This window comes from Paractinoplanes bogorensis (assembly GCF_018829635.1).
In the GTDB taxonomy this organism is placed as follows: Bacteria; Actinomycetota; Actinomycetes; order Mycobacteriales; family Micromonosporaceae; genus Actinoplanes; species Actinoplanes bogorensis.
The window spans coordinates 512932-570602 of sequence record NZ_JAHKKG010000003.1; the positions used below are offsets into that span (position 1 = coordinate 512932).

General features: G+C 71.0%; 43 protein-coding genes (2 of these 43 only partly in view). 24 read left to right on the top strand and 19 right to left on the bottom strand.

Annotation, left to right across the window (positions count from 1 at the left end):
* The 7 genes in view from KOI35_RS10555 to KOI35_RS10585 are tightly spaced (at most 27 nt apart) and all read left to right on the top strand, a layout consistent with a single transcriptional unit that may run on beyond the window.
* Window positions 1–516: the 3' portion of a hydroxymethylglutaryl-CoA lyase gene (locus KOI35_RS10555; protein ID WP_215786021.1), read on the top strand. It extends 477 nt beyond the left edge of the window; only the last 516 of its 993 coding nucleotides appear in the window; its start codon lies off the left edge, out of view; its stop codon occupies window positions 514–516.
* Entirely contained in the window at window positions 513–1256 is a 744-nt protein-coding gene (locus KOI35_RS10560) for an enoyl-CoA hydratase-related protein (protein ID WP_215786023.1), read from the top strand. The genes KOI35_RS10555 and KOI35_RS10560 overlap by 4 nt, the downstream gene beginning before the upstream one ends.
* Entirely contained in the window at window positions 1253–2383 is a 1131-nt protein-coding gene (locus KOI35_RS10565) for a CaiB/BaiF CoA transferase family protein (protein WP_215786025.1), read from the top strand. Before KOI35_RS10560 ends, KOI35_RS10565 begins: the two co-directional genes overlap by 4 nt.
* The gene (locus KOI35_RS10570) at window positions 2380–3432 is read left to right on the top strand and encodes an acyl-CoA dehydrogenase family protein (RefSeq protein ID WP_215786027.1); all 1053 of its coding nucleotides are present in this window, start codon (window positions 2380–2382) and stop codon (window positions 3430–3432) included. The genes KOI35_RS10565 and KOI35_RS10570 overlap by 4 nt, the downstream gene beginning before the upstream one ends.
* Window positions 3429–4202, top strand: coding sequence for an acyl-CoA dehydrogenase family protein (locus tag KOI35_RS10575; RefSeq protein ID WP_215786033.1), 774 nt, complete (start codon window positions 3429–3431; stop codon window positions 4200–4202). Before KOI35_RS10570 ends, KOI35_RS10575 begins: the two co-directional genes overlap by 4 nt.
* Entirely contained in the window at window positions 4195–4965 is a 771-nt protein-coding gene (locus tag KOI35_RS10580; RefSeq protein ID WP_246612874.1) for an SDR family NAD(P)-dependent oxidoreductase, read from the top strand. Before KOI35_RS10575 ends, KOI35_RS10580 begins: the two co-directional genes overlap by 8 nt.
* A gap of 27 nt (window positions 4966–4992) precedes the next feature.
* Window positions 4993–5628: a GntR family transcriptional regulator gene (locus KOI35_RS10585; RefSeq protein ID WP_215786035.1), complete on the top strand. Its 636-nt coding sequence runs from the start codon at window positions 4993–4995 to the stop codon at window positions 5626–5628.
* A 7-nt stretch (window positions 5629–5635) separates the two neighbouring features.
* Here KOI35_RS10585 and fxsT read toward each other — a convergent pair whose 3' ends face one another.
* From fxsT to KOI35_RS48860, 3 genes are read right to left on the bottom strand one after another with little or no spacing between them, the layout of a single operon-like run.
* The gene (gene fxsT, locus KOI35_RS10590; RefSeq protein ID WP_215786038.1) at window positions 5636–8854 is read right to left on the bottom strand and encodes an FxSxx-COOH system tetratricopeptide repeat protein; all 3219 of its coding nucleotides are present in this window, start codon (window positions 8852–8854) and stop codon (window positions 5636–5638) included.
* Window positions 8855–8859: 5 nt separating this feature from the next.
* Complete coding sequence (locus tag KOI35_RS10595; RefSeq protein ID WP_215786040.1) at window positions 8860–10050, bottom strand: MFS transporter; 1191 nt, start codon at window positions 10048–10050, stop codon at window positions 8860–8862.
* On the bottom strand, window positions 10047–10676 hold the full coding sequence (locus tag KOI35_RS48860) for a GntR family transcriptional regulator (RefSeq protein ID WP_215786042.1): 630 nt from the start codon (window positions 10674–10676) through the stop codon (window positions 10047–10049). Before KOI35_RS48860 ends, KOI35_RS10595 begins: the two co-directional genes overlap by 4 nt.
* Window positions 10677–10774: 98 nt before the next feature.
* Between KOI35_RS48860 and KOI35_RS48865 the strand changes: the two genes are divergently transcribed.
* Both KOI35_RS48865 and KOI35_RS10610 read left to right on the top strand, forming a co-directional pair.
* Window positions 10775–13093: a putative bifunctional diguanylate cyclase/phosphodiesterase gene (locus tag KOI35_RS48865; protein ID WP_215786044.1), complete on the top strand. Its 2319-nt coding sequence runs from the start codon at window positions 10775–10777 to the stop codon at window positions 13091–13093.
* Between the two features lie 23 nt (window positions 13094–13116).
* The gene (locus KOI35_RS10610) at window positions 13117–14505 is read left to right on the top strand and encodes a GGDEF domain-containing protein (RefSeq protein ID WP_215786047.1); all 1389 of its coding nucleotides are present in this window, start codon (window positions 13117–13119) and stop codon (window positions 14503–14505) included.
* On the opposite strand, the gene KOI35_RS10615 is transcribed toward KOI35_RS10610, so the two are convergent.
* Both KOI35_RS10615 and KOI35_RS10620 read right to left on the bottom strand, forming a co-directional pair.
* Entirely contained in the window at window positions 14425–15498 is a 1074-nt protein-coding gene (locus KOI35_RS10615) for an alkane 1-monooxygenase (protein ID WP_215786049.1), read from the bottom strand. The genes KOI35_RS10610 and KOI35_RS10615 overlap by 81 nt on opposite strands.
* Window positions 15499–15536: 38 nt before the next feature.
* Window positions 15537–16559 carry a LacI family DNA-binding transcriptional regulator gene (locus KOI35_RS10620; protein ID WP_215786051.1) on the bottom strand — a complete coding sequence of 341 codons (1023 nt, stop codon included), beginning with the start codon at window positions 16557–16559 and terminating at the stop codon, window positions 15537–15539.
* A gap of 120 nt (window positions 16560–16679) precedes the next feature.
* Here KOI35_RS10620 and KOI35_RS10625 point away from each other — a divergent pair, with 120 nt between their 5' ends.
* The 5 genes from KOI35_RS10625 to KOI35_RS10645 all read left to right on the top strand — a co-directional run bounded on the left by KOI35_RS10625 (window position 16680) and on the right by KOI35_RS10645 (window position 21962).
* On the top strand, window positions 16680–17561 hold the full coding sequence (locus tag KOI35_RS10625; protein WP_215786053.1) for a carbohydrate ABC transporter permease: 882 nt from the start codon (window positions 16680–16682) through the stop codon (window positions 17559–17561).
* Window positions 17558–18397, top strand: a complete 840-nt coding sequence (locus KOI35_RS10630) for a carbohydrate ABC transporter permease (protein WP_215786055.1) — start codon at window positions 17558–17560, stop codon at window positions 18395–18397. Before KOI35_RS10625 ends, KOI35_RS10630 begins: the two co-directional genes overlap by 4 nt.
* Window positions 18398–18408: 11 nt before the next feature.
* Entirely contained in the window at window positions 18409–19680 is a 1272-nt protein-coding gene (locus KOI35_RS10635) for an ABC transporter substrate-binding protein (RefSeq protein WP_215786057.1), read from the top strand.
* An 11-nt stretch (window positions 19681–19691) separates the two neighbouring features.
* Entirely contained in the window at window positions 19692–21308 is a 1617-nt protein-coding gene (locus tag KOI35_RS10640) for an alpha-amylase family protein (protein ID WP_215786058.1), read from the top strand.
* Between the two features lie 78 nt (window positions 21309–21386).
* The gene (locus KOI35_RS10645; protein ID WP_308120896.1) at window positions 21387–21962 is read left to right on the top strand and encodes a TetR/AcrR family transcriptional regulator; all 576 of its coding nucleotides are present in this window, start codon (window positions 21387–21389) and stop codon (window positions 21960–21962) included.
* Between the two features lie 11 nt (window positions 21963–21973).
* Here the strand turns inward: KOI35_RS10645 and KOI35_RS10650 are convergent, their stop codons facing one another.
* Window positions 21974–23374 (bottom strand): NAD-dependent succinate-semialdehyde dehydrogenase, encoded by a 1401-nt coding sequence (locus KOI35_RS10650; protein WP_246612875.1) that lies wholly within the window; start codon window positions 23372–23374, stop codon window positions 21974–21976.
* 71 nt (window positions 23375–23445) lie between these two features.
* Here KOI35_RS10650 and KOI35_RS10655 point away from each other — a divergent pair, with 71 nt between their 5' ends.
* The gene (locus KOI35_RS10655) at window positions 23446–24330 is read left to right on the top strand and encodes a LysR family transcriptional regulator (protein WP_246612876.1); all 885 of its coding nucleotides are present in this window, start codon (window positions 23446–23448) and stop codon (window positions 24328–24330) included.
* Here KOI35_RS10655 and KOI35_RS10660 read toward each other — a convergent pair.
* The gene (locus KOI35_RS10660) at window positions 24327–27227 is read right to left on the bottom strand and encodes a tetratricopeptide repeat protein (RefSeq protein WP_215786062.1); all 2901 of its coding nucleotides are present in this window, start codon (window positions 27225–27227) and stop codon (window positions 24327–24329) included. The two genes, KOI35_RS10655 and KOI35_RS10660, sit on opposite strands and share 4 nt — an antisense overlap.
* 86 nt (window positions 27228–27313) lie before the next feature.
* Between KOI35_RS10660 and KOI35_RS10665 the strand changes: the two genes are divergently transcribed.
* Together KOI35_RS10665 and KOI35_RS10670 are read left to right on the top strand one after the other, a co-directional pair.
* A complete protein-coding gene (locus tag KOI35_RS10665; protein ID WP_215786064.1) occupies window positions 27314–27778 on the top strand; it encodes a hypothetical protein in 465 nt (154 codons plus the stop codon).
* Between the two features lie 95 nt (window positions 27779–27873).
* Window positions 27874–29007 (top strand): ion transporter, encoded by a 1134-nt coding sequence (locus tag KOI35_RS10670; protein ID WP_246612877.1) that lies wholly within the window; start codon window positions 27874–27876, stop codon window positions 29005–29007.
* A gap of 161 nt (window positions 29008–29168) precedes the next feature.
* On the opposite strand, the gene KOI35_RS10675 is transcribed toward KOI35_RS10670, so the two are convergent.
* Complete coding sequence (locus KOI35_RS10675; protein WP_215786066.1) at window positions 29169–30086, bottom strand: cation diffusion facilitator family transporter; 918 nt, start codon at window positions 30084–30086, stop codon at window positions 29169–29171.
* 308 nt (window positions 30087–30394) lie between these two features.
* Here KOI35_RS10675 and KOI35_RS10680 point away from each other — a divergent pair, with 308 nt between their 5' ends.
* The gene (locus KOI35_RS10680) at window positions 30395–31378 is read left to right on the top strand and encodes an alpha/beta fold hydrolase (RefSeq protein ID WP_215786068.1); all 984 of its coding nucleotides are present in this window, start codon (window positions 30395–30397) and stop codon (window positions 31376–31378) included.
* Between the two features lie 82 nt (window positions 31379–31460).
* Here the strand turns inward: KOI35_RS10680 and KOI35_RS10685 are convergent, their stop codons facing one another.
* The 9 genes from KOI35_RS10685 to KOI35_RS10725 all read right to left on the bottom strand — a co-directional run bounded on the left by KOI35_RS10685 (window position 31461) and on the right by KOI35_RS10725 (window position 45652).
* Entirely contained in the window at window positions 31461–31820 is a 360-nt protein-coding gene (locus KOI35_RS10685; RefSeq protein ID WP_215786070.1) for an ASCH domain-containing protein, read from the bottom strand.
* A 61-nt stretch (window positions 31821–31881) separates the two neighbouring features.
* Window positions 31882–33828, bottom strand: coding sequence for a hypothetical protein (locus KOI35_RS10690; RefSeq protein ID WP_215786071.1), 1947 nt, complete (start codon window positions 33826–33828; stop codon window positions 31882–31884).
* Entirely contained in the window at window positions 33752–34900 is a 1149-nt protein-coding gene (locus tag KOI35_RS10695; RefSeq protein ID WP_215786073.1) for a glycoside hydrolase family 130 protein, read from the bottom strand. Before KOI35_RS10695 ends, KOI35_RS10690 begins: the two co-directional genes overlap by 77 nt.
* A gap of 1 nt (window position 34901) precedes the next feature.
* The gene (locus KOI35_RS10700) at window positions 34902–35732 is read right to left on the bottom strand and encodes a carbohydrate ABC transporter permease (protein ID WP_215786075.1); all 831 of its coding nucleotides are present in this window, start codon (window positions 35730–35732) and stop codon (window positions 34902–34904) included.
* Window position 35733: 1 nt separating this feature from the next.
* Entirely contained in the window at window positions 35734–36636 is a 903-nt protein-coding gene (locus KOI35_RS10705; RefSeq protein ID WP_215786077.1) for a carbohydrate ABC transporter permease, read from the bottom strand.
* Window positions 36636–37925, bottom strand: a complete 1290-nt coding sequence (locus KOI35_RS10710) for an extracellular solute-binding protein (RefSeq protein ID WP_215786079.1) — start codon at window positions 37923–37925, stop codon at window positions 36636–36638. Before KOI35_RS10710 ends, KOI35_RS10705 begins: the two co-directional genes overlap by 1 nt.
* Before the next feature lie 26 nt (window positions 37926–37951).
* A complete protein-coding gene (locus KOI35_RS10715) occupies window positions 37952–38977 on the bottom strand; it encodes a LacI family DNA-binding transcriptional regulator (protein WP_215786081.1) in 1026 nt (341 codons plus the stop codon).
* Between the two features lie 184 nt (window positions 38978–39161).
* Window positions 39162–40196 (bottom strand): TerC family protein, encoded by a 1035-nt coding sequence (locus KOI35_RS10720; RefSeq protein WP_215786083.1) that lies wholly within the window; start codon window positions 40194–40196, stop codon window positions 39162–39164.
* A gap of 188 nt (window positions 40197–40384) precedes the next feature.
* The gene (locus tag KOI35_RS10725) at window positions 40385–45652 is read right to left on the bottom strand and encodes a diguanylate cyclase (protein ID WP_215786085.1); all 5268 of its coding nucleotides are present in this window, start codon (window positions 45650–45652) and stop codon (window positions 40385–40387) included.
* Between the two features lie 170 nt (window positions 45653–45822).
* Here KOI35_RS10725 and KOI35_RS10730 point away from each other — a divergent pair, with 170 nt between their 5' ends.
* Together KOI35_RS10730 and KOI35_RS10735 are read left to right on the top strand one after the other, a co-directional pair.
* The gene (locus KOI35_RS10730) at window positions 45823–48531 is read left to right on the top strand and encodes a PQQ-dependent sugar dehydrogenase (RefSeq protein ID WP_215786087.1); all 2709 of its coding nucleotides are present in this window, start codon (window positions 45823–45825) and stop codon (window positions 48529–48531) included.
* A gap of 139 nt (window positions 48532–48670) precedes the next feature.
* Window positions 48671–49528, top strand: a complete 858-nt coding sequence (locus tag KOI35_RS10735) for an SGNH/GDSL hydrolase family protein (RefSeq protein ID WP_215786089.1) — start codon at window positions 48671–48673, stop codon at window positions 49526–49528.
* On the opposite strand, the gene KOI35_RS10740 is transcribed toward KOI35_RS10735, so the two are convergent.
* Together KOI35_RS10740 and KOI35_RS10745 are read right to left on the bottom strand one after the other, a co-directional pair.
* Window positions 49525–54468, bottom strand: a complete 4944-nt coding sequence (locus KOI35_RS10740; protein WP_215786091.1) for a diguanylate cyclase — start codon at window positions 54466–54468, stop codon at window positions 49525–49527. The two genes, KOI35_RS10735 and KOI35_RS10740, sit on opposite strands and share 4 nt — an antisense overlap.
* A gap of 83 nt (window positions 54469–54551) precedes the next feature.
* A complete protein-coding gene (locus KOI35_RS10745) occupies window positions 54552–55709 on the bottom strand; it encodes a DUF808 domain-containing protein (RefSeq protein WP_246612878.1) in 1158 nt (385 codons plus the stop codon).
* 187 nt (window positions 55710–55896) lie between these two features.
* On the opposite strand from KOI35_RS10745, the gene KOI35_RS10750 reads away from it, so the two are divergent.
* From KOI35_RS10750 to katG, 4 genes are all read left to right on the top strand, one after another.
* Entirely contained in the window at window positions 55897–56514 is a 618-nt protein-coding gene (locus KOI35_RS10750; protein WP_215786093.1) for an MBL fold metallo-hydrolase, read from the top strand.
* A complete protein-coding gene (locus tag KOI35_RS10755) occupies window positions 56511–56738 on the top strand; it encodes a hypothetical protein (protein ID WP_215786095.1) in 228 nt (75 codons plus the stop codon). Before KOI35_RS10750 ends, KOI35_RS10755 begins: the two co-directional genes overlap by 4 nt.
* 98 nt (window positions 56739–56836) lie before the next feature.
* Window positions 56837–57256 (top strand): Fur family transcriptional regulator, encoded by a 420-nt coding sequence (locus KOI35_RS10760; RefSeq protein ID WP_215786560.1) that lies wholly within the window; start codon window positions 56837–56839, stop codon window positions 57254–57256.
* A protein-coding gene (gene katG / locus KOI35_RS10765; protein ID WP_215786097.1) for a catalase/peroxidase HPI crosses the window boundary here: on the top strand, window positions 57253–57671 show its start. It continues 1798 nt past the right edge of the window; 419 of the gene's 2217 nt are visible here — the first part of the coding sequence; it begins with the start codon at window positions 57253–57255; its stop codon lies off the right edge, out of view. The genes KOI35_RS10760 and katG overlap by 4 nt, the downstream gene beginning before the upstream one ends.

Here is a 57671-nt window from a genome sequence, read left to right on the forward strand (position 1 = left end):
TCGGATCTCGACGGGGTGGACGAGGTCTCGCTGGCCGACACGATCGGGGTGGCGGTGCCGTCCGATGTGGACAAGGCGTTCACGCGGGTGCGGTCGGTCACGGGGGCGCCGCTGCGCTGCCACTTCCACAACACGCGGAATCTGGGGTCGGCCAATGTGCTGGCCGCGGTCGATGCGGGGGTGCGGGCGGTGGACGCCAGCATGGGTGGGATCGGTGGTTGTCCGTTCGCGCCGGCCGCGACCGGGAATGTCGCCACCGAGGACGTGGTGTACGCGCTCGAGCGGTCGGGGCATGTCACCGGTGTTGACCCCGAGGTTGCGGCGGCCAATGCGATCTGGCTCGGCACGGTGCTGGGCGAGCCGGTGCCGGGGTTGTTGAGCCGATCCGGAGGCTTTCCGTCCGGTTTTTCAGCTTTTGCGGCCAGCCATCCCGAGCCCCCACCCGCCCTGGGGAGTGGAAGAGAAGATACGCCCTGTCAAACCGCCGGACCGAGTTATCCACAGGGGGAGTCGTGACCGAGGTCGAGCTGAAAGTCGAGCAAGGCGTCGCGACCATCACTCTGTCCGCGCCGAGAAGGCGCAACGCGCTGACTGTCGACATGGCCCGCCAGCTCATCGACGCCGCCCACACGGCCGGCCACGACCCGTCAGTTGGCGCCGTCGTGGTGTGCGGCCAAGGCAGCCACTTCTGCGCCGGCGCCCATCGCGACGTCCTCGCCGCCGCCGAGAAGGACCCGGTCGGCGCCGGACCCTACGAGGATCTGGGCACGCTCTACGAATCGTTCGCCACGGTCGGCAAGCTCGGCGTCCCGGTGATAGCAGCCGTTCGGGGCTCGGCCGTCGGCGCCGGCGTCAACCTGCTGCTCGCGGCCGACGTGCGGATCGTCGCCCGCGACGCCCGGATCCTGGCCGGCTTCACCGCGATCGGCCTGCACCCGGGCGGCGGTCACCTGCTGCTGGCCGCGACCGCGATGGGCCGTCAGGGGGCGGCCGCTCTCGCCCTGCTGGGGCAGGAGATGGACGGCGAGGCCGCCTACCGCGCGGGGCTGGCCTGGGAGTGTGTGGACGACGACCAGGTCGACGCCCGCGCCTTTGAGATCGCCGAGAGCGCTGGACGCGACCCGGAACTCACGAGGCGCATCACCGCCTCGTTTCGCCGCACGGTGCCGCCCTCGCCGAACGACTGGGAGGTCGCGCTCGAAGCCGAACGCGCTTCCCAGCTCTGGTCGCTGCGCCGCCGAGGGGAGAAGTCATGACCGGACCCCTGCACGGGCTGCGGGTTCTCGACCTGACCGGGACGTTCTCGGGCCCGTACTGCACGCTGATGCTGGCCGACCTGGGCGCCGAAGTGATCAAGATCGAGCCGCCGGGCGGGGACATCGCGCGGCACCTCGGTGCGAGTCGCGAACCGGGGCTGGCCGCCATCTTCCTCAACATGAACCGCGGCAAGAAGAGCGTCGTGCTCGACCTCAAGACCACGGAGGGGCAGGCGGCGCTGCATCGGTTGCTGCCGACCGCCGACGTGCTGGTGCACAACATGCGCCCCCGCGCGGCCGAGCGAATCGGTCTGTCCTACGCCGCCGTGGTCGCTTCGAAGTCCGACATCGTCTACTGCGCCATCCCCGGCTTCCGCAGCGACGGCCCGGACGCCGACCGCCCGGCCTACGACGACGTCATCCAGGGCGCCTCGGGCATGGCCGCGTTGCAGAGCATCAATCAAGAGCTTCCCTCGTACGTCACCACGCCGCTGGCCGACAAACTCACGGGGCTGACCGCGGCGCTGGCCATCGTGGCCGCCGTACGGCACCGGGATGTCACCGGTGACGGGCAGCGGGTCGAGGTGCCGATGCTGGAGACGACGATCGCGTTCGCCCTGTGCGAGCAGCTCGACGGCTGGACGTTCGAGCCGCCGACCGGTCCGCCGCTCTACCCCCGTACGGCCGCTCCGAACCGCCGCCCGTACGAAACCGCCGACGGGCACCTGTGCGTGATGGTCTACACCGGCGAGCAGTGGGGCCGCTTCCTCACCCTGGCCGGGCGCGCCGATCTGTTGCGGCACCCGGATTTCGACACGGTCGGGAAGCGGATCGCCAACGCCGACGCGCTCTACGCCGTGGTCGCCGAGGTGCTGCGGACCCGGACCACGCTGGAATGGATCGAGGAGCTCGAGCGGATCGACGTGCCGTGTGCGCCGCTGACCTCGTACGAGGAAATCCTCTCCGACCCGGCCCACGCGGCGAGCGGCTTCGTGTCCTATCACGACCATCCGGTGGCCGGGAAGCTGCGCTCGATCGGGTCGCCGATGATCTTCTCGGGCGCCGAGGTCGCGGTCGACCGGCACGCGCCGACACTGGGCGAGCACACGGACGAGGTGCTGGCATGACGTGGCGCGAACAGGTTCGCGAGCAGGTGGACGCGTGGCGCCGCGACGGGGTCTTCACGCCGCGCTCGGACAGCTGGCTCACCGGTTACGACGAGGACTTCAGCCGGCGGCTCGGCGCGCGCGGCTGGATCGGGCTCACCTGGCGGGGGCGCGGTTTCCTCGACCGGTTCGTGCTCACCGAGGAACTGCTGCGCGCGGGCGCACCGGTGGCCGCGCACTGGATCGCCGACCGGCAGATCGGGCCGGCCGTGGCCCGGCTCGGGTCGGCGAAGTTGAAAGCCGGGCTGCTGCCCGGCATCGAAGCGGGCGAGGTGCGCTTCTGCCTGGGCATGAGCGAGCCGGACGCGGGGTCGGACCTGGCCTCGGTCCGCACCAGGGCGAGACGGACCGACGGGGGCTGGCTGCTCGAGGGGCAGAAGGTGTGGTCCAGTCACGCCCATCGGGCCACCCACGCGTACGTGCTGGCCCGCACCTCGACCGAGGAGCACAAGCACCAGGGGCTGACCGAGTTCGTGCTCGACATGACGTCGCCGGGGGTGACGGCGCGGCAGATCCCCGACCTGCGCGGGCCCGGCCACTTCTGCGAGGTGTTCCTCGACGACGTTTTCGTACCCGACTGGGCGGTGCTCGGCACGGTGGGGGACGGCTGGCGGCAGGTGACCGGTCAGCTGGCCTTCGAACGCGGCGGACCGGAACGGGTGCTCAGCACCTACCCGTTGCTGGCGTTGACGATGGCGGCGGCCGGACCGGCCGACGCGGGCCGGGTCGGCGAGCTGGTGGCCCGGCTGACCGCGCTGCGGCGGCTGGGCAAGCAGGTGGCGGCCCGGATGGACGGGGGCGAGGCGCCGATCGGGCCCGCGGCCACGCTGAAGATGCTGGGCAACCGTTTCGAGGTCGACGTGATCGAGGCCGCACGGGCGGTGCCGGGCGTGCCGCGGGCCGCCATCGACGAGGCACTGCTGGCGTCGCCGGGGTTCTCGCTGCGGGGCGGCACCACCGAGGTGCTGGGCGTCGTGATCGCCCGCGAGGCGATGGGGGCGGTGGCATGAGCCTGCCCGACGTGGAGGAGGCCGCGGTCAAGGTGCTCGGGGCCGCGGTCGACATGCGGGACGCCGCCCGGATCACGCTCGATCAGGGCTGGCATCTGCTCGGCGTGCCCGAATCCGAGGGCGGGATGGGCGGAACGCTCGCTGACGTGGCCGGCGTGGTGCGGGCGATCTCCGCGGCGGGGCTGTCGTCGCCGCTGCCCGAACTGCACGCGCCTGTCGTTCTTGCTGTAGCTAACCGCGTGGTTGTGCCCTGGGGCGACGGCGAGGAGAACATCGCGGGGGAGCCGTATGCGGTTCTCGCGTCCGGATCGCCGTCCACCGGCGCGACCCTGACGCGCTGGCGGATTCTCCACGCCGCCCGGCTCGTGGGCGGCTGCCAAGGGGCGGCTTCCCGCACGGCGGCCTACGCGGCGACCCGCGCGCAGTTCGGGCGGCCCATCGCCCGGTTCCAGGCCGTGTCCGCGCTCGTGGCCGAGGCCCACGCCCAGTCGGTGCTGGCCGCGGCGGGCCTGGAGGCGGCACTGGCCGACCCCGGCAACGATTTCGTGGCGATCGCCGCCCTGGCCACCGCGAGCCGGGCCGGGGGAGTGGTGGCCCGGGTCGCGCATCAGGTGCACGGGGCCATCGGCATCACCCGGGAACTGGGCCTGGAACGGCTGACCCGGCGCTTGTGGGCGTGGCGTGACCTGCCCGGCGAGGCGGAACTCGAGCCGCTGCTGGGGCTTCTGGGCGAACAACGAGCGTGGACATTGGGGGCCGGCGATGAGTGACGGACTGGCGGGCAAGGTCGTGATCGTCACCGGGGCCGGTTCCGGCATCGGGCTGGCCATCGCGACCGCCTTCGCCGAGGCGGGTGCGCGGCTGGTGCTGGCCGACCTTGACGTGACCGGCTGCGCGCATCTCGGGGCGGTGACGGTGAAAGCCGATCTCGGCACCGCGGCGGGTGCGGCTTCGGTGGTGGACAGCGCGATCTCCTCGTACGGGGGAATCGATGTGCTGGTGAACAACGTCGCGCTGGCGCCGTACCGGGAAAGCTTCGAAGGTATCGACGACGCGGCGTGGCAGCGGACCTGGGACGTGAACGTGATGTCCTGCGTCCGGCTCTGCCGCGCGGTCCTCCCGGTCATGGCGGAGCGCGGCGCTGGCAGCGTGGTGACCGTCGGTTCGGAGGGGGCCCGGCATCCGAAGCCGTACCTGATCGATTACGGGGTCACCAAGGCGGCGCTGCTGAGCCTGGCCAAGGCGCTGTCGATCGAGTACGGCGACCGCAACGTGCGGGTCAACACGGTGGCGCCCGGCCCGACCCGCACCGCGACGATGGACACGTTCCTGGCCTCGCTGGCCGAGCAGCGCGATATCGATGTCGCCGCGGCGGCCGACTACTTCGTCCGCGAGATGCGCCGGCTGCCGCTCGGCCGGATGAACGAGCCGGCCGACGTCGCCGAGGTGGTGCTGTTCCTGGCCGGGGACCGATCGCGGCAGGTGACCGGATCGGAGTACGCGGTCAACGCCGGGTCGACGGCCTCGATGTAACTTGTTCACGGAACGGGGGTGGGTGGGATGGTGCGCGCCAAAGAGGGTGCCTACGAGTCGATCAAGAGCAGGATTCTGGACGGCAGCTACGAGCCCGGGGCGAAACTGTCCGAGGAGGAGCTCGCGGCGGCGATCGGGGTCAGCCGGACTCCGGTACGGGAAGCGCTCCGCCGGCTGCACGCCGAGGGCCTGGTCGACTGGGCGGCCAACCGGGGTGCCACCATGCCCGCGTGGAGCGAGCAGGACCTCGAGGAGATCTTCGAGCTGCGGGCGCTGCTCGAGGGCTACGGCGCCGAACTGGCCGCAGCCCGGATCAGCCCCGACGAGATCACCCGGCTGCGCGAGCTGACCACCGCGATGGAGGAGAGCGCCGCGAGCCAGGCCCCCGACCGCGCCGACAAGATCGCCGTGCACAACGCCGAGTTCCACGCGATCATCCTGAGCGCGGGCCGGAACCGGCGGCTGAGCGCGCTGCTCGGCGCGGTTGTGCAGACGCCGCTGGTGAACCGCACGTTCCGCCGCTACGACGACGCCGCTATGGCCCGCAGCATGGCCCACCACCGCGAGCTGATCGACGCGTTCGAGGCGGGGGACCGGGCGTGGGCGGGCTCGGTGATGCGGGCCCACATACTGGCTGCCCGCTCCACCCTCGGCGCCGTCTAGCGGCCAGTCAGAGTGGCATCGGGTCGACGTCGCAGTCGGCGCGGATGCTCCGGAGGGCGTTCAGCGTCGCGGGATGGTGTTCGCCCAGCCGGGCGCGGAGACTGGTGAGCGTGTCCGAGAAGATCTTGTCGGCCGTGCTGTCCCGTCCCAGCGCGCGCAGGTCGAGCGCGAGGTTGACCCGGACGGCGAGTGTCGCGGGGTGGCCGCGGACGAGCACTCGCTCGGATCGGCTCAGGGTGTCGGTGTCACGCTCGTAGGACTCCTGGTAGCGGCCCATGACGTGCAGGTCACTGGCCAGGTTGGTGGCGCAGGCGAGCGTGATCGGATGATCCTCGCCCAGGGTCGTCCGCAGGGTCTCCCATGCCGTGCGATCGTTCTCGTACGCCTCCTCCAGGTCGCCGGTCAGCCGGAGCACGACGGCGAGGTTGGTCCGCGCGATCAAGGTGTACGCGTGTCGTGCGCCGAACGTCCACGTGTAGCGGGCGACCGTCTCGTTCGCCAGTTCGCGGGCCGCGCGCAACTCGCCGTTCTGGCGCAGGTCTATCGCGTAGCCGACCGCGGTCGCGATGGTGTCGGGGAAGTCTTCGCCATAGCGTCGCCGGTATCGATCCAGGGTGTCCGCGGCCAGCCGTTGCGCACCGTTGTGGTCGCCGGCCTTGCGGAGCGAGATCGCCAGTTGCCGCGCCGCCTGGAGGGTGGCCGGTGCGTTCTGGTCGAAGGCGGCGAGGACCCGGCGGTGGAAGGCGTGGAAGTGCGGGGCGGTCTCGACGAACGCGCCACGCTCCCGCAGGTCGATCAGCCGGGCCGAGAAGGTGTTCAGGGTCGCCTCGTCGTCATTGCCGAGAACCATCACGCGGCGGCGGTGCGTGTCCTCGTCCAGCTCGTGGGCGCGCTCGAACTCGCCGTTCCATCGCAGGCTGACGCCCAGACTGTGGGCGAAGACCAGCGTGGTCGGATCGTCCGCCCCGAACTCGTTCCGGGCGATCTCGAATATCCGCTCGTCAAGATCGCGCGAGCCGGCGAAGTCGCCCTCGGTGCGCCGGTCGATCGACACGGCGTGCATGGCTCTGATGGTGCCCTCGTCCCGGTCTCCGAAGTTCTCCCGGAAGATGGCCAGCGTCTGCCGGTTGAGCTCGCGGGCCTCGGCGAACTTGCCGTTCGTCCACCGCATGAAGCCGAGCCACTGGGCCATCCGCAACGTCCGCTGTGCGGACGGGCCGTTGCTCGCCCGCCAGAGTCCCAGCGCTTCCTCGGCGAGCGCTTCGCTGCCGGCATGGTCGCCCCAGTGATAGAGGAACCGCACCATGCCGTCGACCAGTTGCTGAACCCGGGGATCGGACGACTCCACCGCGCGGGACTCCGCGATGTGGGGCTGCAGTGTCTGATAGAGCCGCCAGCCGGCGCGGTGGCCGGGGTTGTTCGGTGTGTTCTTCGCCAGCAGGGTGTGCGCGCCGCGGCGCATCACGATCCGCTCCTCGCCGGTCATCCGGCCGAGGAGGACGGCCCGCACCAACCGGTGGATCTGCAGGGCGTTGCGAGCGTGGTCGATCTTGGCCAACGCGTACTTCTGGATGTCCCGGATCGCCCGGCTGACCAGGAAGGTGTCGTTCAGCATGGAGTCGAGCTCGACGGTGATGGGGGCGCCCGGCGAGCCGGCGAAGAGCTCACGTGAGATCGGCTCGGGGGCGAGGAACGAACAGATCTGAAGGAGCTGGAGCGCGGCGGGATTGACGTCTCGGAGCCTCTCCAGCGAACGTTCGAACGCGGCGGCGACCGAGTCCGGATAGTCGACGGACGGTGAGGTGCCGAGTATCTCGATCTGCTTCGCTTCGAGCAGGGTGACGTATTCGTCGACGCTCATCCCGGTGGCCGCGCGCCAGGCGGCGGCCTGCTCGATGGCGAGTGGCAGGTCGCCCAGCGTGACCGCGAGGCGCTCGGCCGAGAAGTCGGACAGTCCCGGATCGCGGCCGAGCAGGAATGCCTTGCTCTCCTCGCGCGTGAAGACGTCGACCTCGATCGAGCGGGTGACGCGGGACCAGTCGAGGTCTCGCGAGGTGACCAGGATCCGGCCGGCGCCTCCCGTGGGGAAGAATCGCTGGACGTCGTGCGGTGCCTCGGCGTTGTCGAAGACCAGGAGCCAGTTCCGGTAGCCGGTCGCGCCGGTGCTGAGGGCTTCCCGCACGGCCGGTACGGCAATATTGGCCTCGGCTCCGACGTCGAGTTGCAGACGCACCGCGAGTTGGGTCAGCGACGACAGGATCTGCGACTCCCGTTCGGCCGGAATCCACCAGATCAGGTCGTACTCGGCGCTGTGCCGATGAACGTATTCAATCGCCACCTGAGATTTGCCGACACCACCCGTACCGTGCAGCGCCTGCGGAAGTACAGCAGCGTGCTGAACGCCGGAGAGCGCTTCATGGATGTCCTCGAGCAGCGCCTCCCGTCCCGTGAAGTTCGGGTTGCGCTGCGGAATGTCGCCCCAGATGGCGGTGTGGTGCTCCAACGGACGTCGCGCGGCAACGGGAGGCATGTCCTCGCCATGGACGGTGCCGTGATGATCGTCGGCACCCTCCCAGCCGGCGTCAGCCGCCGGCTCGTCCGACCTGTCGCGAACCACGCTGTCAACATCGGGGGCCACGGCGTCGTGCTCAACGGGCGAGCTTTCCGTCTCGCTCGGGTCGGACCGCGGTGGGAACTCTCCGATGATGCCCAACCGCGTGGCCTGCTCGTCGGCCCACTGCTCCAGTTCGGCTCGCAACGGCCCGTTCACCCGCGTCGCGACGTCACGGACGAAGATCCAGGCCTCCGGAGCCGGTTCCTGCCAGGCGGACCAGGAGCACAACACCGTGAACTCGGCAACCAGACCCTGCTCGGCCCGGTGGAGCAACTCGCGGATCCGGCGCATCTCGACGTCCGGGATCAGGCTGTGGAACGAGGCGTCCTCGATGAGCCGGACCGCTCGTCGGCTGGGCAGCACATCGGGGGCCATGAGGGTGAGCGCCATCTGCAGGGCGCGCAGCCCACCCGGATGGCTCAGGCACGCGCGCACGATCCGTCCGACGTGTAGCTGGGCGGAAGGATTCTCCTCGACGCCGGGAAGGTCCACCAGGTCGCCGCGGACCAGCTGCACGAGCAGCCGCCGGTCGGGCAGGGCGTCCATGAAGGGAATCTCGACCAGGGCTTCGATCAGAGCGTGTTCCAGCTCCGCGGCAGGACTTCGCTTCACCGTCCTCAGGGTACTTCCGCGGCCCGGAAACCGCGGCGGCGGTGGGAGCGCATCACGAGCAGTCCACACACCACCACGAGCCCGGCCACGATCAACAGCAACCCCGGCACGGCCACGCCCGTGATCCCGGCCGTCGCGGACAACAGCGTGGGCACCAGGAAGCCGCTGTACGCGATCGCGTAGAACACCCCGGTCGACGCGGCCAGATCGGACGGCCGGGCGATCCGCTGCACCTCCAGGATCCCGGAGGTCATGCCCATCCCGATGCCCGCGCCGGCCACTACCGCGGCCACCACGCCGAGCGGCCACGACATCCACCACACGGCCGCCGCGATCAGCACGGTGGAAACGACGATCAGGGCCAGCGCGATCAGCAGCCCCCGCCCGACCCGTTTGGCCCACGGCTGCACCAGCGCCGACGCACCCAGGGCCACCGCCGTGAGCAACGTGGCGTACGCGATCCCCAGCCCACCCGTGGCCGGCGCCAGCAGCACCGGCAGGTAGCCATAAGCGAGCGCCGCCGCCGCGAACACCCAGGGTGCGGCCACCACCAGGACGTGACCGACGGCGGGCACCCGCAACGGGTGATGAGCCCGCATTCCCGTCTCGGGGACCCGCCGCACCAGCCAGGCGAACGGCAGCGTCAGCACGATGTGGATCACGAACGGGAGTTGTTCGGGCCATGGCCCCCACTGCGCGATCAGTCCGGCCACCACCGCACCCGAGGCCGAGCCCAGCGAGAACGACAGTGCGGCCCGGCGCGCTCCCGCGGATCGGTCGGCTCCCACGTCGTACGGTGGCTGGGAAAGCTCTTTCAACCAGGTCGTGCCGACGCAGGTTGCGGTGCCGACCGCGACGCCGGCCAGGAACCGGCCCAGGCAGATCATCAGCGGGCCGGTCTCGCTGAACGCGAGTGCGACGCTGGTGGCCAGCGCGGCGACGACCCCGGCCAGCATCACCGGGCGGCGGCCGTGGCGGTCGCTGAGGGCGCCGCTGAGCAGGAACGCCGGGATCAGCCCGAGCACGTAGACGCCGAGGAAGGCGTTGACCGCGGTCGTCGAGTAGTGCTGTTTCTGCTGGTAGAGCAGCAGCAACGGGCTGAACTGGTTGCCCGCCCACGTGCAGAAGAACATGACGGCGAAAACCGAGACCCATTCCCGCGTACGCGTGGAAACCCCCGCAACCGCAGCCGTCACAGCAACCCCTGGTGGCGCGCGAGGTGCCGGTCGAGGACGACGCCGTACCCGTCGGCGTCGTGGGCCCGCAGCCGGGCGGCCATCTCGTGGTGGTCGGCCAGCGTCTCGGACAGGGCCAGTTCCGTCGACGTCAGGACGGCGTACGCGAGACGCAGTTGACGGTCGCGCAGCAGATCGAAGAAGTGGGCCGCGATCGGGTTGCCGGACAACGCGACGACGGTGGCGTGGAAGTCGGTGTCGGCCTCGACGAACGCGTCCACGTCGCCGGCCGCCATCGCCGCTTCCTGCCGGTCGAGCGGGCCGCGCAGGGCCGCCGCCACCTCGCCGGGATCGCGGCGTCGGGCGGCGACCCGGGCCGCTGCCGTGCGCTCGAGGGCGTCACGCATCTCGAGGACGTCGGCCGCCTCGCTGATCGGGATCGGCGTGACCACGGCGCCCTGCCGGGACGAGAGCCGGATCAGCCGCTCGGCCTCCAGGCGCAGGAAGGCCTCGTGCACCGGCGTGCGGCTCAGCTCGAGCTCGGTGCAGATCTGCCCTTCGCTGAGCCGGTCGCCGCCGGCCAGCTCGCCGCGGAGGATGCGGTTCTTGGTGTACGCGTATGCGCGCTCGGCCGCGGAGATGGTCACGCCGCACACCCTACCTCATGCATGCATCGTTGCATGCAACGGTCGGTTATTCTGTCTTTTCCCGGCATTTCGGGAGGCCCGCTGCCAATGTAAGAACCGTGGGAAAGACCCCGGGGGCGGTCTCGCGCTGGGCCTGCGTGGCCGTCGCCGCCATGCTCGTCGCCCTCGCGTTCCAGGTCACGACGCTGAGCGCGCTGGCCGGGCTCATGCTGGCCTCCGCCGTCCTCGTCATGGGGTCGATCGTCGCCGGCATCCGGATGTACCGGCCGTGGTTCGCCCGGGCCTGGTGGCTGATCCTGCTCTCGGTCGGCCTGGCCCTGGCCGGCAACATCATCTGGGCCACGGTCCTGCCCAGCGCGGTCACCAGCAACGCCGCCGCCATCAACATCATCTACGGCGTCACCTACCCGATCCTCTGCTTCGCCGTCGCCCTGCTCCCCAACCACGGCCGGCCCGGGGCGATGCGGATCGGCATGATCGAGGGCGCGATCATCGCGTGCGGCACCGCGGTCGTCTGGTGGATGCTCTTCGTCGACCCGACCCTCGCCGACGTCGGCGCCCTGGACACCCACGCCTACCTGCTCGTCGAGCCGTTCCTCGACCTGGTGCTGCTCGGCCTCGGCGTGCGGCTGCTGTTGCTCAGCGACTCCCGCTCGGTCTCCTACTGGCTGGTCGGGGCGTCGTGCGCGGCCCGGCTGGCGGCCGACACGGCCTATCTCGCGTACGGCAGCCAGGCCGGGTTCCCGACCGTGGTCAGCATCGCCGGCTGGGTGATCTGCAACGGGCTGATCGCGGTGGCCGCCCTGCACCCGTCCATGGACCGCACCGTCGCCCTGCCCGAGGACGGCGTGAACGTGGGCCGGCACGTCGCCAACCGCATCTACTCCGGCACCGTGGTGGCCACCCCGGTGCTGACCGGCGCCTTCCTCCTGCACGAGGGCGTGACCAACCAGCTGAGCAGCATCGACGTCGTCGTACCGTGCCTGGCCACCGCGGTCACCTCGGCCCTGGTCGTGCAGCGGATGCGCCAGCTCACCCGGACCGCCGCCCGCCGGGCCGCCGACCTCGAGGCGGCCCTGCACAAGGAGGCCGAGCTGCGGCAGGAGCTGCGGTTCCGCTCCGAGCACGACCCGCTGACCGGGCTGCCCGGCCGGTCCGTGCTCTACGACCGGCTGACCCATGCGCTCGGCTCCGGCCGGCCCGGGGCCCTGCTGCTGCTCGACCTCGACGGGTTCAAGGACGTCAACGACCGCTTCGGCCACGCCCTCGGCGACGACCTGCTGGTGCAGGCGGCCGCCCGGCTGCGCATCCTGATCGAGAAGGACCTGGTGGCCCGCCTGCACAGCGACGAGTTCGCGGTGCTGCTGGGCGACGCCACCGCGATCGACGCCCGGTCCGCGGCCGATCAGGTGCTGTCGGCGATGCGGCGGCCGCTGCCGGTGCAGGGTCACGAGCTGTTCGCGACGGTCAGTGTCGGCCTGCGTGAGCTCGAGGTCGGCATGATGCCGGCCGATCTGGTGCAGGACGCCTACGTGGCCCTGCACGCGGCCAAGGAAGCGGGCCGCGACCAGGTGGTGCTCTTCGACCAGCAACTGCGGGAGAAGAGGCTCGAGGCGGCCCGTACGGTCGAGCGGCTCCGCGGCGCGATCGAGCGCGACGAGTTGCTGGTGCACTACCAGCCGCTGGTCCGGCTGGCCGACGAGCGCATCACCGGCGTCGAGGCCCTGATCCGGTGGCAGCCGCCCGGCGAGCGGATGGTGCCGCCGGACCGGTTCATCGGCCTCGCCGAGGACAGCGGGCTGATCGTGCCGATCGGTGCGTGGGTGCTGCGCGAGGCGTGCCGGGTGGTGGCCGGCTGGCATCGCGAACACGGCACGGTGGTGTCGGTGAACGTCTCGCCCCGGCAGTTGCGCGAGCCCGACTTCGGGGTCACGGTGCTGGACGCGTTGCGCGAGTCGGGTCTGCCCGCCGCCGCGCTGATCCTGGAGATCACCGAGGGTGTGCTGGTCGACGCCGGGACGGTCACCGAGCAGGCGATCGGCCACCTGAGCATGCTGCGCGCCCACGGCGTACGGGTGGCGGTCGACGACTTCGGCACCGGCTACTCCTCGCTGGCCTACCTGCGCGACCTGCCGATCGACAACCTCAAGATCGACAAAGCCTTCATGCCCGCGCCCGGACCGCCCGACCAGGCCGCCCGCACCCTGGTCAAGGCGATCATCGACCTGGCCTCCGGGCTCAGCCTGAGCACGATCGCCGAGGGCGTCGAGACCGCCGAGCAGGTGGCTCTGCTGCGCGAGCTGGGCTGCGACCGCGCGCAGGGTTACTACTACTCCCGCCCGGTCCCGGCCCCGGACGCGGCCGTCCTGATTCTGCAGTCCGCGGGCGCCGGTTCTCCTCAACTCGGGTCGCGCTAGGCCGATCTCAGCCGGACGTGCGGGTGAGAGAACTGTGGGCGGCGGTGGCGCTGCCCAAGGATTTGCTGGACCGGCTCCGCTGGCTCTTCATGGGCCTGCTTCTGATCATGGTGCTGGTGTCCTACCCGATGCTCCTGGTCGTCAGCGACCGGCCGGTCGTGGTCCGCGTGCTCGCCGTGGTGCTGCTGACCGGCGCGGGACTGTGGTGGTCGTGGTGCTACCGGCGGGGCCGGTTCCCGATGGCCGGCCTGCTGATCGAGGGCGCCGCCTTCGTGGCGTGCGTCCTGACCGTGGACGACCCCCTCAAGGCGGTCAGCCTCTTCTACGTCGTGATGAACTTCCGGAGCCTCTACGGATCGTTCCGCCAGGTCGCCGGCAGTGTGGCCGTCGGGCTGGCCTTCTTCCTCGGCGCCCTGTTCCTGGCGCCGCACCTCGGCTCGCCGGACCGCACCGATCAGATCTTCAACGTCCTCGCGGGCATTCCGATCGTCGCCGTCATCATGCATGTGGTCGCCCAGACCAGTGCTTTCGCGGCCCGATCGGCGGCCCGGGCGCGACTGCTGTCCCGCAGCGGGCTCGCGATCGCCGAGAGCACCGGATCGGCCCAGGTCCGGGCGGTCGGCCTCGACGCGGTCCGCGAGCTCGTCGCGTCGGTTCCCGGCACGACCGTGGAGTTCGTCGGTGCCCCGGCCCGCCCGACGGCCGGCCGATCCCTCCTCGACCTGCCGATCCGCGTCGACGGGTCGGTGGTCGATCATCTGCGCATCGCCGGCCCGGGTCCGCTCCCCGCCGAGTTCGGCGACTCCCTGTCCGTGCTCGGCGCCCAGCTCGATCTCGGGTTCAGCAACGCCGCCCTGACCGAGAAGCTGCGGCACCAGGCGGAACGGGACGCTCTGACCGGCCTGGGCAACCGCCGGGCGGCCGAGGACTACATCGCGGCCGCTCTCGAGCGCGGGCCGGTCGGCGTGATCCTGCTCGACCTGGACGGGTTCAAGGCGGTCAACGACGGGCTCGGGCATGCCGCCGGGGACGCCCTGCTGGTCGAACTGTCCCGGCGGATGAGCGCCCTGATCGGCCCGCGCGACCTGCTGGCCCGGCTCGGCGGCGACGAGTTCCTGATCTTGCTCGGCGACATCGGCGGTGAGGACGAAGCGCTCGCCCTCGCCGAGCGGGTTCTCCGAGCCGTACGGGAGCCGGTCCCCATCGGCGACGGCACGGTGACCGTCGGGGGCAGCATCGGCGTCGTGACCGGCGGGTCGGGGGAGTCCCTGCTCGCCGCGGCCGACATCGCGATGTACGAGGCGAAGCGCGCCGGCAAGAACCGGATCCGCTCAGCGGTGAGCCACGTTGGCGAGCGCCCGATCGCCGTCGTAGTGGGCCAGCACGCGACGGTCCATCACCCGGTGCCATAGGGGCGGGACGAGCGCCAGCACGAGCATCGTCGCGTAGCCCGCGGGCAACTGCGGGGACACGTCGAAACTGCGCAGGGTCTGATAGCGGCGCAGCGGGTTGGCGTGGTGGTCGCTGTGCCGCTGGAGCTGGAACAGGAAGACGTTGGTGACCAGGCGGTCGCTGTTCCAGCTGTGCCGGGGATCGACCTTCTCGTAGCGGCCGGCCGCGTTGCGCTGCCGCCGCAGCCCGTAGTGCTCGAGGTAGTTCACCGCCTCGAGCACCGAGAACCCGACCACCGCCTGCAGCACCAGGAACGGCAGCACCGCCGGGCCGAAGGTGATCGTCAGCGCGGTGAACAGGACGACGGTCATCGCCCAGGCGTTGAGGATGTCGTTACGCCAGGTCCACGGGTTGCGCGAGCGCAGCCGGTGCCGGCTGGTCTCCAGTCGCCACGCCGACCGCAGGCTACCGACGACCGTACGGGGCCAGAACCGGTAGAACGACTCGCCCAGCCGCGAGCTGGCCGGATCTTCGGGAGTGGCCACCCGTACGTGATGACCGCGGTTGTGCTCGACGAAGAAGTGGCCGTAGCCGGTCGGAGCGAGCGCGATCTTGGACAGCCACCGCTCGGCCGACTCGCGCTTGTGGCCGAGCTCGTGGGCTGTGTTGATGGCGATGCCGTTGACCAGGCCCGCGGTGAGGATCAGCCCGGCTGACGGGCCGGTGACCCAGGCCGCGCAGCAGACGATCAGGGCCGCGTACTGCGCGGGCAGGAACAGGTAGGTGATCCACCGGTAGTAGGGCGAGGCCTGCAGCGCCGGAACCACCTCGTCCGGCGGGTTGGCGCGGTCGTCGCCGATCGCCAGGTCGATGAGCGGGATGACGCCGAGGATGAAGACCGGCGTCAGCCACCAGGTGCCGAGCAGCAGGGACACGAACGGCAGCACGGGAACGACCAGTGCGAGTGGCCACAGGGGCCGCTTGCGGTCACGCCAGGCATCCATGTCCGTCATGCTTTACACAGATGCGTCTGCTGTCAAGAAGATGTACGCTATGCGCCATCCGGTCCGATGGTGGACGCCCGGATCCTCAGCTCGCACGACACTCGGATGATCTCGTGCCGCTGCGGTTCGCCCTGGATCGCCGCGAGGAGCAGTCCGCCCGCCACCTTGCCCATCTCGTGCAGGGGGAGGGCCACTGTCGACAGTGGGGGTCGCTGGTGGACGGCCAGCGAACGGTCGTCGAAACCGATGACGGCGACGTCGCCGGGGATGGTGAGCCCGCGTTCCAGCACCGCGGCCATCGCCCCGGTGGCGAGATCGTCGCTGCCGCAGAAAATCGCGTCCGGCGGTTCCGGGCCGGTCAGCATGGCCGTCGCGAGGGCGAAACCGTCTTCAGGGGACCAGGACGACGCGTGCTGGACGAGCCCGGGTTCGAGCGGGAGGCCGGCCTCGCGGATGGTCGCGGTGAAGCCGTCGAGTCGCTCGCGGGTGGCGTCCCACGAGGCCGGGCCGTTGAGGAACGCGATCCGGCGGCGGCCGATGCCGATCAGGTGCCTGGCGGCCAGCTCGGCGCCGCTGCGGTCGTCGGGCAGGATGCTCGGTACCGGCTCGGCGGCACCGTATTCGTAGAGAAAGACGTAGGGCGTGCCGGGCAGGGGGAGGGCCGGGCCGGAGCGCGGGCGGACCCGGTTGCCGGACATGATGATCAGGCCGTCGACCTGGCGGTCGAGCAGGCGGCGCAGGTGGCGGCGCTCCTTCTCGGGGTCGCCGTAGCTGTTGGCGAGCAGCACCGACACGTCGTAGGCCGAGGCCGCGTCCTCCACCCCGCGCATCAGGGCGTTGGTGAAGATCCCCTCGAGGTCGTCGGTGAGGATCGCGATCGTGTCGGTGTGCCGCGCACGCAGGCCGCGGGCGACGGCGTTGGGCCGGTAGCCCAGCCGTGCGATGGTCTCGAGAACCCGCGCGCGCACCTCGGCGCCGACGTCGGGCCGCTCGTTGATGACCTTGGAGACGGTCGCGGAGGAGACGCCGGCGATCGCCGCGACGTCGCGCATGGTGACCCGCTCGGACACGGCGCTCCCTAAACGATTTCGTAATTCCGTGTCGCGAAGCGTAGCACTTGACACACAACCGAATCGGCGCTGTAACGTGTCGCTACGAAATCGATTACGTAACTCGGAACGGGAGGAACGATGAGCGGTCCCCGCGCCCGACGGCAGCGAGCAGGTCTCCTGTTCGTGGCCCCGGCGGTGCTGCTCGTGCTCGGCATGTTCGTGCTGCCGGTGATCGTGACCGCGGTGATGTCGTTCTACGACTGGTCGCTGCTCGGTCAGCGGACCTTCGTCGGTCTCGCCAACTACGACCGGCTCCTCGGCGACACGTCGTGGTGGCACAGTCTCGGCTTCACCACGCTCTACACGGCGATCGTCACCGCGGCCCTGCTCGTCGTCGGCTTCGCGCTGGCCACCGCGGTGCGGCACCGGCGGCGGGGCGTGGGCCTGCTGCGGACGGCGTTCGTCCTGCCGGTGGTGATCGGGTTCGCCACCGCGAGCTACCTGACGCTGTGGCTGATGGACGACCGCATCGGTGTCGTCCCCGACCTGTTACGGCGGCTCGGGGTGGTCGACGGCAGCGTCTCGGTGTTCAGCCACTTCCCGTCCGCACTGACCGTCGTGGTGGTCCTGGTGGTCTGGAAGACGGTCGGGCTCACGATGCTGCTGCTGATGTCCGGCATGCAGGCGATCTCGAAGGACTTCTACGAGGCGGCCCAGGTCGACGGCGCGAGCCGGGCCCGCACGTTCTTCTCGATCACGCTCCCGTTGCTGCGGCCCACCGTCGCGATGGTCCTCGTGCTCACCGTGATCGGCAGCTACCTGGCCTTCGACCAGTTCTTCATCCTCACCCAGGGCGGGCCGGACAACAGCACCATCCCGGTCGTCTACCTCATCTACCGGGCCGGCTTCATCGACTTCAACCTCGGCTACTCGGCCGCGATGTCGATCGGCCTGATGGTCATCCTGCTCATCCTCACCACCGTCCAGCTCGTGGTGCTCCGGTCCCGGGAGGACCAATGACCCGCCGTACGGCCTGGCTTCCCGCCATCGCCTTCTACGCCATCGGCGGCCTGCTGGCGCTGCTGTTCGTGGCCCCGGTCGGCTGGCTCGTCCTGGCCTCGTTCAAGAGCGGCACCGAGTTCGCCCAGACCCCACCGACCTATCTGCCACAGACCTGGAGCCTCGAGAACTACCGGCGCCTGGTCGAGGCGGGCCTGTTCCGCAACGTTCTCAACAGCGTGGTGGCGGCCGCCGGCACGGTCGTCGCCGCCACCGTCCTGTGTGTGCTGGCCGGGTACGGGTTCGCCCGTTTCCGTTTCCGGTTCCGGGGCGTGCTCTTCCTGGTTGTCCTGTCCACCCTGATGATCCCGTTCCAGTCGATCGTCCCGTCCCTCTACGTCATCCTCGACACCCTTCATCTGACCAACTCTCTGGCCGGGCTGATCCTCGTCTACACCGTGTTCGCCCTGCCGTTCGGCATCTTCACCATGCGCGCCGCCTTCGCCGCCGTGCCCGCCGCGATCGAGGAAGCGGCGATCATGGACGGCGCCGGCACCCTGACCACGCTGCGGCGGGTGCTGCTACCCGTCGTCTCGCCCGGCGTAGCGACCGTCGCGCTCTACGCCTTCTTCACCGCGTGGAACGAGTTCCTGGCCGCGCTGATCTTCACCACCCGGCAGGAGCAGTACACCCTGCCGGTCGTGCTGGCCAACCTGCAGACCGGCGCCGGCGGCCTGCTCAACTGGGGCGTTCTCGAAACCGGAGCGGTGTTCGCCGCGGTGCCGTGCGTCCTGATCTTCCTGATCCTTCAGCGCTACTACGTCGCCGGGCTGACCGGCGGCGCCGTCAAGGGATAACGGAGCCCCTCATGCACCTTCCCCGGATATTGCTGACCGCCGTGCTGCTCACCGGAATCGCCGCGTGCGGCAACACCTCGAACAGCCAGGACGAGACCCCGGCCGAGCTGACCGGATCGGGCCCGGCCACGCTCTGGGTCCGCGCCGCCGACGAGCCGCTCGACAAGGCCCTGGTGGCCGAGTGGAACGCCAAGAACCCGGACCGCAAGATCACCATGCTGACCGTGCCCGACGCCCAGTACGTCCAGAAGTACGTCCAGGCCGTCCGCGGGGGAGACGCGCCCGACCTGGCCGCCGTCGACATCGCCAACGTCAAGTCGCTGACCAGCCAGGGCCTGCTCACCGACATCACCGCCCAGCTGAAAGCGCTGCCCTACAAGGACAAGCTCGCCCCGGCCGGCGTGCAGATCAGCACGGTCGACGGCAAGACCTACGCGCTGCCGCACCAGCTCGACGTGTCGATGCTCTATTACAACAAGGGCCTGTTCACCAAGGCCGGCCTCGACCCGGCCAAGCCGCCGGCCACGCTCGACGAGGTGGTGGCCGCGGCCCGCAAGATCACGGCGCTGGGCAACGGGACGTACGGGTTCGCCTTCGCCGGCAACTGTGCGGGCTGCAACGCGTACACGATGCTGCCCTACATCTGGGCCAGCGGCGGCGACATCATGAACGCCGACGGCACCGAGGCGACGCTCGACGACCCGGCCGTGGCCGCCGTGCTCAACGCGCACAAGACCATGTGGGACGAGAAGCTGATGCCGGACTCGGCCAAGGACGACAACGGCGCGACCTGGCTCAGCAGCTTCCAGGGCGGCAAGGTCGGCATGGTCGCGCTCGGCAGCTTCGCGGTCAGCGTCTTCAAGGCCGACCCGAAAATCGATTTCGGGGTGACCCCGATCCCCGGCACGAGCGGCACCTCGGCCTTCCTCGGCGGCGACGTCATCGGCATCTCCAAGGGCGCCAAGAACGCGAAGACCGCGTGGGACTTCATCGCGTGGAGCATGGATCTCGAGGTGCAGAAGACCGTCGTGGCCAAGACCGGCCAGCTGACCGTGCGCTCCGACGCCGCCGACAACCCGTCGACGCAGGCCGAGCCGCGGCTGCTCGCGGCCAACAAGATGATCGCCGACGCACGCGTCCCGGTCACCGCCAAGTACAACTCGCTGTTCATCGACCCGACCGGCCCCTACCTGCAGTTCATCCGCGACTGGGTGTTCACCGGCGACCCCGCGCAGGCGATCGACAAGGGCAAGAGCGGCTTCAGCAGCCGCCTGGCCTCCTGAGAGGAATTCCCATGCAGGACTTGAGTTTCCGGTGGCCGCACCCGCGCTTCGACACCCCGCTCGGCCCGGTCACCGTGCGGATCCACACCGGCGAAAACGTTTACGGACTCGACCCCGCGTCACTGCGGGAGGAGGCCGACGGCTTCGTCGCCGACCGTCTCACCTGGGCCGGCGGCGAGCAGACCAGTCCCGGCCGGGCCACCGTCAAAATCATCAACACCGATTCCCGCGTACGCGTGGAAGTAGTCGCCGAACACAAGGACGGCATCCGCTGCGTGGCGGTCGTCCTGCACGACCAGCCCACGGGCGCGGTCACCGGCGTACGGGAAGAAGATCTTGAAGTTCCCCGCACCGGCCGCGTGATCGGCTATCCCAACGGCTGGTTCGATCTCGCCACGCCGATGCTCGCGATGAAGCGGCCCGACGGCACCCTGACCGTCGCCCGCAGCCTCGACAACCAGGTGCGCAGCAAGCGGTTCGTGATCATCCCGCACTTCGACGACCCGGACACGTGCGACCTCGAGTTGATCGCCGACACCGACGCTGCCCGGCCGAGTGCCCGCTTCGAAGTGCCCGCATGGGACCTGCAGCGCACGGCCGACCTCGCCCCGGCTCTGACCGAACACACGGCTCACCTGCGGGCGGCCTACGAGTTGCCCACCTGGGAGGAGCGTACGGACGTACCGGCCTGGCTCCGCGACACCGCGCTCGTGCTGTCGCTCAACGGCATGCACTTCACCGGCAAGGTGTTCCTCGACTACGACGGCATGCTGGACGTGATCCGCCGACTGTCCGACCAGATCGAGGCCCGGCACATCCTGGCCTACCTGCCGGGCTGGGAGGGGCGCTACTACCGCTGGTACGGGCGGTTCGACGTCGACGAGCGGCTCGGCGGCGAGGCCGGGTTCCGGCGGCTGATCGAGGGCGCGCACCAGCTCGGCGCCCGCATCATGCCGATGTTCGGCGCCAACATCGCCTCCCGCGACCTGCCCGGCTTCGAGACCTGGGCCGCCCCCGGCCTGCTGCTCAACCCGAGCGGCCATGCCCCGGTCGGTTCGGTCGACTGGGACGCCTCCCGCCACTTCGACCACAGCTGGGGCGCGCTGGTCAACCCGGCCTACGAACCGTGGCGGCGCCACCTGGCCGAGCAGATCGTGCGGCTGCACCACGAATACGATTTCGACGCCGCCTTCCTCGACATCTCGGCGATGTACAACAACGACCCGCGCGGCAGCACCACGCAGGGCCTGCGCGACCTGGTCGGGCTGATCCGGGAGAGCGCGCCGGAGCTGGCGATCGCGGGCGAAGCGTGGTTCGACGCGCTCGGCGGGATCATCCCGCTCGTCCAGACCGGGCACCGCGACACCGTCCCGGTCCACCACGACCGGCCCGACCCGGCGCTGTTCACCGGCAGCAACCGGTCCTTCGGGCACGTCTGCCTGGGCGACCCGGCGCACGGCTCGACCGGCGTGCACGAGGCCGGCTACAACGCGCACTGGCGGCTGCCGGTGCGGGAGGGCGTGATCCCGACGCTGACCGTCGTGGGTGACACGCTCGACCTCGCCCCGTCACAGGTCAGCCTGGTGGTGCAGGACGCCCGGGAGTACGCGGCCAAGTTCCTGAGCTGAGCCGGCGACTATCATCGCGGCGGTGACCTACCTCGCGGTGCCGTATCTCGCGGAGCCCTGCTTCGCGGAGGCTCGGCGGTGACCTACCTCGCGGAGAACCGCCGCCGGCTGCGGCGGTCGCTCGTCGCCGCGGCGCGCGAACTGACCGTGGCCAACGGGTGGGACGGCGTTCGCATGGCCGATGTCGCCGCCGCCGTCGGGGTGAGCCGCCAGACCGTCTACAACGAGTTCGACGGCAAGCCCGGGCTGGCCGAAGCGGTGGTCGCGGCCGAGGTCGAGCGGTTCGTGGCCACCGTGCGGGCCGCCCTGTTCGAGCACGGCGCCGACGTGCGGGCGGCGGCGCGGGCGGCGATCCACGCCGTGCTGGTCGAGGGCGCGGCCGACCCGCTGGTGCGGGCCATCCTCACCGGCGCGCCTGACGGCGGCCTGCTGCCCTATCTGACCACCGACGGCGGGATGGTGCTGGCGGCGGCCGGGGCGGTGATCCGCGAGTGGGCGGCGGAGTTCGTCCCCGAGGCCGGCGGCGATCGGCTGGACGCGGCCGCCGACGCCGTCGTCCGGCTGACCGTCAGCCACCTGATGCTGCCGGCCGCGCCACCCGGGCCGACCGCCGACGCCCTGGCCGACGATTTCGTGCGCCTGCTGGCGGACTGACGGCGTACGGGTCACACGGCCAGGCCGAGGTACTTGATGTCGAGATACTCCTCGATGCCCTCGACGCCGCCCTCGCGCCCGAACCCGGACGCCTTCACGCCGCCGAAGGGTGCGGCCGGGTTCGACACGATGCCCTGGTTCACGCCGACCATGCCCGCCTCGAGGCCCTCGCCGACGCGTACGGCCCGGGACAGGTCGTTGGTGAACAGGTACGCGGCCAGCCCGTAGTCGGTGTCGTTGGCCATCCGCAGCGCCGCGTCCTCGTCGGCGAAGGTCTCGATCGGCGCCACCGGACCGAAGATCTCTTCCCGTACGGGCGGGGAGCCGGCCAGCACAGTCGGCGCGTAGAAGTAGCCGGCGTCGCCCACCGGCTCGCCGCCGCACAACACCTTCGCGCCCTGGGCGACGGCGTCGTCGACGAACGCGGCCACCTTGTCCCGCGCCCGTGCGTCGATGAGCGGTCCGTAATCGATTCCGGGCCGGAGCGCGGCCATCCGGTCGGTCAGCCGCCGGGTGAACTCGTCCGCCACTGCTTCGTGCACCAGGAACCGGTTCGCGGCCGTGCAGGCCTGTCCCATGTTGCGCATCTTGGCCAGCATCGCGCCGTCCACGGCGGCGTCCAGGTCGGCGTCGTCGAACACCAGGAAAGGTGCGTTGCCGCCCAGCTCCATCGACAGCCGCAGCAACTGGGTGGCGGACTGCTCGACCAGCAGCCGGCCGACCCCGGTGGAGCCGGTGAAACTGAGCTTGCGCAGCCGGGGGTCGCGGACGATCGGTTCGACGACCTCGCCCGTACGGGTGGTGGCGAGCACATTGACCACCCCGCCCGGCATGCCCGCCTCGCGCAGCAGGTCGGCCAGGGCGAGCATGGTGAGCGGCGTCTGGGTGGCCGGCTTGACCACCATCGTGCAGCCGGCCGCGACCGCCGCCCCGATCTTGCGCGTGCCCATGGCCAGCGGGAAGTTCCACGGCGTGATCATCAGCGCCGGCCCGACCGGACGGCGCACCGTGAGCAGCCGCGAGTTGCCGTCCGGCGCGGACGACCAGCGCCCCGCGACCCGGACCGCCTCCTCGGCGAACCAGCGGAAGAACTCGGCCCCGTACGCGACCTCGCCCCGCGACTCGCCGATCGGCTTGCCCATCTCCGCCGTGATCAGCTCGGCGAACTGCTCCGTGCGCTCGGTGAGCAGCTCGAACGCGGTCCGCAGAATCTCGCCGCGGACCCGGGGCGCGGTCGCCGCCCACTCCGGCTGGGCCCGGTGGGCGGCCTCGAGCGCGGCCGCACCGTCGGCCACCGTGGCGTCGGCCACGTCGCTCAGGTGCCGGCCGGTCGCGGGATCCTCCACCACGAACGTCGTGCCGTCGCTCGAATCGCGCCAGGTGCCACCGATGAACAGGCCAGTGTGTTTCATGATGTAACCCTCACCGGTGCGGACGCGGGGCGTCCAATACCGGACAGGCACCATTCCTATGCTCGGGGGGCATGACGGTGGAGTTGCGGACGCTGCGCTACTTCGTGGCCATCGCCGAGGCCGGCACGGTCACCGCGGCCGCCGCCGCCCTGCACTTCACTCAGCCGTCCGTGTCCCGCCAGGTGCGCCAGCTGGAACGGCAACTGGGTCTGGAGCTGTTCGTCCGCGACGAGGGCCGGCTGCGGCTGAGCGCGGCCGGCCGGGCCTTCCTGCCCCTCGCCACCCAACTGCTCGCCCAGGCCGAGCGCACCCAGGCCGCCGCGGCCGCGATCGCGGCCGGTCACCTGCCCACCCTGACCATCGCCGCACCCGCCACCACCCTGACCGACGTCGTGGCGCCGTTCCTGGCCACGCTCGGCCCCGGCGACCCGATGCCCGCGGTCCGGGCCGAGGTGCCGATTTCCGTGTACGGGGCTCTCGCGCGCGGCGCCGACCTGGCGATCGGCGCCACCCCGTGGCCGGCCGGGCTGGACGGCCGACCGCTGGCCGACCTGCCGTTGTGGGCCTACGTGCCGGCCGGCCATCCGTGGGCCGGTCGCTCCGAGGTGTCGGTGGAGGCGCTGGTCGGTGAGCCGTTGCTGCTGCCGACGCCGGACTACTACCCGCGGCGGGCGCTCGACGTGGCCGTCGCGTCGGCGCGTCTGGCCTACCGCGACGTGCACGAGTTCACTTCGGCCGAGGTGGCCCAGGCTGTGGCCGCGTCGGGGCGGGGGATCGCGGTGGTGTCGGACGACGCCCGGTTCGACCTGCACCCGCTGCGGGTGCTCGGCGTGGGGATCAGCCTGTACGCGGCGTGGGAGCCGGACCACTACGCGGCCACGACGATCCGGGCGGTGGTGGAGCGGTTGGCCGCGTTCTGCGTGGCCCGTTACGGCCCCGAGGTGACGCCGCTCTAAAGCCGGCGGAGCCAGAGCTCAGCCGCCAACTCGTATTGGCCGTGGCCGGCGTACACCTCCTGCAGGCGGACAACGGCGTCGCGGTAGACCTGTGCATAGCGCGACCCCTCCGACATCGAGACCTCCTGGTAGAGATCAAGTGCTTCGGCGTAACAGGCGAACTCGCCCTCGTGATCGGCCCCGGCACATCGCGCCATCGCGGCGTTGTCGAGTGAGTGGGCAAGCCGGTACCGATCAACGGGGTTGCTGGGCTCGAATGTCCGTGCCAGTGTCACGGCCTCGTCCGCAAGGGCGTGAGCTCGTCGGGCGTCTCCTCGGTGGCGGGCGCGGGTGGAGCTCGTCAGAAGGGCATCAACCAGTTTTCCTTCGCGTGCGGGATTGTCGGCCGCCACTGTGCGCCAGAGCGTGACCACTTCGTCGGCCGTTGCGCCGGCCTGTTCGGTATTTCCTCGTCGCTCCAGGGTCGCGCCGAAGACGTCCAAGGCACCGGCCAGCACTACATCACCGGCGATGTCTGCGGTCGCCGGTCTTCGGGCGATCGCGACGGCTTCCTCGGCCGTCGAGCAAGCTGATTCGAGATTCTCCGACCGCAGTGCGGTGATGCTGTAGTTCGTCAGCGCCGCCGCGAATTGAGCCGAGTAACCCGGGTTGTGCGCGGCCAGCCGCCGATAGAGATCGACGGCCTCGTCGGCGGCCGCACCGGCCAGCTCCAGCTCGGCCGAGTCCAGGGCCCGGGCGGTCAGGTTGGTCAGCGCCACGGCCAGTTCAGGTTCATACGCGGCGTTGTCCGCGGCGGCGATCCGATAGAGGGCGGTCGCCTCGCCCGCCACGGCCAGCGCGCGTTCATCCATGCCCAGGTGAGCCAAGCTCAGCCCGAGCTGGTCCAGCGCCCAGGCGAGAGCGGGCCGGACCGGAGAGTCGACGACGGTGGACCTCCAGTAGGCGACGACCTCCTCACCGAGCAGAACGGAACGCTGAGTGTCGCCCAAGGCGTCCGAGTAGTTGGCCAGCGCTTGAAGAGCCCGGTGGAGCATGCCCTCGTGTTCGGTGTCCTCGGCAGCCAGACTCCGGAACAGGGCGACTGCTTCGTCAGCAGTGTCATACGCCGCCTGAGCGTCCTCGACATCGTTTGCCGCGGCGGCCTGGTTCAGCAATGTACCGGCGAAGGCGTCCCGGAGGTCCGGATCGTCGCCGGCCAGAGTTCGCCACAGGTCGGCCGCCTCGGCCAGGACTTCGATCGACTCCCGGTGCTGGCCGATCTTGGCCAGGGCCACGCCAAGGTTGGTCGATGCGGCGGCGAGATCGTCCAGGCACCGCGGATCAGCGGCGACCGCGATCCGGCCGAAGTCGACGAGCCGTCGCGACACAGCGACTTGAGTACGGGGCAAGGCGAAGGACGGAAAAGAATCTTCCAGCGCCGCGAAGACCGGCTGCGGCGCGTCGTAGTCATCGACGAACGCAGCGAGATGCTCGTCGAGCTCGACCGTGGCGTAGACCCACGCGATCCGCACCGCGAGCAGGGCGCTGTCGTCATCGCCGGATCGCCATACTTTCCCGAGCAGTGTCAGCGCGGCGGGGAACGTGACCGCGGCCCGCGTCAAGGTCGTAACGACTCGGTGGTACTCGGGCCGGTCCAGACCGTGGATCAGCCGCGCCGCGATCCCGGGCTGCTCGGACAACCGGTCGACCAGGAACCAGAGGCCGAACATCTCCGGCTCGATCAGCACCCCGGTGCCGTGCGGATAGAGGTTTCCGACCCATCGGGCGACGTCGCGTACCTGGGCCTCCGGGGCGTCGGCCAGGTCCGGGACGCGGCGCAGGACCCGCACCGCCGCGTCCTCGTCGTCGGCTCGCAGCAGCGCCAGTGCGAGAATGCAGCGCTGCCGGATCTGTTTGCTCAGAGTGGAGACGCCCCATCCCGGTGCGGTCGCGGCCGACTCCCACCACGCCTCCTCGTGCGCGAAGAGCTGCCGGATGAGTTCGTCCCCGGCCGCGCGCCGAGCCGGCCGACGGGTCAGCTCCAGCACCGTGAGCAAGGCCCGCGTCTGTACGGTCAACATCGTCTCGCCGTCGTCACCGACCCGGCCGGCCAGGGCCTTGACCGACGGCGCGCGTAGCTCGGCGCGCCGGGCGAACTTCCCGACCGCCAGCGCAAACCAGCGCTCCCGGTCGCCCGGGCCGCCGTGGGCCGATAGTTCGAGCACCTGGCCGCGCGTCAGCGCCCGCGCCGCGTCGGGCACCCGCGTGCGCAGATCCGCCTGCAGGCTCGCACTGTTCCGGGCGATCAGCAGAACACGTACGGGCGGCTTGCCTCCGTACGCAGCCAGGGCCGTGAGCAGATCCGGTAGGTCGGGCCGGATGTCCGCGTCATCGACGAGTACGAGGGCGGGGTCGCCGCACGCCGCGATCGCCGGGAGAGCGCTACCACCTGCGCCGGCTTCCAGCCAGCCGGCCACCCATGGTTCGGTTCGCGACAGTCCGAACTCCAGTGCGAGCCGGGTCTTGCCCACTCCGGCCGGTCCGGACAGCACCAGCACGCCGGTCGGGTCTTCTCCGGACTGCCATTCGCTCAATTCGTCGAGCTCGGCCCGCCGCCCCTGCAACGGCACAACCCGCAGGCCGGGAGCCAGCAAACCGAAGACGCCACCGGTCTCGCTGTCCCTCGGCTCGAGCGGGGCCAGCACGCGGGCCCGCGCCTCGACGGCCGCGCTTCGCTCGCTCCGGCCGTGCCGCCACGTCTCCCAGCCGGCCCAGCCGGCGGCCAGCCCGACGAGGCCGGTGGTCAGCGTCCACGACCACTCGCCGGTGGCCAGGTTGGTCAGCGTCCCGACGGCGACGCCGAGCACTGTCGATACGCCGGCCGGAACGCCGCGGGTCATCCATCGCGACCCATCCATCTCATCAGACTCCACCCGGAGGACCGCGGACGCGATCGCCCGTAGGGCCGAACATCCGCCGACCGCCGTCCTCTACGGTGGTGCGCGTGGACGTCAGCAACGTGCGTACGGAATCGGGCGCCCTGGTGAACCTGCGTTTCGCGGGCGACCGGGTCGAGGTGCGGGAGATCTCGCCGGCCCGTCAGCGGGCACTCCGGGCGTGCGCGGGCGGGCTGCTGCTGGGCACCGGGCTCGCCGCCGTCGCGGCCAACGCCGGTCTCTTCGGGATCCGCGGGCTGCCCGTCGTGCTGTGGATCGTGGCGGCGGCCGTGCTGGCCGGTGGCGTGGTGGGCGGCGGGTTGTGGTGGCTGGTGGTCTCCCGGCGCGACGGGCGACGCGGGGTGTCCACGATCGAGGCCTCGTCGGTGGTGAACGCCCGCAGCCGCGCCGAGAACGGCCTGGTGACCGTGGCCCTGGAACTCGCGGACAGCCCGGACCGCGAGTTCAGCGCGGTGGGCCATGCCGGGACGCAGCTGTCGGCCCGTTTCGGAGAGGTGCTGTCCGCTACCTGAGGCTACGCGTTGTCCCTTGCGGGTGACCGTTTTCTTGTTCGGTGGTCGGTATGTCATAGGATTTCGACCGGTTGGCGGCCCGGTTGAGGAGATCCATGACAAGCACCACCCCGGGCCGGCGGCAGCGCGTGGCCGACCTGTGCGCGCGTCTGGTCGGTGCGCCCTGGTTCAGCCTGGCCGGCTTCGCGGTCATCGTGGTCAACGCGGTCGCGCTGGGGCTGGAGACGTACGACTCGGTCGTCGCGACGGCCGGTGGACTGCTGCACATGGTCGAGTACGTCTGCATCGCATGCTTCGCCGTCGAGCTGGTGATCCGGTTCCTGGCCGGGCCGGCCGGGTTCTTCCGCGACCGATGGAACCTGTTCGATCTGGTCATCGTGATCGCGCCCCTGGTGCCGGGCGTGCGCGAGAACGTCACCCTGCTCCGGCTGCTGCGGCTGGCCCGCATAGTCCGTACGTTCCGGCTGTTCCCGAGCCTGCGCGTCATCCTGGTCGGGATCCGCCGCAGCCTGCCCGGGCTGGGCAGCTTCCTGCTGGTCACCGTGCTGCTGCTGTACGGCTACGCGATCCTCGGCTGGATGATGTTCGCCGACGACTACCCCGAGCGCTACGGCACGGTCGGGCAGGCGATGCTGACGCTGTTCCTGCTGCTTTCCCTGGACGGCATCACCGACACGCTTCAGGCCGGCCGCGAGGTCACCGAGTGGGCCGTCCTCTATTACGTCTCCTACATGGTGGCCGCGTGTTACCTGCTCACCAACCTGCTGGTGGGCCTGGTGCTGACCGCTTTGCAGGAGGCACACGCCGACGAGCGGGCCGCCGCCACCCGCCCCGACCCGCCCTCCACCGAAAACGCACAGTCCGATGCGCGCACCGCGCACCCGGACGGTCAGGTTGCTCAGTTCGTGCATCCGGGTACGCCCCGTGAACAGCCCGTGCCGTCGGATACGCGGTTGGACGGTCAAGATGCGCGATCCCGTGCGGATGACCGGGTCGTCGCACCGATTGAGGAGCGGGCAGTGCAGGCTGGTGTTCGGTTCGCTCAGTCCGACCCAGGGTTTACGGCCGCGGAGCTGCGTGACCAGATGTCGCGGTTGGAAGCCCTGCTCACTCAGATGCTGCGGCGGTCGACACCGGATGACCCGGACGCGGCGGTGCTCCGGAGTCAGCCACAGGGTTCTCTGATCGTCAGCCGGCGTGCCTCCGAGGACGAGACCGAGTCGGTCTAGGTGGGGTTGACGATTGCCCGTGTCACGGGCCGCGTAAGCCGGGGGTGGGTGATTGCCCGCGTCACCGGCCGCGAAAGCCGGGGTGGGCGTAGCCGTGGGTCGCGTCGAGCCGTGATGAGGGAGTGTGTCGCGCGGGCGTGGAGGCGTACGGGGAAACGGGTTTAGGTGTGGGTTGGGTGTTCGTGGTCGGCGTGGCCTTTGGGCTCCAGTTGGAACGTCGAGTGCTCCACGTCGAAGTGGCCGGCCAGGCAGGTTTGCAGGTGGTCGAGCAGCTGCGGGGCGTGGCCGTCGTGGAAGCAGGAATCGTCGACCACCACGTGGGCGCTCAGCACCGGCAGGCCTGAGGTGACCGTCAGGACGTGCAGGTCGTGCAGGTCCAGCACGTGGTCGAGAGCGGTGATGTGGGCGCGGATCTGGTCCAGGTCGATGTCGGCGGGGGCGGACTCCAACAGGACGTGGATGGCCTCGCGCAGGAGCTTCAGGGCTCGGGGGACGACGATCACACCGATCAGGACGGAGACCATGGGGTCGGCTCGGGTGAAGCCGGTCAGGGCGATCACGCCGGCCGCGATGAGGACGCCGACCGAGGTGACGGTGTCGGTGGCTACCTCGAGGAACGCGCCGCGCATGTTCAGGCTGGCGTCGCGGGCGCGGAACAGCAGGGCCACGCCGATCAGGTTGCCGACCAGGCCGATCAGGGCGAACACGGCCATCCCGCCGGCCTCGACGTCGGCCGGGTCGATCAGGCGGCGGACGCCCTCGACGAAGACGTAGACGCCGATGCCGGCCAGGACCAGGCCGTTGACGGCGGCGGCCAGGATCTCGGCGCGGGCCCAGCCGAAGGTGCGCCGGCCGGAGGCGGGGCGGGCGGCCAGCAGTGTGGCGCCGAGGGCCAGCGCGACTCCACCGGCGTCGGCCAGCACGTGACCGGCGTCGGCCAGCAGGGCGAGGCTTCCGGTGATCAGGGCACCCGCGACCTCGACGGCGAAGATCACCAGGGAGATGGACAGCGCACCGATCAGGGCGCCCTTGTGGCGCCCCGTGGCTGTGCCGTGGTGGTGGTCGTGCCCGTGTCCCATCAGCGTCCTGTCCGCGCGGCGTGAACCATGTTCATATGCGAATCATACTATGTGTTGGCCGTCTCGAATCGGGTGGTCGACACGGACGCTACAAGGGGTGTGCCGTCGAGGGGAGTCGTGTGGCGTGTTTGTCCACTCGCCGGATCAGGTGAAGGCCGGTCGGGCCCGCCTCGGGCGGCGGTTCCGGTCGTTGGTGCGGTAGGCCGGGGCGGCTGGATCTTGGTAGCGGTGATCTTCGATAAGTGGTGCCGCTTACCCTGACGTTCAATCCGATCCTCACTTTCAGGAACATCTGGTAAACAACGGGGATGGCATTCGAGTGGACGACGGTTGGCGCCGTCGCGGTCAACGGTGTTCGACTCGGCTGCCGCGAGGCCGGTGACCCGGCGGGCACACCGGTTCTGCTGTTGCACGGCAGCGGGAGCAACGCGCGTACGTGGGACAGGTTCGCCGCGCGTCTGAGCGGCGACGGATATCGGGCGATCGCGGTTGACCTGCGCGGACACGGTTCCAGCGGTCGCTCCGGCGACTATTCGCTGGGTGCCGTCCGTGATGATGTGCTCGGTCTGCTCGACACGCTGATGCTGCGCGATGCCGTGCTGGTCGGGCATTCGGTCGGTGCCTATGCCGCGATGGCCGCGTCCCTCGAGGCGCCTGAGCGGATCTCGCGACTGGTGCTCGAAGACCTGGCGGCGCCGCCCCGAGGCGGCCGGACCGCGACGTGGCCTTCGGCGGAGATGCCCCCACGCGAGGCGCGGAGCGTTGGCGAGGCGCAGGGCGCACAAGGGCATCGGGACGCACGCGAGGCGCGGAGCGTTGGCGAGGCGCAGGACGCACAAAGGCCTCGGGACGCACGCGAGGTCGACGCGATGATGTCTGCGCGGGGAGCGTTGCCGGTCGAGGAAGCCCAGGCCGGGCGCGGAGGGTTCAGCGTCAAACCGGGCCAGGTGATCGCGGCCGTGGCCGGCATCCTGACCATGCGGCGCGATTACGACCTACGCGCTCTCGCCTCGCTGCTGCGGCAACTGTCCCGGGCCGACTCGGGCTGGTGGGAGCGGCTCGGCGAGGTTCGGCACCCGACACTGGTTCTCTCCGGGGGCCGGGCCAGTTGCATCCCGCCCCGCCGACTGGCCGAGGTGACCGGGCTGATCGAGGGCGCCCGCATGGCCACGATCCCGGTCGGCCATCGCGTGCACAGCCTGGCCCACGAGCGGTTCACCGCCGAGGTGCTCGCCTTCCTCGACGAGCCCGCCGCCGCCCGGCCCGCGCAGCCTGAGGTCGTCGGGTCCTAGGCGGACCGCGGCCTGAGGTCGTCGGGTCCTAGGCGAACCGCAGCCTGAGGTCATCGGGTCCTAGGCGAACCGCAGCCGGAGGTCATGGCCCCTCAGTGCCGGCGGAGTTGTCGAGGTCGAAGCGGACGATGACGATTTCGCTGTCGGCACGGAGTTGCGGGTAGTAGTCCCGCAAGCCGGGCAGGACGTCGGCGGCGGCAGCGAAACCGTCCTCGCGGGCCTCGTCGTCGGTGATGTGGTCGACGCGCTTCGCCACGGTCGAGACGATCTGGCCCGGCAGGGTCACCTCGTCGTGGCCGGCGGTCGGGGCGAAAACCAGCAACGCCGGCCCGACCCGCAGGGGATCGTCGAAGCGCATCGTCACCCGTTTGGTGCCGGCCCGCACGGCGGCCAGATGAACGCCGCGGAACCGCAGGCGCTGCAATGGCGCGGGCGTCGTCATCACAGCGACCTTAGACGAACCGGACAGGGCCGCCACGCCGAGGACGTGACGGCCCCGGGCGTCACCGCCGGACGATGGTGAAGCCGCCCGGCAGCACCAGCGCCCGCGAACCCGTCGAGCGCGACCGCAGAACGCCGGATCCGTCGTACGACTCGACGGTCGACGAAGCCGGAACCGAGACGGACACCGGGGTCCGGGCCGCACTTCGCAGCAGGGTCGTGGTGTGCCCCGACCCGCCGATCACATAGCGCGACACCAGCGGCTCCAACAGCACCGCGTCGACAATCCCGGTCCCGCCGGCCGCAAGCGCGGTGATCGAAGTGCTCCCGGCCGGCAGCTCCGCCCCCAACGTGATCGGCAGCAACGCCCCGGGCGCGGGCGAGGCCCCCTGCGCCCCACCCCGATGCGAGATCGTGCCCAGCGAACGGCCGCCCGCCGACCACCGGGTCACCGCCGCGCTTCCGGGCTGCAGGTCGACGATCGGCTGCACCAGCCGGGGCTGCGACGCCGCCGGCACCGTGAACCGGACCGACGCCCCGGCCGGCAGCGACAGATACTTCCCGTCGGTGTATTGGGATTCCCCGGTCCACGCCGATGGGGGAGTGACCTCGACCGCGCCGCCCGCGAGCTCGCCGGAAGAAATCGTTGAAGAGCCGACGCGTTCCACGATGCCGGTGCCCTGGCGGGCGAGCGCGGCCACCGAAGGGTTGGCGTCCAGCACCAGCATGCTCAGCAGCCCGTGGATCGTGGACTCGGCGCCCGCGTTGCGGTTGACCGTGCCGTCGGGCGCGATGCCGTCCACGGTCCGGCCGGTGACCGGGTCGTAGGCCGGGGTGCCCGCCGCGTTGGCCCCGAAATACCAGGACGCCACGATGCCGGCGAGCCGCTCGAACCCCGTACGGGAAGAAACGGAAGCCACTGCGACCAGAGATTGCAGGCGTGAATCGATTCCGTAGGCGATCTGGTTGCGATCGATCGCCGCGGGCAGGCGCCCGTTGTCGGGGCCGCCGGAGGTGAGCAGCCACGGCGTGAACACCGCCGAGTCGGTCACCGCGGGCCGCACCAGGCGATCGTCGCCGAGCACCTGACCGGCCCGGGCCAGCGCGGCCGGCATCTGCGAGGCCCACGCGTGCCAGTCCGAAAGGGACAGTGCCCACGGCAGTACGGCCCCGAACGGCCACGAGCGCGCATCTCCGCCCGACATTTCCGCAATGCCCTCGGAGAATCTCCGCAAAATACTGTGAACCCGGCCGCCTGCCGAGGCGTACGCGGAAAGCCCGAGTACCGCCTCGGCCGTAGCATCCGCGCCGTCGACGATGAGCCAGGCCGGCACCCGCCGCCCATCGATCACCTGATACTTGCCGTAACGGGCCAGCACGACATCCAACGCGCCGATCGCGAGGTCGAGCCGGGACCGCAGGAAGTCGCCGAAGGAAGTGCCACGGAAGGCGGCGTAACCCTCGCCGAGCGCCCAGATGGCCCGCGCCAGCCAGTAGGACGGCCCGCTGTCCGACGGATCGGGCAGCTCGACCGGCTCCGGGCTGGGATGGAGCGTCCCGTCCGGCTGCATCCAGAGCACGAAATTGCCCCGGTGCGGCCCGGACAGCGTCTGGAAGTACGCCAAACCGCGCAGCAGCGACGAAGCGGCCGCCCGCGACGAAGCGGAGCCGGTCTGCTTCCAGTGCCGCACGTAGACGACCGCCGCCCGGGCGATGTCGTCCGAGTTGAAGGCCCCTTGCCCGTACGTGTCGGTGGCCGCGTCGTAGGGCCCGCCCCCGATCCGCCGGTAGGTGCCGTCCGCGTTCGGCTCGGCGTACGTCCACAGCACCCCGATCGCCGCCGCCCCGGAAGTGGAGTGGCCGGCCTGCGCCGGGGGAGTGACCGTGTCGCACAGGAAGTCGAGGTGGGCCGTATTGGTGAGACGGGTAGCGCTATGCGCCGGCGTGGACGTCAGCAGCGGCGCCGTCAGGGCCAGACCACTGCCCAGCAGGACGGATCGACGTTTCATCGCGAGCCCCTTCCGTAATGACAACCCGGTCCAGCCGGGCGACGCCGATCTTGCTGTCGGCCATGCCGTAGAAGACGAAGTGGACGCCGTCGATCTCCTCGATGGCGGTGGGGAAGACGACCTTGGGCACCGCGCCGGACATCTCGTCGGCCGTCTCGGGGACAAAAATCGGTTTCGCCGTACGCGCGAGCACCCGTCCCGGATCCTCCGGGTCGAGCAGCATCGCGCCCGCCGCATAGGTGACGTCCTGCCCGGTCGGATCCCAGCCGGACGGGACGTATCCGGTGACCCCGTGGTGGATGAGCAGCCAGCCCTCGGGCACCCGCAACGGCGGCGGCCCGCCCCCGATCTTCAGGGCTTCGTAATCGAATTCGGAAAGTGCCACCAACCGATGCTGCTGCGGCCGGGTGAGCGCCCGGATGTCCGACTGCACCAGGGAAGCGGGCATGTACGAGATCCAGATCCCGGCCCGCTCGTCGGTGATCCCGGCCGGCAGGTGTACGCCTTCGCCCGGCCGCAGCCACCCGAGATCCCACATCGGACGGTGCAGCATCGCGTAGCACGGCTCGCCGTCCGGGCCGGGCACCGGTTCCGGGAAGAACACCGCGTCCTTGTTGGGGAACAGGTTCAGATCGGTGTCCAGGTCGGGCTGATACTGGAACTGGACCGGCCCGAGCCGTCGCCACGACAGCAGATCGTCCGACACGGCGAGCGCCAGCCGTGGTCCGAGCGGCCCGAAGGCCACGTACGTCATCAGATGTCGGCCGAGACTGGGAACCCAGGTCGTGCGCGGGTCTTCGACGCCCGCGTTACTGAGTCCCCGTTCCCAGCCCTCGTCGGGGGCGAGTGCGATGCCGCGGCGCTGCACGCCCACGGGGACGCCGTCGTGGATCTCGACCTCGGCCAGGCCGACCCGCGAGACGTTGCCCTCGGCGACCAGGCGGGGCAACAGGAACAGCCGTCCGTCGGGGGTTCGGCCACTGGCCGGGTTGAGCACCCCCTCGGCCTCGTGGGGGTTGCCGGGCTCGGGCGCCATCACGACGCCGAGCCGAGTCAGGGTGTACGGAACCATGTCAGCCTTTCACTCCGGATCCGATGTCGGTGGAGATGAACTGCCGCTGGAAGGCGATGAACAGCGCGACCGCGGGGGCGGCCAGCACGCAGGCGCCGGCCAGGATCGCGCCGAACGGGTTCGCCGCCCGCGACGACACGTTGCTGATGTAGTTGGCCAGCGAAACGGCCAGGGGTTGCATGTCGGCCTGCTTGGTGACCAGGAACGGCCACAGGAACTCGTTCCACGGCCCGATGAACGTGAGCAGCACCGCGGTCAGCAGGGCCGGCCGCACCAGCGGCAGCGCCACCGACCACAGGATCCGCAACTCGCCCGCGCCGTCGAGCCGGGCCGCCGCGAACAGGTCGTCCGGCAGCTGCAGGAAGAACTGCCGGAAGATGAAGACCGCGGTCGTGTTGATGGCGAAGGGCAGAATCATTCCCAGGTACGAGTCGGCCAGTCCATATCCGCGGACGATGAGCACGTACAGGGGAATGAGGAGCAGCTGGAACGGGATCACCTGGACCAGCAGCACCAGCACGAAGAGCGTGCCGCGGCCCCGGAAATGCAGGCGGGCCAGGGCGTATCCGGCCAGCACTCCGAAGACGACCGTGCACAGCAGCACGCCGCCGGTGAAGATGCCCGAGTTGACCAGCGAGCCGAGCAGGTCGACCCGCGAGTTGATGTCCTGATAGTTGGCCAGCGTCAGCCCGGAGGTGGGGAACGCGCCGCCCACCGAGGTGTCCGGCGAAGACTGCAACGAGCCGATCAGCATGTAGTAGAACGGGAACAGGAAGAGCAGCGCGCCGGCGAAGAGCAACACGTAGCGCACCGCGGTGGGCCACCGGCGCATGTCAGTCCCTCCCTTCGATGAAGCGGCGGTTGATCCAGGCCACGATCAGCACGCCGATGACCAGCAGCACGCCGATCGCGGCGGCGAAGTCGGGCTCGCCCTGCTGCAGGCCGCGCTGATACATGAGCAGCACCGGCGAGGTCGAGGCGCCGTTCGGGCCGCCGCCCCCGGTCAGCAGGTAGGGCTCGGTGAACAGGTTGGCCCCGGTGATGAGGGCCAGGATGACCACCAGTGCGGTGGCCGGGCGTACGGCCGGGACCGTCACCGACCAGAACTTGTTCCACCCATTGGCGCCGTCGACCGAGGCCGACTCGTACAGCTCCTTGGGCACGTTCTGCAGCGCGGCCAGGTAGAGCAGGATGAAGAAGCCGAGCTGCTTCCAGGTCACGAACAATGCGATGACCGGCATCGCCAGCCCCTCGTTGACCAGCCACGACGGGTCCGGCGCGAGCGGGCCCAGCACCGTGTTGACCAGGCCGTCCGAGTTGAACAGGAACAGCCACACGCCGACCACGGCCACGCTCGCCGTCACATACGGGACATAGAAAGCGACCCGGAGGAACGTGCGGGCGTGGACCACCCGGTTGAGCGCGACCGCCAGCACCAGCGCCAGCGCGGTGGTCAGCGGCACGTTGATGATCAGGAAGACTCCGATGTTGCCGAACGACTCGCGGACCGCCGGGTCGGTCAGCACCGCCTTGTAGTTGTCGAGACCGACGAACGGGTGGTCGACGATCGCGCCCGGGGCGGCGAAGAAGTAGTCGTGGAAGCTGATCCAGATGGAGAACCCGAACGGGTAGGCGAAGACGATCGCGAGGTAGACGGCGTAGGGGGCAGCCAGGATCATGCCCACCGGGTGACGACCGAGGGTGGCCGCCACCCGGGTGCGGGTGGCGGCCGCCATCAGGAGCCGCTGGCCAGCTGGTCGACCTTGGTCGCGGCGCCCGAGAAGGAGTCGGTCACCGGCTTCTTACCGAAGATCACCGATTCCGAGTACGCGTCCCGGAAGGCCTGCCAGATCGCGACCGAGTTCGGCACGTTGGGCACCTCGACCGTGCGGGCGGCCTGGTCGGCGAACTGCTTGTAGTCGGCGTGCGAGGAGAAGTAGTCCGGGTACGCGGTGGGCAGGTCCTTGCGCAGCGGCATCTGACCGGTCTTGTCGAGCAGCGCGCCGTCCTGCTCCTGGCTGGTCGCGAACTTCATGACCTCCCAGGCGGTGGCCCGGTTCTGGCAGGCCGAGTACATGGCCACGTTCTTGGCGTCGCTGAACGTCTTGATCTGCTCGGCGGGCTTGCCGGTCGAGGTCGGCACCGGCACCGCGCCCCACTTCACCTTGTCGCCGTAGACCGAGATGGCCCAGGGGCCGACGATGGCCATGGCCGCCTTCTTGTCGGCGAACGAGTCGCCGTTGTAGGCCTCCTTGGGGGCCAGACCCTCGTCGTAGAGCGTCTTCCAGAAGCCCGCGACCTTCTGGCCCTCGGGACTGTTGAACTGGGCCTTCTGGTCGGCCACGAGCTGCTTGCCGTCGGTCTCGGCGGCGAACAGCGGATAGAAGTCGAACCAGGACTGGAAGAACTCGCTGGTCGGCGCCGGATAGATGGCGGCCGGGGCGGCACCGGACGACTTGATCTTGCGGGCCGCGGTGAGGAACTCGTCGTAGGTCGACAGGGCCGGCTTCTCGGGGTCGAGGCCCGCTTTGGCGAAGATGTCCTTGTTGTAGAAGATCATCACCGGGTTGGACTTCCACGGCAGCTGATAGAACTTGCCGTCGGGCGACTTGTACTGCTCGGCCGTGTCACCGGTGCGGTCGGTGATGTACTGCGTCGCGCCGTCGAAGTCGTCCAGCGCGACCAGGCCACCCTGCTGCTGGAACTGCGGGATGGCGGCCGGCGCGGTGTTCCAGATCAGGCAGGGCGCGTTGCCGGCCGTGATGGCGGCGCCGATGACCTCTTCCGAGCTCTTGCCGGCCGGGATCTCCTGCGCGGTGATTGTCTGGTCGCTGTGGGCGCTGTTCCAGGACTCGACCATGGCCTTGCCCCAGGCCAGTTCCTCCTGGTTGTTGGAGAGCCAGATGGTGATCGGTCCGGTGGCCGCGTTGGCCTTGGCCGCGTCGCCGCCACCACCGCTGCCGTCACAGCCGGCGGCGAGGGCGAGGGTTGTCGTCAGGAGGATGGCCGGAAGGGTGCGTTTCATCGGTACTCCGTTCGAACAGCGTTGTCTCAAACTGAGGGGAGCGAGGGCGCGGTGGACGCCCGGACGACGAGTTGAGCGGGAGGAACCGGAACGTCGTCGACCGTTCCGCCCTCGATCGATTGCAGGAGCGCGTCGGCCGCCGCCCGGCCCCACAGGTAGGGGTCGGTGCGGACGGTGGTCAGAGGTGGGCTCACATATGCCGCAAGATCGGTGTTGTCAAACCCGGTGATCGACAGCTGACCAGGCACGACGATGCCGAGCTCCTGCGCCACGGACAGCCCGGCGATGGCCATCAGGTCGTTCGCGTAGACGATCGCGGTCGGCCGGTCGTTCTCCAGCAGCTGCCGGGTGGCACGGGCGCCACCGGCCGCCGAGAAGTCGGCCTCGACGCACGCGGTGGCGGGCAGACCGGCCTCGGCCAGGGTCTGCGCCCAGGCCTCGCGGCGCACCTGCCCGTGCCGGAACTGCGCCGGGCCGGCCACGTGGGCGATCCGGCGGTGGCCGAGCTCGATCAGGTGCCGGACGGCGGCGGCGATGCCGGGCCGGTCGTCGACCAGCACGGCCGGGAAACCGCTGGGCCCGTCCGGCCGGGCGATGGTGACAGCGGGCAGGCCGAGCTCCTCCAGCAGCGCGATCCGTGGATCGGCGACGCGCAGGTCGAGCAGGAACACCCCGTCGACCCGCTTGTCGGCGGCCAGCCGCCGGTAGCCGGCCTCCTCCTCGGCCTCGGGCACGACCTGCAGCACCAGGGCCTGACCGCGGTCGGAGAGGGTGCGTTCGACGCCCGCGATGAAGGCCGGGAAGAACGGGTCGGCGCCGAGCAGCTCGGGCTCGCGGGCGAGCACCAGGCCGACCGCGAAGGCCCGGGACACCGACAGCGCGCGGGCCTGGTGGCTGGGTGTCCAGCCGAGGTCGCGGGCGGCGTCGAGGATGCGCTGCCGGGTCTCCTCGGCCACGCCCGGGCGTCCATTGAGGGCGAACGAGACGGTGCCCTTGGAGACACCCGCCCGGCGGGCGACGTCGTTGATGGTCGGGCGCTCGGGCCGCGTCATGACGCCTCCTCCTGGACCGGAACTGACTCGGGTCGGAAACACGGCCGCAACTAAACCGGTTTGAACGGAACCTAAACCGGTTTGATCGATCGCACAACCGGAGAGCGGAAGCTGAATATTTAGATGTCCGAAAATGTCAAAGGCCGCCCGGTATGCCCGGGCGGCCTTGGGGACGAAGAGCGGATCAGTGCTGCTGCGGCACCCGCTCCGCATCGACGGAAGCGGCGGCGGCCGCGGCTGCGTCCCGCTTGTTGGCCAGCATGCTGGTGACGGTCACGGTGAGCAGGGTGACCGCGATGACCCCGAGCGACGCCAGCGTCGGCACCTCGGGCAGCCAGGTCCACACCCCGTGGGCCCAGTGCAGCACCAGCTTCACCCCGATGAAGGCCAGGATGATGGCCAGGCCGTAGTCGAGGTGGCGCAGCTTGTCGAGCACGTTGCGCAGCACGAAGTAGAGCGCCCGCAGACCCATCAGGGCGAACGCGTTGGTCGCGAAGACCAGGTAGGGGTCTTCGGTCACGCCGTAGACGGCCGGCACCGAGTCGACCGCGAACACGATGTCGGTCATGAAGACGGCGACCACGACGACGGCCAGGGGAGTGAGCGCCCGCTTGCCCGCCTCGCGGATCATCATCTTGCCGCCGTGATAGTCCTTCGTCACCGGGAAGAAGCGGCGGATCAGCCGGACGCTGCGCATCTGGTCGATGTCGATCTCGTGCTCGTCGTCGCGCCGGGCGTCCCGCAACACCTTCACCGCGGTCACCAGCAGGATCGCCCCGAACAGCAGGAACGCCCAGGTGCCGGCCTGCAGCACGGCCGCGCCGAGGGCGATGAAGATGCCGCGCAGGACCAGGGCGCCGGCGATGCCGTAGAGCAGGACCCGCTGGGCCAGCGCGGTCGGCACGGCGAACGCGGTGAGCAGCAGCATGAAGACGAACAGGTTGTCGACCGACAGCGATTTCTCGACCACGAACCCGGTGTAGAACTCGACCGCGGGCCGGCTGCCGTAGGCCCACCAGAGCACCAGGCCGAACACCGCGGGCAGGGTCAGGTAGAAGATCGTCCAGCCGGTGGCCTCGCGCATCGACACGTCGTGCGGCTTGCGGGTGACCCAGAAGTCGGCGGCCAGCAGGCCGATCAGAACCGCGATGCTGATGATCCACAGCATCGGTGTGGCGACGGTCTCGAGCGGCGCGGCGAGGGTCACGTCGGGCGTCATGAAAGGGTTTCCTCCTCGGACATGGTGCATCGTCCGAGGTCTCCCTCACCCGCACGAACCGGACCGCGGGCGAACGCACGGGGACATCCGAGATGTCCGTGATGACCGCAACGCTCTTTGTGAGGTACTCCCCTCGCCGCGAACACTAGCAGCTCAGAGTTGCACGCCGCCCGGGGCAGGGGTGGTAATCACACCGCCACGCAAACACGGTCACGCCCGGACTGCTTGGCCTGATAGAGGGCGCCGTCGGCCCGGGTCAGCAGTTGCCCCAGATCGGCGTCGTCGGCGGTGCTGACGGCCAGGCCGACACTGATCGTGACCGGCAGCGGTCCGGCGGCGGTCGGCACCGGCCGGCCGGAGACTTCGCGGTGCAGCCGCTCGGCGGTCGCGGTGGCCAGCCGGCCGTCCAGCGGCGTGACGACGGCGAACTCCTCACCGCCGTACCGGCCGAGCACGTCACCCTCGCCCAGCGCGTCCCGCAGCCGCCCGGCGACCACCCGGATCACCTCGTCGCCGACCGGATGCCCGTACGTGTCGTTGATGCTCTTGAAATGGTCGATGTCGACCATGATGGCGGCGATCGGCGTCCCGTGCTCGCGGGCCAGCGCCATACGCCGGTCGGCCTCGGAGAAGAAGTGGTGCCGGTTGAACAGGCCGGTGAGCCCGTCGACGGTGGCCAGCCGGCGCACCTGACTGAACAGACGCGCATTTTCGTACGCGGTCATGCCCTGCCCCGCGATGGCCGCCGCGATCTGGGCCTGCGCCTCGGTGATGGAGCGGCCCGAGCCGACGAGCAGGATGCCGAACGGCTCGGCGCGCAGGGACACCGGGATCGCCCACCAGCTGCCGGGCGCGCCGAGCAGTTCGTCGATCGCGGCCTGACCCGGCTCCTCGGTGCGCTCGCGCGGGCCGGCCAGGCCGAGCAGATCGGTCGGCAGCGAGAATCGCGCCCCGACCACCGCGGTCGGCCCGTGCGTGGCCGTGACCAGGAACTCGTCGCTCTGCACGCGGGTGAGCAGCACGGCCGAGTTCCCGCCGACCGTACGGGCGAGGCTGCTCAACAGACGCCGCATCACCTCGTCGGGGTCGAGCGACGAACTCTGGTCGGCCATCGCGGCCCGCAGCGTCTCGGCCACGTCGCGCTGACGGCTGGCCGTCTGCACCGCCACCTCGAGCTGGGCCGCCCGCGCGGTCTCGAGCGACACCGCGATGTGGTTGGTGATGGCCTTGAGGATGGCCACGTCGTCGCCGGTGAACACGCCCTTGGCGACCCGGCTGTCCAGATAGACCACGCCGCGCAACTGGCCGTCGAACTGCAGCGGGGCGATCAGGATGCTGCGCAGCCCGTGCGCCTGCATGCTGTGCGATCCGAGGGCCACGCCCTCCTCGCTGCCGGTCACCACCAGCGGCTCGCCGGTGTCGCGGACCCGGTCGACCAGGGTCGCGCTGTAACCGGTCAGGTGGCGTACGTCGTGGCCGTCGCCGTCGCGGCCCACGTGCGGTACGAGCTGGTTGAGGTCGCGGTCGAGCAGGAACAGGAAGGCCCGCTCGGCCCCGAGGAAGCGCAACGTCTCGTCGAGCGCGACCCGGGCCAGCTCGCGCGGGTCCAGCACGCTCGCCGAGGCCTGGCTGACCTGCTGCAACGCCTCCAACCGGCGGCGGTAGACGGCCGCCTTGCCGCCCTCGGCCGCGTGCCGGCCCCCGGTGGTCGAGACCGGTCCCGGGCTGGGCAGCTCGGGCCGGCTGAGCTGGAACTCCTCCTCGACCCAGCGGATCCGCTGCGGCCACTGCTGGTCGACCGCGATGGTCAGCGCGGCTGTCGCCTGCAGCGCGGCCGGGCCCGGCTGGTCGAGCGCGAGCAGGGCCCGGGCGTGCACCCGGGCCGCCTCGTACGTGATCAGCGGCGCGTCCATCGGCAGCAGGTCGGTCTCGACGCCGGCCAGGGTCCGGATCGCGGCGTCGGGCTTGCCGTCGAGCAGCTCGAGGTCGGCCCGGGCGACCCGGTGGTAGGCCCGCAGCGGCTTGTCGGTCGCCTTCTCGCCGAGCCGGTCGACCGCCTCGCGGGTGGCCGCGCGCAACTCCGGGCGAAGCGCCCGGCCGGCCCGCCGGCATTGGGTGAGCCGGCCCAGCGACTCGAACACATAGATGATCCGCTGCTCGGGCACGATCGACCCGGGTTTGATGCCGAGCGCCGCGAACTCGGCCGTGAGCTGATCGAACGGCTCGCCCAGCTGGTCCGACTCGACCAGCGTGACCATCCGGGCGCCGTACAGGTTGATCAGCTGCATCGGGTTGTCCGGGTTGGCCCGCAGGAAGCGGCGCAGCGCCTCGATGTGCGAGTTGGCCGCCTCGGTGCGTCCGCGCTGGGCGGCCAGGATCGCCGCCACGGCCCGGATCGCCGCCCCCTCGGCCTGGGCGCCGGGGCCGATCCGGGCCCGGGCCCGCCGCAGCCAGGCCTCGGCGTCGGCGGTGTGGCCGCGCTTGAAGTACTGCATGCAGACGCCGCCCACGGCGGTCAGGTAGTCGCCCAGCTCAAGCCAGCGCTCGTGCTCGATCAGCGCCCGGCCCCAGATCTTGCTGTCGTCGTCGCGGCCGCCGAGATGGCTGCCCGCGCCGCGTTTCCAGGCGACGAAGCCGACCAGCTCGGGGTCGCCGATGTCGGCCGCGGCGGCCGCGGCCCGGTCGAACAGCCGGGCGGCCAGGGCCGGGCGCCCGGCCACGTCGGCGATCACCCCGAGACCGGCCATGTGCTGGGCGTACTCGCGGCCGGGGCCGAGCCGGTTGATCGGATAGAGGGCCCGCAGGCCCATCATCGCCCGTTCCAGCCGGCGCATCCGCATGGACAGCGCGAACGTGCCCGAGTCGTACAGGATCGCCTTGAGCCGGAAGGTCTCGCGGCGGCGGTCGCGGGCGGTGCCGAAGCCGAGGTGGGTGCGGCCGACGAACAGCCCCAGCAACAGCGAGGCGAACGAGGTCAGGGCCAGGCCGAACCGGCCCCGGGGCAGCGGCGACCCCAGCTCGGACAGCCCGAGGCGCACCGCGTCGTACGCCCGGTCGGGGTTCCACGAGCTGTTGTGCACCTGGGCCACCTGGGCCCGGATCTCGGCCCGGCGCAGCTTGTCCGGCTCGGCGTGCAGCGCCTGGTCGAGGTGCCGCAGTGCCTCGGCGAACCGGCCGGTGCGGGCGCAGCTGGCGCCGAGCGCGACGAAGAAACCCGGCTGCGGCACCAGCCCGGCGCTCTCGGCGGCCCGGCCCGCGGCCTCGAGGAAGGTGAGTGCCTCGGCCGGGGCGTGCTCGGCCAGCGCCAGCCGGCCGGCCGCGAAGCCGCTCAGGTGCACCCGGTCGGGCCGGCGCGCGGTCTCGCCCAGCGCGTAGTGCCGGGCGGTCGAATAGATGTAGCGGGAGTCGTCGAAGGTGGCCGCGTCGAGCATCTCGGCGATCCGCTGGTGCAGCCGCCGCAGCGCCGCGTCGTCCAGCCCGACCAGCAGCGCCTCGCGGATCCGGTCGTGCAGGAACCGGTAGCCGCCGGTGCCCACGGCGGTGACCAGCCGGCGCGCCTCGGCCTCGGCCAGCAGGGCCCGCGCGTGCCGGGGGTCGATCCCACCGACCGCCGCCACCAGCTCGGTCGGGAACCACCGGCCGGCCGCCGCACCCGCCACCAGCAGGCGCCGGCTCTCCTCGCCGAGGCCGTCGATGCGCTGCAGCACCAGGTCGGCCGCGTCGCCGGAGAGCTCGAGCCGGTCGAGCCCGGCCAGGTCGAGCCGCCAGCCGTTCCAGGTCGGGGCGACCAGCCCGGCGTCGAACACGGCCCGCACGTACTCGCCGACGATGAACGGGTTGCCGCCCGCCCGTTCGGCCAGCTCGGCCACCTGCCCGGCGGGCAGCTCGACCTCGCCCAGATGCTCGCCGACCAGCTGGACCACGGCCTCCGGGTCGAGCGGGCGCAGCGGGAGCCGGGTGTCCAGGGTGGCGTCCATGTCGGCGCCGAACCGGTCGAGGGCGGCCGCGCTCTCCGGATCGTCCCGGCTGGTCGCGATGACCAGCAGCGGGGTGCCGGTCAGCCGGTTGGTCACCTGCTGCAGCACCCGCCGGGTCGGGCCGTCGAGCCACTGCACGTCGTCGATGTGCAGCACCGCGCCCTGGAACTCGTCGGCCAGCCCGACCAGGAAGGCCGCGACCGCGTTGACGAACTGCTCCTGCCGGTTGAGCTCGCCGATCTCGGCCGCCTGCATCAGATCGGCCAGCAGCGGCGACAGCGTGCGCAGCAACGGACCGCCCCGGCCGGCGGCCCGGCGCAGCCGCGCCACCGCCTGCTCGCGTTCGCCGTCGGGCAGCCGCTCGACCGTGCGCAGATAGCGCTCGACCGCCCCGCGCAGCGGCGCCAGCGGCACCGGGTCGTCGGCCACGCACTTGCCGTAGAGGACCAGGTCGCCGTCCGAGGCCACGGCCCCGGTCAGTTCGCGGACCAGCCGGGTCTTGCCCGCACCGGCCGGCCCCTCGACCACGGCCGCCCCGCCGGCCCCGTCGCGGGCCCGCAGCCAGCGGTTGGCCAGGGCGATCACCTCTTGATCGCGGCCGACCAGCAGGGTGGGCCCGATCGGCCGGACGCCGCGCCGGTCGGTGGCCACCGCGAACCGCTCGCCCGGCCGCTCGGCCAGCGCGTTCAGGTCGGTGAGCAGGCCCTCGCCGCTCTGGTAGCGGTCGTCGGGGTCCTTGGCCATCAGGGTCGCGATGACCGCGGCGAAGGTCGGCGACAGCTCGGGGCGCAGGGCGCGGGCGTCGGGCACGGGCGCGGTGGCGTGCAGCCGGATCAGCTCGCCGGCGTCGTCCGAGTAGTAGGGGACCTGGCCGGTGACGCACTGATAGAGCAGCACACCCAGGGCGTACAGGTCGGAGCGGCCGTCGACCGGCCGGTTGAGCATGCCGGTCTGCTCGGGGGCGCTGTACGACAGGGTGCCGGCGATCCGGTCGTCGGCCGCCCCGCCCCGCGCGGCCAGCCCGAAGTCGATCAGCCGGCCGGTGCCGGCCCGGTCGACGATCACGTTGTCCGGCTTCACGTCGCGGTGCACCAGGCCGGCCCGGTGCGCGGCGGCCAGCGGGCCGACCAGGTCGACGGCCAGCCGGACGGCCTCGTCCTCGTCGAGCGGCCCGCGGCGCAGCACCTGGGAAAGCGGAGCGCCGTCGATGAACTCGAGCACCAGATAGGCCCCGGCGGGCGACCGGCCGACCTCGAAGATGCGGGGGAGCAGCGGGTGGCCGACGCAGCCGAGCAGGGCCGCCTCGCGGCGGATGGCGGTGAGCGCGCGGTCGGCGTCGACCGCCGACAGCACCTTGAGGGCGTAGTCGTCGCCTTGGCGCCGGACACGATAAACCACCGTCTCGGCCCCACGGCCGAGCTGCGAGATCACCTCGAGGTCGGAGACCGAACCCGGGGTCGTCCCAAAGATGGCGGTCAACGTGTCCTTCCATTCCCGACGGCTATCCGGACGGTACGCCCCGCACCTGGCGGTATCCACCTTCGCGAGAAAATCGAGTGGGTGGTCGCTATTACCTCAGGACCCGAAATCGGCCCGGCTGCCGATTTCCGACTCTCTCCGCAGGTCATCGACGTGCGACGTTGTCGACCATGCGTCGTCGTGCCTGCACCGCTGCCGTTGCTCTCGTGCTCACTGCTCTGGTCGCGCCCGCTGCCCCCGCCGCGGCCGCGGTCACCGCGCTGGCCAAGGTGAACTTCCAGCCCGCCACCTCCTCCGTCCCGACCGGTTATACGGCCGACACAGGTGCGGCGTTCACCGCCGCCCGCGGCTACGGCTGGGTCCGCGCGGGCACGAGCGAGCCGCTCGACCTGACCCGCAACACCCGCGACCGTGCGCGAACGGGCATCGACGCTCGCCTGAACACACTGATCCACCTCCAGTACGGCGACGTGGGCGGGACATCCGGAGTGCTCACCCCGGGCGCGTGGGAGTACGCCGTGGCCGACGGGACATATCAGGTCACGGTGTCGGCCGGGGACCAGCCCGCGTACGACAGCCGACACACCCTCCGGGTCGAGGGCGTACTCGCCGTGGACGGTTTCGTGCCGACCGCCGCGGCCGAGTTCCGCTCGACGACCGTGACCGTGGCGGTCACCGACGGCAAGCTCACCATCGACGCCGTGGGCGGCACCAACACCAAGCTGAACTACGTCGAGATCAGCCGGGTCACCGCCGACTTCGCCCTGAAAGCCGACTTCTCGGACGCCGCGACCGCGCCCGCCGCCGGTTACGTACGCGATTCCGGTGGTGCCTTCACCGCGGCCCGCGGCTACGGCTGGGTCGACCTGGGCGAACGCACCCCGGTCGACCTCACCGGCAACGGGCGCAACCGGAACCCGGCCGCGGCCCAGCCCGACCAGCGGCTGGCCACCTTCCTGCACGCGCAACTGCCGGCCGGATCGGCGGGCGTGGCCACTCCCGGCGCCTGGGAGGCCGCCGTGCCGAACGGGCTGTACACCGTGACCGTCGCCGTCGGGGACGCCGGCACGGCCGTGGACAGCACGAACTGGGTGTCCATCGAGGATCAGAACGCTATCGCCGCCTTCACGCCGACCGCCGGCACGAAGTTCGCCACCGCCACCCGGACGGTTCGCGTCACCGACGGCCGGATCACGATCAGCCCGGCCGGGGGAGTCAACACCAAGTTCGCCTACGCCGACATCGCGGGCGTTCCCGGCGGCGAGACCATTCCTTCCGTACGGACCAGCACGCCCGCCAACGGTGCGGTCGGGGTGCCCGTCACGACCAGCGTCGTCGAGGATCTCGTGCTGCCCAACGGCGGGGTGCGGGCCGCCTCGCTGACCGGATCGACGGTCACGCTGACCCGCCTGAGCGACGGGGCGCCGGTGGCCGCGACCACCATCACCAGCGGTGGGGGAGACGTCATCAACCTCTCGCCGACCGCGCCGCTGGCCCCGCAGACCGCCTACCGGTTCACCGTCACCGGCGGCGTCACCGATGTCACGGGCAAGCCGTTCGCGCCGTACTCGATCGTCTTCACCACCGGAGCGAACACCACCGGCGGCACGGTCGCCTTCGACAAGACGGTCGGCGTGGCCACCGGAGCGCCGTTCACCACCGTCGTGAAGGGACCGGACGGCCGCCTCTACGCGGGCACCCTGGACGGGCGGATCTTCCGCTTCCCGATCAACGCGGGGGGCACGCTGGGGACGCCGACGATCATTTCGTCCGTACGGGAAAACGCTCTGGCCCTGGGTCTGCCCGGCGCCCCGGCCCGGACCGTCATCGGCATGGCGTTCGACCCGGCGTCGACGGCAGCCGCCCCGATCCTGTGGGTGACCGACAACTACGAGTACGTCGGGCCGCTCAACGTGCCCGACTGGTCCGGGCGGATCGGCCGGCTCACCGGGGCGAACCTGGGCACCTACACGCCGGTGGTGGTCGGCCTGCCCCGCTCGGTCAAGGACCACGAGACCAACTCGCTGGCGTTCGGGCCGGACGGCGCGCTCTACGTGTCGCAGGGCGCGAACAACGCCATGGGCGCGGCCGACTCGACCTGGGGGAACCGGCCCGAGCGGCTGCTCAGCGCCGCGATCCTGCGACTCGACCGCTCCCGGTTGCCGGCGACGCTGCCGCTCGACGTGAAGACCGAGGAGGGCGGGAGTTACGACCCGTACGGGACGGGAAAGCCTCTGACCCTGTACGCCACCGGCGTGCGCAACGCGTTCGACCTGGTCTGGCACCGCAACGGCCACCTCTACGCACCGACGAACGGCTCGGCCGCCGGCGGCAACACCCCGGCCACCCCGGCCACGCTGCCCGCGTCGTGCGCCCGCCGCGGCTACACCGGACCGGCCGTGCCCGCACTGACCAATGTGCCCACCGCCGAGACCGACTACGTGTTCGACGTGCGCGTGGGCCGCTACTACGGGCACCCCAACCCGGTGCGCTGCGAGTGGGTCCTCGCGGGCGGCAACCCGACCGCGGGCACCGACCCGTTCCAGGTCGGCGCCTATCCGGCCGGCACCGCCCCCGACCCGAACTTCGACCTGGCCGGCACGTACGACGCGGGCCTGCACGCGTCGGCCAACGGCGCGGTCGAATATCGCGGCGGGCTGCTCGACGGCAAGCTGCTGGTGGTCCGCTACTCGGCCGGTCAGGACATCGAGACCTTCGACGTGGCGCCGTCGGGCGCGCTGTCCAACCGGACGACCGGCATCACCGGCTTCACCGGGTTCAGCCAGCCGCTCGACGTGACCCAGGACCCGGCTACTGGCTATCTGTACGTGACCGAACTCGGAGCGTCACGAATCACGCTGCTGAAGGCCCGATCGTGAGAAATCCTCCTAACGGCCGAGGCGGGAATGGCTGGTTCGGCATGGTTCGGCCGAGACCGCCGACGCTAAATTGAGCCGCTCGTATTTACCTGGATCACGGTCTGCGCGGTCCTCTGCACCACGAGGAGCCCGCCCCTCCATGGCTTTCCGCGCCCGCGCGATCCGTACCACTGTGGTGGGTGCCGTCGCGCTCGCCGTCGTCATCGCGGCCCCGATCGTCTATCGGCAGAACACCGCCACCGCGGCCGCGCAGCCGGCGGCCGCCGCCGTCGCACCGGCCGCGGTCGCACCGGCCGTGGTCGTGCCTGTTCAGGCCGCCGCCGTCACGGCCCCCGGCCGGCTGCTCGACCGGCTCGCCACCACCCCGAAGAAGACCACGATCACCCTGCTCGGCGACTCGACCGGTAACGAGCAGAAGGAGTGGTTCTACCAGCTGTCCACCTGGATCTCGGCGCGTAACCCGTCATATCGCGCGACCTACCGGCTGTGGAACAGCACGAAGCAGGCGTACGGTCCGTCGGTCCTGCTCCGCGCGGGCACCGGCGGCCCCGAGCTGGTGTTCTACAACGGCAGCGTGCCCAGCACCCGGGCCGACTACGCCACCGACACCAAGCGGTTCGCCAAGATGACCGCCCAGGGCGGCGACCTCTACCTGGTCAGCTACAGCCACAACGAGAACGCCGCGACCACCTATCCGGCCTACGCGACGCTGGTCAACCGGCTCGCGGCCAAGCCGACCCGCCCGGTCGTGCTGCCCGTGCTGCAGAACCCCGAGGGCGCGCCCGGCAAGACGTCGCTGCAGCGCTACGCCCACGTCAAGCGGCTCGGCATCATCGAGAAGCTGGCCAAGGACAAGGGCTGGAGCACGGTCGACGCCTACCGCGCGTTCACCGCGGACAAGCGGGCCCTCAAGACCCTCGTGCCCGACGGCGTGCACCCCAACGCGGCCGGGCAGGCGGTCTGGCTCTCGGCCGCCCAGAAGGCCTTCCTGCGTTAGTGCAGGGCCGGCTCGGCCACCCGCACCACGTCGCGTCCGGCCGCCTTGGCCTCGTAGAGCGCGGCGTCGGCGCGGCCCAGCACAGCCTCGTGATCGTCCGCGCTGTGAGCCACCGCGACCCCGATGCTGACCGTGACGAAACCGTCGGGCCCGTCCGGATGCGGGATCCGCAGCCCGCGGATGCCCGCGCGCACCCGCTCGGCCAGTGACCGGGCGACCTCCGGGTCGGCGTCGCCCAGGATGATCACGAACTCCTCACCGCCGTACCGGCAGGCCAGGTCGGTGCCCGCCCGGATGGTGCCGTTCAGCGACGCGCCCACCTTGCGCAGGCACTCGTCGCCCGCCTGGTGCCCGAAGCGGTCGTTGTACTTCTTGAAGAAGTCGACGTCGATCATCAGCACCGCGTAGCCCAGCCCGGAGTGCCGCAGCCGGTCGTGGTGTGCGCTCAGACCCTCGGAGAACCGGCGCCGGTTGTAGAGCCCGGTCAGCGCGTCCGTGCGGTTCAGCTCCTCGAGCCGGGCGTTCATCGCTTCCCACTCGCGGGTGCGCTCGGCGACCTTGTCCTCCAGGCTCGCGTTCAGCATGGCGTTGTTGAGCGACACCACCAGCTGGCCGGTGATCAGCTTGACCGCGTCCAGCCGGTCGGCCGTGAACAGCCCGCTGGTCTGCCGGTTGGCCAGCACCAGGACCGCGCGCAGGGCATCGCCCTGCAGCACCGGCACGACCAGCATCGAGCAGCGCTGGGCGCCGTTGAGGAACGGGTCGCGGGCGAAGCGGTCGTCCCGCGTGGCGTCCTCCACCAGCAAGACGTCCCGGGTGCGTACGGCGTAATGGAAAGCACTCGCCGGCAGCAGGCCGTAGATCTCGGCGCCCTCCAGATCGAGCTCGACCGCCCCGTCCGGCCCGCCGGGCAGGAACCATTCGCCGTCCTCGCCGTGCACCAGAAGCACCACTTCGGAGGCTCCGGTGAGCGCGGTGAGCTGCTCGACGATCTGCGCCCGCAGCGCGCCCAGGTCGCGGGCCCCGCTCAGCGCCAGCGAAGCGTTCAGGATCGCCGTCGTGTCCAGGGCGTCCGACCGCAGGCCGGTGGTGCCGCGCGACCGCGCCCGCCGCTCGGTCGAGCGCAGGTCCGGATGGGCGGTCCGCAGCTGGGTGACCTTGCCGCTCGCGCCCCACTCCTCGTAGACCCGCAGCGCCTCGGCGATGTGCAACCGGCCGCCCGCCTGCAGCCCGACCGAGAAGTGCAGCTTGGCCGCGCGTTCGAGGATCAGCGCGGCGTGCCAGGGCCGCTGCCGCGACTGCGCGGCCTGCACGGCGTGGTCGAACGACACGTACGCGGTCGACATGTCCCCGCGCAGCCAGGCCTCCTCGGCGGTCAGCCACATCGCGAGGTGCCCGAAGTTGGCCGGGCAGTCCGTGGCCCGCTCCCGCAGCCAGGTCAGGCTCTCGACCACCTCGAGATAGCCGGGGTCGCCGGTCCGGCCCTCCGGCGCCAGCGCGTGCAGGCGCGAGGCCTGGGCCAGGGCCGACAGCACGTGGGTCTGGGTGGCGAGATAGCCGGGCAGCACGGGCAGCCCGCGCCGGGCCGGGGCCGCGTGCCGACGCAGTTCCTCGTCGTCGCCGAACACCGCCGCGGCCAGGGCCCGGCACAGGTGGAAGACGTTGGTCGGCAGCGCCTCGGGTGGCATCGCGGCCAGGTGGGCGGCCTCGGTGAAACCCGCGTCGTCCAGGCTGCCCGGCGGGGCGGTGCGTCCCTGCAGCGCCCGGGCGAGCTGCCGGTGCGCGACGGCCACGGCGCCGAAGAACTGGTTTCCCGTACGGGCGTCGAACGCCAGCGCCGACTCGATGTCCGCCAGGTATTCGTCGAGAGCGGCGGCCGACTCGAGGCGACCGAGCACGATCGCGTTCCAGGCACCGGCCGCCATCTCGAGCTCGCCGCCGCGCACCAGGCCCTCGAGACCCCGGCGCAGCTCGTCCAGCGTCTCCTCGATCGGCGCGGTCCACACCTGCAGCTGCATCGCGTAGCGGTAGCGGGCCAGCGAGGTGAAGGGCTCATAGTCGCGGCCCTCGGCCACCTGGAGGACGTGCCGGCCGATCCGCTCGCCCGGAAGGTAGTGGCCGGTCATCTGCAGCAGCATCATGCCGAGCGAGGTCAGGGTGGCGGCGAGTTGCGGGGACGGGCCGTAGCCGATCCACGCGCGCCAGCTCTGCATCAGCACCCAGCTGCCGGTCAGCCGATCGCCGAGCAGGAAGCACATCGGCATGAGCTTGCTGTAGATCCGCGTGGTGGCCAGCACCCGCGGGTCGCTGATCTCGGGGCGGGCCCGGTCGGCCGCCGGGTCGAGCCGGTCGGCCCAGGCCAGCAGCTCGCGGAAGTACTCCGGCATCTGCCCGAGGAACGCGGGCGTGGGCAGTTCCTCGCCGAGCCGGACGAGCAGCTGCTTGCCAAGCTCGAGGGCCTCGGCCTGCCGGGAGCGCTGCGCGAGGCTGCTCAGCTGCACCACGGCCACCGAGGTCAGCCAGATCGGATCGGGCCGGCCCCGCTCCACGGCGGCGTAGACGACATCGGCCTCGTCGAGCCGGCCCAGCAGATAGAGCGCCCGGTGCCGGCGCGCGCGGGCGTCCAGCACCACCGGGTCGTCGTCGGCGGTGGCCAGTCCGGCCAGGGCCTCGTCGGCGGCGACGGCGAAACGCTCGGCCGCCTCGTGGTTGCCGGCCGTGGTGGCGCTCTCGGCGGCCACCATGAACAACCCGGCCATCGTGCGTCCCTCGGCCGGGTCGGTGACCAGGCCGGCCGCCTCAAGATACTGCTCGGCGGCCAGCACCGCGGTGCCGGGATCGCCGGCCAGGCGCCGGGCCATGTCCAGCCGCATGCGCCGGCGCGGCTCCTCGGCGAGGCCGTCCAGCACGGCCTGGCGTACCCGCTCATGCCGGAACTTCGGGTGCGTCGGCGCCGTCGCGTTGCCCGGTGAGGTCGCGACGATGATCAGTTCGTCCTCCAGCGCCGGATACATCGGGGCCAGCAACTCGACCAGGGGAATGCCGGCGGCCCGGGCGATGACGATGTTGGAGACGTCGTAGCCCAGCAGCGCGATCATCTGCAGCAGCATCCGGGTCTCGGGCGGCTGGTGGTCGATCCGGTCGCGCAGCAGGCCGGACACGTCGCTGCGGGCGGCCTGCTGCCGGATCATCTCGTCGTCCCAGCGCCACCCGTCCTCGCCGAGGGACAGGGCGCCGCCGTGCCGCAGCGCGTTGGCCAGCTCGAGAGTGTCCGAGGGATTGCCGCCGGTCCACGGGTGGAGCAGGCCGGCCAGATGCTCGGCGGCCGGGCCGGGCAGCCGCAGCATCTCGCGCAGCAGGTCGCGGGAACCCTCCAGCGGTAGGTTGTGCAGGTGCAGCACCGGGACACCGGCCCACCGCCGGGCCGCCCCGGCCGGATCGACGTCGGCCGGCCGGAACGCCCCGACCAGGAGCATGCCGTCGATGCCCGGCTCGGTGAGCAGCGCATGCATCAGGTCGAGCGAGGTCGGGTCGGCCCACTGGATGTCCTCGACCGCGAGCAGCAGCGGGCGGCGCGGGCTGACCACGGTGCCGACCAGCGCCACCACCGCCTGGCGCAGCCGCGCGCCGGTGTCCGTGTCGCCGGTGTCGGCCAGGTCGGACGGACCGTCGCCGCGCAACAGGGTGCCGAACTCGGGCAGGGCCGCCGCGATCAGGCCGGCGTTCGGGCCGAGGGCCTCGATCAGCGAGACCCGCAGGCCGGCGAGGGCCTCGGGCGGCTCGGCCAGCAGCAGGCGGCCGAGCCGGCGCAGCGCGTGCAGCACCGGTCCGGCCGTGGCGCCCTGCCGCACCGGATCGGCCCGGCCGGTGACGAACCAGCCGCCGCGGGTGGCGACCGGCCGGCGCAACGCGTTGATCAGGGCGGTCTTGCCGGCGCCGGCCTGCCCGCACACGAAGATGCCGCGCCCGCCACCGAGCACCGCCTCCTCCCAGGCCGCGCGCAGGGCGATCACCTCGGTGTCCCGGCCGACCAGCATCGACGGGGCGGTGAGCCGGGGCGGGAAGTCACGCTCGCCGAGCGGGAACGACCCGTCCGGATCCTCGCGCAGCCGGGCCAGGTCGTGGGCGAGGCCGTCGGCACTCTGGTAGCGGCGGTCGGGTTCCTTCTCGAGCAGCTTGGCGACGATCGCCGAGAGCATCGGCGGGGTCTCGCGGCGCAGCTCGATCAGCGGGGTCGGCACCCGCAGCAGCAGGTCGCGGACGAGCTGCAGGTCGTCGTCGTGGGGGAACGGCGGATGCCCGGCCACCAGCTCGTAGAGGGTGGCGCCGAGCGCGTACAGATCGGCCCGATGGTCGACCGGAAGCCCGGTGCGGCCGGTCTGCTCGGGCGGCAGATAGGCCAGCGTGCCCTCGATCTCGCGCACGTCGCCGAAGGCGCTCTGGTCCTCGCTGAACAGGCTGGACACGTCGAAGTCGACCAGGCACGGGTAGCCGGCGTCGTCGAGCACGATGTTGGCCGGGTTGATGTCCTTGTGCACGACACCGCGCGAGTGCATGGCGGCGATGACCCGGGCCAGCCGGTGGGCCAGCCGGGGCACCTCGCCGAGCTCGATCTCGCGGGCCGCCACCGCGTAGGCCAGGGTGCGCCCGCCCGCGTCGAGCAGGATCTCGGCGTCCGGATGGGTCCAGGGCGCGAGCCGCCCCAGACCCGGCAACCCGGCCAGCCGTTCCAGCAGGGCGTGCTCCCGGCGCCGGCGGGTCGGGCCGCTCGGGCCGAGGAACTCCTTCCAGATGACGCTGGTCTCGCCGTCCTGCAGATAGACCCGCTTGACCTGGGTGCGGTCGGTCGACGAGAGAACGGCGTAGTGGGAGCCGGCCGTGAGCAGCTCTTGCGGCCGCTCCTCCGCGCTCTCCACGCCCATCGTCACCGCCCGCCTCACCGGTCCCGCATCGGCCGCGGGCTTCGCCTTATCCCTGTTCGGTCCGAACCGGCGCTTCGTGAGGAAAGTGCCCGGACCGGGGATTACTCGTCTTTCGCCACCGCCGGTTCGCTCGTCTTCGCCGGCTCCGCGTTCTCCGCCCCATCAAGATCAAGACCGGTTTCCCGTACGGGCGCAGCCGGCTGGACGTCGTTCTCCGGCGTGGCGGCGGGCTCGGTCTTGGTGGCGGGCTCGGCGTTGGCGGCAGCGGGCTGGGCTGTGGTGGCGGCGGGCTGGGTCGTCGCGGCGGCCTCGGTGTCGTGGGCCGGCTCGGCGTCGTGGGCGGGCTTCTTGCGGTGGACCGTGTACGTCATGATCACGATGATCAGGGCGCCGACGATAAGGCCCAGGATGGCGCTGAAGATCGTGTTGACCAGCCAGCCGATCACCCCGCCGAGCGCGCCGGTGGCGTCGTGGGCGGCGACCTCGACGTGGTGCACGGCCCCGTAGAGGAAGTGCAGCCCGAGCTCGTCGGTGCCGACCAGCAGGATGTGCCCGCCGACCCAGAGCATGGCGGCCGTGCCGACCACGGTCAGCGTGGTGAGCACCTTGGGCATGGCCTTGACCAGACCCCGGCCGAACCCGGCGATCGGCCCCGGCCCCTGGGCCAGGCGCAGACCGGCGTCGTCCATCTTCACGATCAGGCCGACCGCGCCGTAGACCACGACGGTCATCACGAGCGCGACGACGGCCAGGATGGCCAGCCGCGACCAGAACGGCTCGTCGATCACCTCGTTCAGCGTGATCACCATGATCTCGGCCGAGAGGATCAGGTCGGTGCGGACCGCGCCCGAGACCAGGGTCTTCTCATCCTTGGCGGCGTCGTCGTCACCGTGCGCGGCGTGGCCCGAGACCTTGGCCCAGACCTTTTCCGCGCCCTCGAAGCACAGATAGGCGCCACCGAGCATGAGGATCGGCGTGAGCAGCCACGGCACGAACTGGCTGAGCAGCAGGATGGCGGGCAGGATGATCAGGAACTTGTTGCGCAGCGACCCGATCGCGATGCGCTTGATGATCGGCAGCTCGCGCGAGGCGGCCAGCCCCTGCACGTACTGCGGGGTGACCGCGGCATCGTCGATGACGACACCGGCGGCCTTGGCCCCGGCCTTCGCGGCGGCCGCCCCGATGTCGTCCACGGATGCGGCCGCGGCGCGGGCCAGCACCGCCACGTCGTCCAGCAGTGCTACGAGTCCACCGGCCAAGGCGAAGGTCCTTCCAAAGGTGTCAACGTCTGTGCCGGCTCATTGTCGCCCAGGACTGATAACAGCGGCATGTCAGGTCGGAAAGCGACCGATCAATGACGCATCGGTGAACACCGTGACCCCGGTGTTGTCGTCATGCCGGGGCAGACCGCCGGGGCGCCCGGAAGGAATCGGTATCCTGATCGCCATGTCCTCCCCGCGCGTCGACCACGGTGTGGTCTCCGGCACTTTCAGCCTCGACGGCCAGACGTTCGACGTCGACAACAACATCTGGGTGGTGGGCGACGGCGACGAGTGCGTGGTGATCGACGCGCCGCACGACGTCGACGCGATCATGGCGGTGGTCGGCGACCGCACGGTGCGGGCGATCGTCTGCACGCACGCGCACGACGACCACGTACGGATGGCACCTGCCCTGCGGGAAAGGACCGGTGCGCCGATTCTGCTGCACCCGGCCGAGCGCCCGCTGTGGGAGCTCACCCACGGCGACGCGGTGAGCTGGGATCAGGATCTGGCCGACGGCGAGAAGATCGAGGTCGGCGGCACGGCGCTCACGGTGCTGCACACGCCCGGCCACGCGCCCGGCGCCGTCTGCCTCTACGCCGGCGACCTCGGCTGCGTCTTCACCGGCGACACCCTGTTCCAGGGCGGGCCGGGCGCCACCGGCCGCTCCTACTCCGACGCCGACCAGATCGTCGCCTCGATCCGGGCCACGCTGTTCGTGCTCCCCGGCGAAACAGTCGTCCACACCGGCCACGGTGACGACACCACGATCAGCGCCGAGCGGACCGCCCTCACCTCGTGAGTATCGACGGCGATTTCGCGTGCTGCAGCGCGGATCGCCTGGACGAGATCCGGGCCCGGCCCACCGAGGCGTTCGACCTGGTGGTCATGGGCCGCCTCGACGGGGGCATCCACCTGGACATCGACGGCTACATGTCCCGGCTCGGCCGGTTCTACCCGTTGCTGGCCGCGTTCTTCGCCGACGCCGCCGACCGCGGGTTCGGCAGCATCTTCCGGACCGCCTGACCGGCCGAGCCGTCCGGGGCCGCCGGGGTGAACACGCGGCCAAGACCGGGGAGCAAAACTTGATCTGTTCCAGAAAAGGGGACTAAGGTCGTCGCGTGATGTCCGACCTCGCGGCGCAGCTGCGGGCGGTATCGTTGCGCGTGACCCGGCCCCGGCTGGCGGTGCTCGCGGCGCTTCGAGACCACCCGCACGTCGACACCGACACGGTGATCGCGCTGGTCCGGGCCGACCTTCCCAGCGTCTCGCACCAGGCGGTCTACGACGTGCTCCGTGCGCTCACCGAGGCCCGGCTGGTCCGGCGCATCGAGCCGGCCGGCGCGACCGCCCGCTACGAGACCCGGGTGGACGACAACCACCACCACGTCGTCTGCCGCTCGTGCGGCGCGATCGCCGACGTGGACTGCGCCGCCGGACATGCTCCCTGTCTTACCGCCTCGGACGACCACGGGTTCGTGATCGACGAGGCCGAGGTCGTCTATTGGGGCACCTGCCCCGACTGTTCGGAAGGAAGATCATGAGCGACGCCCCAGAAGAAGCGAAGGGCTGCCCGGTCGCGCACGGCAGCGAAAGCGAGAATCCGGCGATCGACTCGCCGACCCCCAAGACCGGCGGCCGCCCGCGGACCAACCGTGACTGGTGGCCCAACCAGCTCGACCTCTCGGTGCTGCACGCGCACTCGTCCAAGGGCAACCCGCTGGGCGAGAGCTTCGAGTACGCCAAGGAGTTCGCCAAGCTCGACGTCGAGGCCCTCAAGCGCGACATCGCCGACGTGCTCACCACCTCGCAGGACTGGTGGCCGGCCGACTTCGGTCACTACGGCGGCCTGATGATCCGCATGTCCTGGCACGCCGCGGGCACCTACCGGATCCAGGACGGCCGCGGCGGCGCGGGCGACGGCGGGCAGCGTTTCGCCCCGCTGAACAGCTGGCCCGA

Bases quoted from the DNA above. Each gene is read 5' to 3' on its own strand.
- KOI35_RS10705 (WP_215786077.1), bottom strand. From the start codon at position 36,636: ATGGCGGCCGCCACCCGCACCCGGGTGGCGGCCACCCTCGGTCGTCAC.
- KOI35_RS10760 (WP_215786560.1), top strand. From the start codon at position 56,837: ATGTCCGACCTCGCGGCGCAGCTGCGGGCGGTATCGTTGCGCGTGACC.
- KOI35_RS10630 (WP_215786055.1), top strand. From the start codon at position 17,558: ATGACCCGCCGTACGGCCTGGCTTCCCGCCATCGCCTTCTACGCCATC.
- KOI35_RS10750 (WP_215786093.1), top strand. From the start codon at position 55,897: ATGTCCTCCCCGCGCGTCGACCACGGTGTGGTCTCCGGCACTTTCAGC.
- KOI35_RS10655 (WP_246612876.1), top strand. From the start codon at position 23,446: ATGACGGTGGAGTTGCGGACGCTGCGCTACTTCGTGGCCATCGCCGAG.
- KOI35_RS10675 (WP_215786066.1), bottom strand. From the start codon at position 30,086: ATGGGACACGGGCACGACCACCACCACGGCACAGCCACGGGGCGCCAC.
- KOI35_RS10670 (WP_246612877.1), top strand. From the start codon at position 27,874: ATGACAAGCACCACCCCGGGCCGGCGGCAGCGCGTGGCCGACCTGTGC.
- KOI35_RS10735 (WP_215786089.1), top strand. From the start codon at position 48,671: ATGGCTTTCCGCGCCCGCGCGATCCGTACCACTGTGGTGGGTGCCGTC.
- KOI35_RS10730 (WP_215786087.1), top strand. From the start codon at position 45,823: ATGCGTCGTCGTGCCTGCACCGCTGCCGTTGCTCTCGTGCTCACTGCT.
- KOI35_RS10720 (WP_215786083.1), bottom strand. From the start codon at position 40,196: ATGACGCCCGACGTGACCCTCGCCGCGCCGCTCGAGACCGTCGCCACA.
- KOI35_RS10565 (WP_215786025.1), top strand. From the start codon at position 1,253: ATGACCGGACCCCTGCACGGGCTGCGGGTTCTCGACCTGACCGGGACG.
- KOI35_RS10635 (WP_215786057.1), top strand. From the start codon at position 18,409: ATGCACCTTCCCCGGATATTGCTGACCGCCGTGCTGCTCACCGGAATC.
- KOI35_RS10685 (WP_215786070.1), bottom strand. From the start codon at position 31,820: ATGACGACGCCCGCGCCATTGCAGCGCCTGCGGTTCCGCGGCGTTCAT.
- KOI35_RS10570 (WP_215786027.1), top strand. From the start codon at position 2,380: ATGACGTGGCGCGAACAGGTTCGCGAGCAGGTGGACGCGTGGCGCCGC.
- KOI35_RS10715 (WP_215786081.1), bottom strand. From the start codon at position 38,977: ATGACGCGGCCCGAGCGCCCGACCATCAACGACGTCGCCCGCCGGGCG.
- KOI35_RS10660 (WP_215786062.1), bottom strand. From the start codon at position 27,227: ATGGATGGGTCGCGATGGATGACCCGCGGCGTTCCGGCCGGCGTATCG.
- KOI35_RS10710 (WP_215786079.1), bottom strand. From the start codon at position 37,925: ATGAAACGCACCCTTCCGGCCATCCTCCTGACGACAACCCTCGCCCTC.
- KOI35_RS10615 (WP_215786049.1), bottom strand. From the start codon at position 15,498: ATGACGGACATGGATGCCTGGCGTGACCGCAAGCGGCCCCTGTGGCCA.
- KOI35_RS10640 (WP_215786058.1), top strand. From the start codon at position 19,692: ATGCAGGACTTGAGTTTCCGGTGGCCGCACCCGCGCTTCGACACCCCG.
- KOI35_RS10695 (WP_215786073.1), bottom strand. From the start codon at position 34,900: ATGGTTCCGTACACCCTGACTCGGCTCGGCGTCGTGATGGCGCCCGAG.
- KOI35_RS10690 (WP_215786071.1), bottom strand. From the start codon at position 33,828: ATGAAACGTCGATCCGTCCTGCTGGGCAGTGGTCTGGCCCTGACGGCG.
- KOI35_RS10650 (WP_246612875.1), bottom strand. From the start codon at position 23,374: ATGAAACACACTGGCCTGTTCATCGGTGGCACCTGGCGCGATTCGAGC.
- KOI35_RS10700 (WP_215786075.1), bottom strand. From the start codon at position 35,732: ATGCGCCGGTGGCCCACCGCGGTGCGCTACGTGTTGCTCTTCGCCGGC.
- KOI35_RS10625 (WP_215786053.1), top strand. From the start codon at position 16,680: ATGAGCGGTCCCCGCGCCCGACGGCAGCGAGCAGGTCTCCTGTTCGTG.
- KOI35_RS10580 (WP_246612874.1), top strand. From the start codon at position 4,195: ATGAGTGACGGACTGGCGGGCAAGGTCGTGATCGTCACCGGGGCCGGT.
- KOI35_RS10585 (WP_215786035.1), top strand. From the start codon at position 4,993: ATGGTGCGCGCCAAAGAGGGTGCCTACGAGTCGATCAAGAGCAGGATT.
- KOI35_RS10575 (WP_215786033.1), top strand. From the start codon at position 3,429: ATGAGCCTGCCCGACGTGGAGGAGGCCGCGGTCAAGGTGCTCGGGGCC.
- KOI35_RS10680 (WP_215786068.1), top strand. From the start codon at position 30,395: ATGGCATTCGAGTGGACGACGGTTGGCGCCGTCGCGGTCAACGGTGTT.